A 49,033-nucleotide genomic window follows, 5' to 3' on the forward strand; every position below is an offset into this window, starting at 1 on the left:
CGGGCTTAGCCCAGCAGCGCTTTCGCCTTGCTCACCACGTTCTCCACGGTGAAGCCGAACAGCTCGAACAGCTTCTCCGCCGGGGCGGATTCGCCGAAGGTGGTCATGCCCACCACGTCGCCGTTCAGGCCGACATACTTGTACCAGTAGTCGCTGATACCCGCCTCAATCGCCACGCGGGCACTGACCGCTTTCGGCAGCACGGATTCGCGGTAGGCTGCGTCCTGCTTGTCGAACGCGTCGGTGGACGGCATGGAGACCACGCGGACTTTACGGCCTTCACCGGAGAGCTGCTCGTAAGCGCCCACCGCCAGCTCGACTTCCGAGCCGGTGGCAATCAGAATCAGCTCCGGCGTGCCGTCGCAGTCTTTCAGCACGTAACCGCCGCGGGCGATGTTCGCCAGCTGGGCGTCGGTGCGCTCCTGCTGCGCCAGGTTCTGGCGGGAGAAAATCAGCGCCGCCGGGCCGTCGTTGCGCTCAATGGCGTACTGCCAGGCCACCGCCGACTCCACCTGGTCACACGGGCGCCAGGTGCTCATGTTCGGGGTCACGCGCAGGCTCGCCAGCTGCTCCACCGGCTGGTGGGTCGGGCCGTCTTCGCCCAGGCCAATCGAGTCATGGGTGTAGACGAACACGTTGCGGATTTTCATCAGCGACGCCATGCGCACCGCGTTACGGGCATACTCCACGAACATCAGGAAGGTCGCCGAGTACGGCAGGAAGCCGCCGTGCAGCGCGATACCGTTGGTGATGGCGGTCATGCCGAACTCGCGCACGCCGTAGTGGATGTAGTTACCGGCCGCGTCATCGCCGATGGACTTCGAGCCGGACCACATGGTCAGGTTGCTCGGGGCCAGGTCAGCTGAGCCGCCCAGGAACTCCGGCAGCAGTTTGCCGAACGCTTCCAGCGCATTCTGGGATGCCTTGCGGCTGGCAATCTTGGCCGGGTTGGCCTGCAGCTGGGCGATGAACTTCTTAGACTCCTCGGCCCAGTTGGCCGGCAGCTCGCCGTTGACGCGGCGGGTGAACTCGGCCGCCAGTTCCGGGAAGGCTTTTTCGTAGGCGGCGAACTTCTCGTTCCACGCCTGCTCTTTGGCCTGGCCCGCTTCTTTGGCGTCCCACTGGGCGTAGATGTCCTGCGGGATGTCAAACGGGGCGTGGGTCCAGCCCAGCGCCTTGCGGGTGGCGGCCACTTCGTCATCACCCAGCGGTGCGCCGTGCGCGTCATGGGTGCCGGCTTTGTTCGGCGAGCCGAACGCAATCACGGTTTTGCACATCAGCAGCGACGGCTTGTCAGTGACGCTGCGCGCTTCTTCAATCGCTGCCTTGATGGCGTCCGCGTCATGGCCGTCCACGCCGCGCACCACGTGCCAGCCGTAGGCTTCAAAGCGGGCCGCGGTGTCGTCGGTGAACCAGCCCTCAACGTGGCCGTCAATCGAGATACCGTTGTCATCATAGAAGGCCACCAGCTTGCCGAGCTTCATGGTGCCGGCCAGCGAGCAGACTTCGTGGGAGATACCCTCCATCATGCAGCCGTCGCCCAGGAACACATAAGTCTGGTGGTCAACGATGTCATGGCCCGGACGGTTGAACTGTGCCGCCAGCGTGCGCTCGGCAATCGCCATGCCCACGGCGTTGGCAATGCCCTGGCCCAGCGGGCCGGTGGTGGTCTCCACCCCGGCGGTGTAGCCGTACTCCGGGTGACCCGGCGTTTTGGAGTGCAGCTGGCGGAAGTTTGCCAGCTCATTAATCGGCAGGTCGTAACCGGAGAGGTGCAGCAGGCTGTAAATCAGCATCGAGCCGTGGCCGTTGGAGAGCACAAAGCGGTCGCGGTCAGCCCAGTTCGGGTTGGTCGGGTTGTGGTTCAGGTAGTCGCGCCACAACACTTCGGCGATATCAGCCATACCCATCGGTGCGCCGGGATGGCCGGATTTGGCTTTCTGCACCCCATCCATGCTCAGCGCACGGATAGCATTGGCAAGCTCTTTACGAGAGGACATGTTCAACTCCAGGTCGGATTAAAAAAGCGATCAGGTCAGGCATTTTGTCAGACTCGGCATTAAAACGGCAATCGTTAAAACCATTTGTGAAAGGGATCACAGATTGTCAGCAATTCTGGTGCACTTTTTCGGAAAAATGGTCTATGCCGGCTTCGCCCCATTACTTACCTTAACGTTTTCTTTACGGTTGCGTTATGCTTCGCCCCGGTTCCCTTGTTATGTCACAGGAAAATAACGTTATGAAAATGCGCCCCGCGCTTTTAGCGTTCAGCATGGCCGCCCTGCTGAGCGGTTGCCAGAACATGAATTCCCAGTCTTTGCTGCAATCCGGCACGCAAGCCTACCAGGCAGCCACCCTGAGTGATGAGCAGGTCAAAACCCTCAGCGTGCAATCCTGCGAAGAGATGGACAAAAAAGCACAGATCGCCCCGGCGGACAGCGAATACAGCCAGCGGCTGGCGAAAATCGCCGCTGCGCTGGGTGACAACATCAACGGCCAGCCGGCGAACTATAAGGTGTATGTCACCAAAGATGTCAACGCCTGGGCGATGGCCAACGGCTGCATCCGCGTTTACAGCGGGCTGATGGATCTGATGAACGACAACGAAGTGGAAGGCGTGCTCGGCCACGAAATGGGCCACGTGGCGCTGGGCCACACCCGTAAAGCGATGCAGGTCGCGTACGGCACCACCGCCGCGCGCACGGCAGCCTCCGCGCTCGGTGGCGTCACCGGCGCGCTCTCCCAGTCCCAGCTGGCGGACCTCGGTGAGAAGTTCGTGAACGCGCAGTTCTCGCAGAAGCAGGAATCCCAGGCGGATGACTACTCCTTTGACCTGCTGAAAAAACGCGGCATTGACCCGACCGGGCTGGCCACCAGCTTTGAGAAGCTGGCCAAACTGGAACAGGGCGGCGGCCTTGACTGGCTCAGCGACCACCCCTCCTCTGAAGCGCGCGCCAAACATATTCGCGAGCGCATCGCCGCCGGCAAATAACCGCGGCACAGACGTAAAAAAAGCAGCCACCCGGCTGCTTTTTCTTTGGGCAACATAAAGCGGTTATTCGCCCTTTTTGTCCGCCTGCACGTGGAGCATCTCCAGCGCCAGCGTCGCGGCAGCCAGCGCCGTGATCTCGGACTGGTCGTACGCCGGGGCGACTTCCACGATGTCCATGCCGACGATGTTGATGTCGAGATCTTTCAGGCCGCGCACCAGTTTCAGCGCGCGATCGGAAGTCAGGCCGCCGATCACCGGCGTACCGGTGCCCGGTGCGTGCGCCGGGTCCAGGCAGTCGATGTCAAAGCTCAGGTACACCGGCATATCGCCGACGATCTGTTTCACCTGTGCCAGGATGTCGTCGACGGTGCGGTCGTTGACCTGCGCCGCGTCGAGCACGGTGAAGCCCAGATCTTTGTCGAACTCGGTACGGATGCCGATCTGTACTGAACGGTCGGCATCAATCAGCCCTTCGTTCGGCGCATGGAAGAACATGGTGCCGTGGTCGAATTTGCTGCCGTTGGAGTAGGTGTCGGTGTGCGCATCGAAATGCAGCAGCGCCATTTTGCCGAACTGTTTGGCGTGGGCGCGCAGCAGCGGCAGGGTGATGAAGTGGTCACCGCCGAAGGTCAGCATACGTTTGCCGGACGCCAGCAGTTTCTCCGCATGGGCCTGCAGCTTGTCGGTGAAGTCCTGGGCGTCGCCGAAGTTAAACACCAGGTCACCGCAGTCCACCACGTTCAGGCGCTCGCGCAGGTCAAAACTCCACGGCCAGCGTTTGCCTTCCCACGCCAGGTTTACTGACACCTGACGGATGGCCGCCGGGCCAAGGCGGGAACCGGAACGGCCGGAGGTCGCCATGTCGAACGGCACGCCGGTAATGACCCATTCTGCGTCGCTGTCATACGGCTGGAAGTTTACCGGGAAACGCAGAAAACCAAATGCATTGGAAACCAGAGAGTTATCGGGTTGATGTCCCAAAGTGCTCATCGTTCATCCTCTTTATTAACTACCCCGGCACGGCCGGAGTCCAGGTGTAAAAAAATCCCCTCCCCGCCCGCAGGCGCGCGGCAGAGAGGGGACTGTTATCAGGTTACTCGTCTTCCAGGTAGGTGTAGCCGTACAGCCCGGCCTCAAACTCTTCCAGGAATTCGCTTTGCAGGGCGTCATCCAGATCGGTCTCTTTGACCTGATCACAGAAACGGGCCAGCAGCACTTTCGGGTCAAGCTGCACATATTCCAGCATGTCGGCCACGGTGTCGCCGTCATCGGAATGCTGCACTTCAACATTGCCGTCCGGGAACACAAACACATCCACTGCCGCGGTATCCCCGAACAGGTTGTGCATGTTGCCCAGGATCTCCTGGTACGCGCCGACCATAAAGAAGCCCAGCACCGGCGGGTTTTCCGGGTCGTAAGGCGGCATCGGCATGGTGGCGGCCACGCCGTCACCGTCCACGTAGTGGTCAATGGTGCCGTCGGAGTCACAGGTGATGTCGAGCAGCACGGCGCGGCGCTCCGGCGGCTGGTTCAGCCCTTCCAGCGGCAGCACCGGGAACAGCTGGTCAATCCCCCACGCGTCCGGCATTGACTGGAACAGCGAGAAGTTGACGTAGAATTTGTCCGCCATGCGCTCCTGCAACTCATCGATAATCGGGCGGTGCGCACGGTTGCTCGGGTCAAGCTGCTGCTGGATCAGGTTGCAGATGTTCAGGTAGAGCTGTTCAGCCCAGGCGCGGTTGGTCAGGTCAAGCATCCCGTGCGCATACTGGGTGTGGACGTCATGCAGGTCCATCTGGCTGTCGTGCAGCCATTCACGCAGCGAGCGGCGGTTAGCAGGGTCATGCATCTCCTGCCAGGTGTTCCACAGGCTCTCGAGGGCGCGCGGCGCGTCCTCTGCCGGCGGCATCGGGTCATCCACAAACTCGTTGCGCTCCACGCCGATGACGTTGGACACCAGCACCGTATGGTGCGCGGTCACGGCACGGCCGGATTCGGTGATCACCGTCGGGTGCGGCAGGTTATGTTCATTACAGGCTTCGCCGATGCCCCAGATGACGTTGTTGGCGTACTCATTCAGGCCATAGTTGACCGAGCAGTCAGACTGCGAGCGTGTGCCTTCATAGTCCACGCCCAGCCCGCCGCCGACGTCGAAGCACTGGATGTTGACGCCGAGTTTGTGCAGCTCCACATAGAAGCGCGCCGACTCGCGCACCCCGGTGGCGATGTCGCGGATGTTTGCCAGCTGCGAGCCGAGGTGGAAGTGCAGCAGTTGCAGGCTGTCGAGGCGGCCGGCCTCGCGCAGGGTCTCCACCAGCTTCAGCACCTGAATGGCTGCCAGGCCGAATTTGGATTTTTCGCCGCCGCTGGACTGCCACTTGCCGGAGCCCTGGGAGGCCAGGCGGGCGCGCACGCCCAGGCGCGGCACCACGTTCAGGCGCTCGGCTTCTTCCAGCACCATGTTGATCTCAGACATCTTCTCGATGACCAGATAGACCTTGTGGCCCAGCTTCTCGCCAATCAGCGCCAGACGGATATATTCACGGTCTTTGTAGCCGTTACACACAATCACCGAACGGGTCATGCCGGCGTGTGCCAGCACCGCCATCAGCTCTGCCTTGGAACCGGCTTCCAGCCCCAGCGGTTCGCCGGAATTGATCAGCGATTCAATCACGCGGCGGTGCTGGTTTACCTTGATCGGGTAGACCAGGAAGTAACCGCCCTCATAACCAAAAGAGTCACGCGCGCGTTTGAACGCCGCGTTGATTGAGCGCAGACGGTGTTGCAGGATCTGCGGAAAACAGAACAGTGCAGGCAGGCGCTGGCCATCTTGCTCGCGCAGCTCGTTAACCAGCTCGGCCAGGTCAACGCGCGCCTCCGGCACGTCCGGGTCCGGGCAGACACTGATGTGGCCCCGTTCGTTGACGTCATAATAGTTGTTGCCCCAATAGGCGACATTATAGGTGCGCAGCATTTTGCTGGCATTCTGGTCATTCACGGCAACCTCCTGCATGGAGCGCAAAGAAATGGGTTCGCCCGACAAGGACGGACGGTGGAGCAACATATCATCAGACATCATTTGCCTCTTATTCTGTACTGACAACATGGCCAGCCACTATCACAGTAATAATCGATGAGAACAACCCACACCATGCCCTTCCCCGCAGGATAAAACGCTGCCGGGAAGGCGGTGTAAGGGCGTTAACACCCCTTTAAGTGTAAAACACCTGCTTCAAACCTCGACGTTCGAGGTCAATTATTCCGGCGTCGTGCCGGTCAGACGGAAGTTGAAGCGTCAGAAACGACGTCTTCGGCCTGCGTGGATAACAGCGCAGACAAAAGGTTCAGGGGAGTGATCCAGGCTTACCGGCCCGGGAATCCTGGGTTGCACCCAGAGGGGGATAACACCGTTCAGATGTTGAAGACAAAGAGGAGAGGCAGGTTGCCGTGGCGAGTGACATCACGCGATGCCGCAGCTGCATAAATGTAACAACCGGTAAACAGCGGGTCATTAATCTCACCACCTCCACGCACGCTGCCGGGTTGGCAGCCAAGCCTCTAAGAAATAATTTATTGCGCCGGACGGGTGTCCGATGCGCGCTGGTTATACCGGTATCAGCCTGAAAATGCAAAATGAAAATGTGTGCCGGCGGCTTTCAGGCGACGCCTTGTGCAGCAGCGCGCGCTTTGCCGTAACAACCTTGCAAAAAAAGCACTGGCAATCCGGCCAAAAGCTGACCTAAAATAGCCGTCCAGATGTTAATCCGTCTATCGTGGTTAACCAATGAACTGTTGATCGGCTCGTCTGCGGGCAGTGCGGGATGCATTTCAGACCCGGGGGAGCTGCGCTCACCTCTTATCCGGCATACCCTGTGCCGCACAGTAATTACTTAACCCGTTTCTCAAGGTGAAGAAGATAATGGCTAAACACCTCTTTACGTCCGAATCTGTTTCAGAAGGACATCCGGACAAGATTGCCGATCAGATTTCTGACGCGGTTCTTGACGCTATCCTGGAGCAGGACCCAAAAGCACGTGTGGCGTGTGAAACCTATGTCAAAACCGGCATGGTGATGGTGGGTGGCGAAATCACCACCAGCGCCTGGGTGGATATCGAAGAGATCACCCGTAACACCGTGCGTGAAATTGGTTACGTTCACTCCGACATGGGCTTTGATGCCAACTCCTGCGCCGTATTGAGTGCCATCGGCAAACAATCCCCGGACATCAACCAGGGTGTTGACCGTTCTGACCCGCTGGAACAGGGTGCCGGCGACCAGGGCCTGATGTTTGGTTACGCCACCAATGAGACCGACGTGCTGATGCCGGCGCCGATCACCTACGCCCACCGTCTGGTGCAGCGCCAGGCTGAAGTGCGCAAAAGCGGCATCCTGCCGTGGCTGCGCCCGGATGCAAAAAGCCAGGTGACCTTCCAGTATGACGGCGGCAAAATCGTCGGCATCGATGCCGTGGTGCTCTCCACCCAGCACGCTGAAGAGATTGGCCAGAAAGAGCTGCAGGAAGCGGTGATGGAAGAGATCATCAAGCCGGTTCTGCCTGCTGAGTGGCTGACTTCCGCCACCAAATTCTTCATCAACCCGACCGGCCGTTTCGTGATCGGCGGCCCGATGGGCGACTGCGGCCTGACCGGCCGTAAAATCATCGTCGATACCTACGGCGGCATGGCCCGTCACGGCGGCGGTGCGTTCTCCGGTAAAGATCCGTCCAAAGTTGACCGCTCTGCGGCCTATGCAGCACGTTACGTGGCGAAAAACATCGTGGCGGCCGGGCTGGCTGACCGTTGTGAGATCCAGGTTTCCTACGCCATCGGCGTGGCAGAACCGACCTCCATCATGGTGGAAACATTCGGGACAGAGAAAGTGCCGACTGAGCAACTGACCCTGCTGGTGCGCGAATTCTTCGACCTGCGCCCGTACGGCCTGATTCAGATGCTGGATCTGCTGCACCCGATCTACAAAGAAACCGCCGCTTACGGCCACTTTGGCCGCGAGCACTTCCCGTGGGAAAAAACCGACAAAGCCGCGCAACTGCGTGATGCTGCCGGCCTGAAGTAAGTTTCCATGTGAATGACGACCCCGGCAGGCCACTGCCGGGGTTTTTTATTATTTATTCCCCGGCAGCCCTCTCGTTTATGGCCTATATGAAAACAAAGGCTTTTGCTTCCCGCCTTTTTAACCCGCTTATTTACCCATTAATAAAAAAAGGACATTTTCAGGATTTACCGGCCCTTTGCGTATTTCTCTGATAACTGAAACCGATTACACGCAAAAGTCGCTTATAAAACAGGATATTATAGTTTCCATTTGTAAGCTTTCGTCAAAATCTGATTGCTCTTTCATCGCGCTTCAACGAATAATCTGCGGCGCGCTTTTCGCCCTGTTATTTTGGGGGCGAAGGCTCGATTAATCAGCAATATACCTGGTTATAATAGGTGTAACCGATTACATAAGTGTGATCTGGCGCACTTTATCCGTGAGACTGGGCAAATAACATAGCGACCTAATTAATACATGCCATCTTGGAGGCCCAATGAGTAACATTACGTTAAGCAAAGAAAGGAATGGCTCCAGCGCCAAAATCACTTTCTTTGTTTGTTTTCTTGCCGCACTGGCTGGGCTGCTGTTTGGCCTGGACATCGGTGTTATCGCCGGGGCGCTGCCGTTTATCAGCGATGAGTTTCAGATAACCAACCATCAACAAGAGTGGGTGGTCAGTTCCATGATGTTCGGTGCCGCTGTCGGCGCCGTCGGCAGTGGCTGGCTTAACTTCCGCATTGGCCGTAAATATAGTCTGATGATCGGCGCAGTGCTGTTTGTGGTTGGCTCTCTGGCGTCTGCCCTGGCCCCGAACGTGGACGTGCTGATCATCGCGCGCGTGCTGTTGGGCCTGGCCGTCGGTATCGCCTCTTATACCGCCCCGATCTACCTGTCAGAGATTGCGCCGGAGCGCATCCGCGGCAGCATGATCTCCATGTACCAGCTGATGATTACCATCGGTATCCTGGGTGCCTACCTGTCTGATACCGGCTTCAGCTACACCGGTGCCTGGCGCTGGATGCTGGGCGTGATCACCATCCCTGCCCTGCTGCTGCTGATCGGCGTCTTCTTCCTGCCGGACAGCCCGCGCTGGCTGGCCGCCCGCGGCAGCAATGAAAAAGCGCGCCGCGTGCTGGAGAAGCTGCGTGACACCAGCGAGCAGGCGAAACGTGAGCTGGATGAGATCCGTGAAAGCCTGAAGATCAAGCAGTCCGGCTGGGCACTGTTCAAAAGCAACCCAAACTTCCGCCGCACCGTGTACCTCGGCATCCTGTTGCAGGTGATGCAGCAGTTCACCGGGATGAACGTCATCATGTACTACGCGCCGAAAATCTTCGGCCTGGCCGGTTTCGCCAGCACCACCCAGCAGATGTGGGGCACGGTGATTGTCGGGCTGGTCAACGTACTGGCGACCTTCATCGCCATCGGCCTGGTTGACCGCTGGGGCCGTAAGCCGACCCTGAAGCTGGGCTTCCTGGTGATGGCGATCGGTATGGGCGTACTGGGCACCATGCTGCACCTCGGCGTGGAGACCATGGCCGCGAAATACTTCGCTATCGCGATGCTGCTGATCTTCATCGTGGGCTTTGCCATGAGCGCCGGCCCGCTGATCTGGGTACTCTGCTCAGAGATCCAGCCGCTGAAAGGGCGTGATTTCGGTATCACCGTCTCTACCGCCACCAACTGGATTGCCAACATGATCGTCGGCGCGACCTTCCTGACGATGCTGGACACCCTCGGCAATGCCAACACCTTCTGGGTGTACGGCGCGCTGAACGTGGTGTTCATCTTCATCACCATCGCGCTGATCCCGGAGACCAAAAACGTCTCGCTGGAGCACATTGAACGCAACCTGATGAAAGGCAAAGCGCTGCGCGATATCGGTGCACAAGACTGATTTTCACCGCCTCTGCTGACAGGGCACCCCTCGGGGTGCCCTTTTTTATTGCCCGAAGCGGCCGGGTTGACTATTCTGCCGGTTATGAAACCCGTACGCATCCCGATCGCCCTGCAACAGGCCGTCATGCGCTGCCTGCGTGAAAAATTGCAGCAGGCCAACCAGCAACTCGGCACCGACCACCCGGAGCCGGTATTGCTCTACCAGCAGCGCGGCACGTCGGCAGGCACTGCCTGGCTTGACCGCTGGGAGATCCGCCTCAACCCGGTGTTGCTGCTGGAAAATGAGCAGCGCTTCATCGATGAGGTGATCCCGCATGAGCTGGCGCACCTGCTGGTGCACCGTGTGTTTGGCCGCGTGCCGCCGCACGGCAAACAGTGGCAGTGGATGATGGAGAGCGTGCTTGGCGTCCCGGCGCGGCGCACCCACCAGTTTGAAGTCACCTCCGTCCAGAGCAAAACCTTCCTCTACCAGTGTGGTTGCCAGCACCATGAGCTGACGTTGCGCCGCCATAACCGCGTGCTGCGCAATGAGGCGGAGTACCGTTGCCGCCGCTGCGGCCGCACCCTGCACCCGGCCGGGGATACGCCCGCGTGACCGCGCAGTAAAAACGGCGTTGCTGATTTGCCACCGTGTTACACATCCGTTACTCTCGCACTTTTCCCTTCAGGCAGTTTTGGAATATGTCCCGCAAAATTATCGTTACCCTGCTTCTTACCGGCGCCCTGTTGCCGCAGACCGGCGTCAGCAAAGAGATCAACAATTTCAGCCAGGCCAAAACGGCGGCGGCTAAAATCCACCAGGACGCACCCGGCGATTTCTATTGCGGCTGCAAAATCACCTGGCAGGGCAAAAAGGGCATCCCTGACCTCGCCTCCTGCGGCTATCAGGTGCGTAAAAGCGCCCTGCGCGCCAACCGCATTGAATGGGAGCACGTGGTGCCGGCCTGGCAGTTCGGCCACCAGCGCCAGTGCTGGCAGGACGGCGGGCGCAAAAACTGCGTGAAAGACCCGGTCTACCGCCAGATTGAAACTGACCTGCACAACCTGCAACCGTCCGTCGGCGAAGTGAACGGCGACCGCGGAAACTTCATGTATAACCAGTGGCGCGGCGGTGAAGGCCAGTACGGCCGCTGCGAAATGAAAGTGGACTTCAAAGACAAGAGCGCCGAGCCACCGGCCCGCGCCCGTGGTGCCATCGCCCGCACCTACTTCTACATGCGTGACCGCTACCAGCTGCGCCTCTCCAGCCAGCAGACCCAGCTGTTTGAGGCCTGGAACCGCCTCTACCCGGTCACCGGCTGGGAGTGCACGCGGGACAACCGCATCGCCGCGGTACAGGGCAACCACAACCCCTATGTGCAGCAGGCTTGCCAGCAGCGAAAAGGCTAACCTACACTAGGCATTCCGCGCGCAGGGCCAGGCCGCTGCGCGCCCGTTGCGCCGCACCGCGGCCCCTTTATGCCACACAGGACGTAAAACCCCGTTATGCGTATTCCCCGCATTTATCATCCGGAACCGCTGCACTCCGGCAGCACCCTCACGCTGAGCGATGAGGCCGCCAACCATGTCGGCCGCGTGCTGCGCATGACCGCAGGCCAGCAGCTGCACCTTTTTGACGGCAGCAACCAGGTCTTTCCTGCCGAGATAACCCAGGTGGAGAAGAAAAGCGTACAGGTACGCCTGGGCGCGGGCGTGGAGGAAGACGTGGAGTCACCGCTTGACCTGCATCTCGGCCAGGTGATTTCACGCGGGGAGAAGATGGAGTTCACCATCCAGAAGTCGATTGAACTGGGCGTCAGCACAATTACCCCCCTGTTTTCCGAGCGCTGCGGGGTTAAACTGGACGGCGAGCGGCTGGCGAAAAAGATTCAGCAGTGGCAAAAAATTGCCGTGGCCGCCTGTGAACAGTGTGGCCGAAACCGTATTCCGCTGATCCGTGAGGCGATGACCCTTGAGGCGTGGTGCCGCGAGCAGGATGACAGCCTGAAACTGAACCTGCACCCGCGCGCCAGCCAGAGCATTAACACCCTGCCGCTGCCGGTGAAAAAAGTCCGCTTGCTGATTGGCCCGGAAGGGGGATTATCGCCAGACGAAATCGCCATGACCGCCACGGTAGGCTTTACCGACATCCTGCTGGGGCCACGCGTTTTACGTACCGAAACTACCGCACTCACCGCGATAACTGCACTCCAGGTGCGCTTTGGCGACCTGGGTTAAAGGAGAAAGAATGATCAAGCTCGGCATCGTGATGGACCCGATTTCCTCCATCAACATCAAAAAAGACACCAGCTTCGCCATGCTGCTGGAAGCGCAGCGTCGCGGTTGGGAAATCCATTACATGGAAATGAACGACCTCTACCTGCGCGGCGGTGAAGCGCGGGCGCGCACCCGCCTGCTGAGCGTGGAACAGAACTATGAGCAGTGGTACCAGTTCGGTGGCGAGCAGGACATCCCGCTGCACCAGCTGGATGCCGTGCTGATGCGTAAAGACCCGCCGTTCGATACCGAGTTCATCTACGCCACCTACATCCTTGAGCGCGCGGAAGACAAGGGCACGCTTATCGTCAACAAGCCGCAGAGCCTGCGTGACTGTAACGAGAAGCTGTTCACCGCCTGGTTCCCGGAACTGACGCCGGACACGCTGGTGAGCCGCGACAAGGCACACCTGCGCAACTTCCACCAGGAGCACGGGGATGTGATCCTCAAGCCGCTGGACGGCATGGGCGGCGCCTCGATTTTCCGCGTGAAGCAGGATGACCCGAACATTTCAGTGATCATCGAAACCCTGACCGAGCACGGCAGCCGCTACTGCATGGCGCAGAACTACCTGCCAGCCATCAAAGAAGGCGACAAGCGCGTGCTGGTGGTGGACGGCGAGCCGGTGCCTTACTGCCTGGCACGTATCCCGGCGCAAGGTGAGACGCGCGGCAACCTGGCGGCCGGTGGCCGTGGCGAAGCCCGCCCGCTGAGCGAGTCTGACTGGCAGATCGCCCGCACCGTGGCACCGATCCTGAAACAGAAGGGCCTGATCTTTGTCGGCCTGGATATCATCGGCGATCGCCTGACAGAAATTAACGTCACCAGCCCGACCTGCGCCCGTGAAATCGAAGCCGCCTTCCCAATCTCCATCACCGGTATGTTGATGGATGCCATTGAGAAGCGCCTGGCCGCCCGCTAACCCGCCAGAAAGCCCGGAAACTGGCCGCCTTTTCAGAATGCGGCCAGTGACTTGCTCCGCCGGACACCGCATACTACAGATCGTGTACCCTTTAACCCCGCGAAACCTCCAAACTATAATGAATTTACAGCATCACTTTCTTATTGCCATGCCCTCTTTGGACGATCCGCAATTCAAACGTGCCGTTGTGTATATTTGTGAACACAATGAAGAAGGCGCGATGGGCCTGGTCATTAACAAACCGATTGAGCAGTTCACCGTTGAAGGTGTGCTGGAAAAACTCAATATCGCCCCGGTGGCACGTGACCCTGCCATCCGCCTCGACCGTCCGGTGTTTTCCGGCGGCCCGCTGGCGGAGGATCGCGGGTTCATCCTGCATACGCCGCGTGACAGCTTCGGCTCCAGCATCCTGATTTCTGACCAGACCATGATAACCACCTCCAAAGATGTCCTGGAAACCCTGGGCACCGCTGAACAGCCGGAAGAGGTGCTGGTGGCGCTGGGGTATGCCAGCTGGGAACAAGGGCAACTGGAGAAAGAGCTGCTGGACAACGCCTGGCTGACGTCGGAAGCCAGCGTCGACATCCTGTTCCATGTGCCGGTCGCGGACCGCTGGCGTGAGGCCGGCCGCCGTCTCGGCATCGACATCGCCAGCATCGCCACCCAGGCGGGCCACGCCTGATGAGCCAGCGCACCTTAATCGCCTTTGACTTCGGCACCAAAAGCATCGGCGCGGCCATCGGCCAGGAGATTACCGGCACCGCCCGCGCCCTGCCCGCCTTCAAAGCGCAGGACGGCACCCCCGACTGGCAGAAAATTGAGAAGCTGCTGAAAGAGTGGCAGCCCGATCTGGTGATTGTGGGGTTGCCACTGAACATGGACGGCACCGAGCAACCGCTGACTGCCAGGGCGCGCAAGTTCGCCAACCGCCTGCATGGCCGCTTTGGCGTGCAGGTCGAGCTGCATGATGAGCGCTTAAGCACGGTGGAAGCCCGCGCCCACCTGTTCAGCAGCGGCGGTTTCCGCGCGCTGGACAAAGGCAGCGTCGATTCGGCCTCCGCGGTGGTGATCCTCGAAAGCTGGTTCGAAAACCACTACGGCTGAGATCCGCGGTCAGCGCGCCGTGTGCCTGCCGCCGCACTGACCGCCGGGTGGCGGCGCGTTCCCACCGCGCCTTTCCGCCGCCTCTTTCCCGGTACCTTTTCCTGCTGCCTTTTCCCGCGTCTCTTTAGCCCCTGACCCGCCCGTGACGTTATTCAATGAATATCACCCCATCGGCTTCGCGCTGTTTGCGGTGCTGGGCGAACGTCTGCATCCCGGCCTGCGCGCCGGTCTGTAACAGGCCGGGTAACTGGTGGGTTTTGCCTTCGCGGATCAGGTTGCTCACTGCCGGGGTCAAGGCCAGCACCTCACACAGCGCCGAGCGCCCGCCGCCCGCGGTGGCACACAGCGTCTGTGCCACCACCGCCCGCAGGCTGCCCGCCAGTTGGGCGCGGGCAAAGGCTTTCTCTTCAGCCGGAAACACATCCACCAGCCGGTCTACCGCCTGCGCCGCGCTGCGGGTATGCAGCGTTGCCAGTACCAGATGGCCGGTTTCCGCCGCCGTCAGCGCCAGCCGGATCGACTCAGCATCCCGCAGTTCACCAAGCAGGATCACGTCCGGGTCTTCCCGCAATGCCCCACGCAGCCCCTGGGCAAAGCTCGCGCAGTGCTGCCCGACCTCCCGCTGCTGGATCAGGCAGCGCTCGCTTACGTGCAGGAATTCGATCGGGTCTTCCAGCGTGATGATGTGCCGCGCATGGTGGTGGTTAAGGTGGCCGACCAGCGCCGCCAGCGTGGTGGATTTGCCGCTGCCGGTGGCCCCGGTCACCAGGATCAGCCCATCTTCTGCCGTGACCCACTCCAGCAGCACCGGCGGCACGCCGAGCGCGGCAGGCGTCGGGCAGGCCACCGGCAACGGCCGCAGCGCGGCAGAAAGCCCCCGGCTTTGGTGGAACAAATGCGCGCGAAAGCGCGGCCCGCCCGGCAGGGTGAATGCAGTGTCGAGCTGGCCGTGGGCCGCCAGCGCCTGCCGCTGCCCGGCGTCCAGCCACGCGTCACACCACTGCGCCAGTTGCGCGGCACTCAGCGGCGGGCCTGCCTCCTCACGCCGCAGGCTGCCCTCCTGCCGCCAGATGGGCGGATGTCCGGTACAGAGGTGCAGATCGGAGGCATTATGCTTTACACTAAGGGCCACCCATTCATTGATATCCATGTCACGACGCCTGAGCCACTATGAGTACGATTGAGCACAATCTACAGGATGTTCGCCGCCGTATCGCCGCCGCTGCCGCAGAATGCGGGCGGGATGCCAAAGAAATTACGCTGCTTGCCGTGAGTAAAACCAAACCTGCGAGCGCGCTCGAAGAAGCGATGGCCGCCGGCCAGCGCGCGTTCGGGGAAAACTACGTGCAGGAAGGCGTGGACAAGATCCGCGCCTTTGCCGCCCACCCGCTGGCGGCGGAGCTGGTGTGGCACTTCATCGGGCCGCTGCAATCCAATAAAAGCCGTCTGGTGGCGGAGCATTTCGCCTGGTGCCACACCGTCGACCGGCTGAAGATTGCCACCCGGCTCAACGAGCAGCGCCCCGCCTCGCTGCCGCCGCTCAATGTGCTGATTCAGGTCAACATCAGTGACGAAGCCAGCAAAGCGGGCATTCCCCTGGCGGCGTTACCGGCGCTGGCAGACGCCGTCGCTGCGCTGCCGCACCTGCGGTTGCGCGGGCTGATGGCGATCCCGGCACCGGAAAGCGACTACGCGCGCCAGCTGGCGGTGTTCCGTGAAATGGCGGAGGCGCTGGCGGCGTTGCAGGCGCGCCACCCGCAGGCGGACACGCTGTCGATGGGCATGACAGACGATATGCCTGCCGCGATTGCGGCGGGCAGCACGATGGTGCGCATCGGCACCGCGATTTTCGGCGCGCGGGACTACGGCGCGCCCCAGTGATCTTACCCCTGACGGCGCCGGGATGATGCCCGGCGCGAAACTGACTAAGCGGCATAACCCCAACAAGGAGTCCCATGCAACATCGCAACATTGCCTTTATTGGTGCCGGTAACATGGCGGGCGCCATCGTCGCCGGACTGGTGGAAGGCGGCTACCCGGCCGGCCTGATCAGCGTCTGTGCCCCGTCGGCCTCCCACCGCGATGCCCTGGCGGAACGCTATGGCGTGCACAGCAGCAGCGACAACGCCGCCTGTGCGGCCAGCGCAGACGTGGTGGTGCTGGCAGTGAAACCGCAATTGATGGCCGAGGTGTGCGGCGCGCTGCGCAGTCAGGTGGACTTCAGCGGCAAGCTGGTGCTGTCGATTGCCGCAGGCGTCACGGTGGAACGTTTCTGCGCGCTGCTGGGTGAGCAGCTCAACATCGTGCGCATTATGCCGAATACGCCGTCGCTGGTCGGCAAAGGGATGAGCGGCCTCTATGCCCCGGCGTATGTCAGCCAACAGGATCGGGATTTCACCGCGGCGCTGATGGAGTCCGTGGGCAAGATCTGCTGGGTGGACGATGAGCACGGCATCAATCAGGTGATCGCCGCTGCCGGCAGCGCCCCGGCCTATTTCTTCCTGTTTATGGAAGCGATGCAGCAGGAGATGGAACGCCAGGGCTTCCCGGCGGACAAGGCGCGCCTGCTGGTGCAGCAAGCGGCCAGCGGTGCGGCGGCCCTGGTGGAGGCCAGCCCGGAGGTGTCGCTGGGCACCCTGCGTGAGCGGGTTACCTCCAAAGGCGGCACCACCGCAGAAGCTCTTAACGTCATGAATGAGCAGAAATTGCCGGAGATCGTCGCCCGCGCCATGCAAGCCGCCATCGCCCGCGCTCAGGACATGGAACAACAGTTTTAATCACAGGAACAAGGTAATTTATGCTGACGCTGACTTTTCTGGTCAAAACCCTGGTCGACCTCTACGTGATGGTGCTGCTGCTGCGCATCTGGATGCAGTGGGCGCGCACCGATTTCTATAACCCGTTTTCCCAGTTTGTGGTGAAGATCACCCAGCCGGTGGTCGGGCCGCTGCGCCGCGTGGTGCCGTCCCTCGGCCCGGTGGACAGCGCCTCGCTGCTGCTGGCGTTCCTGCTGATGACCATCAAGTACCCGCTGCTGCTGTTGATCCAGGGCGGCGGCATCTCGCTCAGCCCTTACAATCTGCTGTTTGGCCTGATCTCAGTGCTTAAATCGGCCGGCTATCTGGTGTTCTGGATGATCATTATCCGCTCGATCATGAGCTGGGTCAGCCGCGGCAGCGGCCCGATGGACTACGTCCTGATGCAGCTGACCGAGCCGCTGATGGCACCGATCCGCCGCGTTATCCCGGCAATGGGCGGCATCGATTTTTCCGCGATGGTGGTGGTGCTGATCCTCTATATGCTCAACTACTTGGGCATGGATCTGTTTGGGCAGCTCTGGTTCCTGCTGTGAGTGCAGTGACCGCGCAACTGGACGGGCTGGTACTCAGGCTATATATTCAGCCAAAATCGAGTCGCGACCAGCTTGTCGGGTTGCATGGCGATGAACTGAAAGTCGCCATCACCGCCCCACCGGTGGATGGGCAGGCCAATGCCCATCTGGTGAAATTTCTCGCCAAACAGTTCCGGGTGGCCAAAGGCCAGGTTCTCATCGAAAAGGGTGAGCTTGGCCGCCACAAACAGGTCCGCATTATTGCACCGCAGCAGATCCCGGCTGAGGTGGCCGCGCTGCTTGTCTCCTGATGCCGTCCCGGCGGCATCCCTATTTAACGCAGGATACCCCATGCAAAAAGTTGTTCTCGCCACCGGTAACGCCGGCAAAGTGCGCGAGCTGGCCCATCTGCTGGCCGAGTTTGGCCTGGATGTGGTCGCCCAGACCGATCTGGGTGTTGAGTCAGCGGAAGAAACCGGCCTGACCTTTATTGAAAACGCGATCCTCAAGGCGCGCCATGCGTCGCGCATCACCGGCCTGCCGGCGATTGCCGATGACTCCGGGCTGGCCGTGGACGCCCTCGGCGGCGCGCCGGGCATCTACTCCGCCCGTTATGCCGGTGAAGACGCCAGCGACCAGCAGAATCTGGAGAAGCTGCTGGTGGCGCTGCGTGACGTGCCTGCCGGGCAGCGCCACGCCCAGTTCCATTGTGTGCTGGTCTATTTGCGCCACGCCGATGACCCGACGCCGCTGGTCTGCCACGGCAGCTGGCCGGGTGAAATCACCTTCGCCGCCGAAGGCACCCACGGTTTCGGCTACGATCCTATTTTCTTCGCGCCGGAAGCGGGCAAAACCGCCGCCACCCTGACGCGTGAAGAGAAGCGCGCCATTTCCCACCGTGGCCGCGCGCTGTCACAACTGCTGGATGCCATGAAACATGCATAACCTGCCGCCGCTCAGCCTCTATATCCATATCCCGTGGTGCGTGCAGAAATGCCCCTACTGCGATTTCAACTCCCACGCCCTGAAGGGCGAGGTGCCGCATGACGACTACGTCGCGCACCTGCTGGCGGATCTGGACATGGACGTGCCTGACGTTGCAGGACGCACCCTCAGTACGATTTTCATCGGCGGCGGCACGCCGAGCCTGCTGAGCGCTGAAGCGATGCAGACGCTGCTGGACGGCGTGCGCGCCCGCCTGCCGCTGGCCGCTGATGCGGAAATCACCATGGAAGCCAACCCCGGCACCGTCGAGGCTGACCGCTTCAGCGGCTATCAGCGCGCCGGGGTGAACCGTATTTCGATTGGCGTGCAGAGTTTCAGCCCGGAGAAACTGACGCGCCTCGGCCGCATCCACGGGCCGGACGAAGCCAGGCGCGCCGCCCGGCTGGCGGAAGGCCTGGGCCTGCGCAGTTTCAACCTCGACCTGATGCACGGCCTGCCGGACCAGACGCTGGAAGAGGCGCTGGACGATTTGCGCCAGGCAATCGCCCTCAACCCGCCGCACCTGTCGTGGTACCAGCTCACCATCGAACCCAATACGCTGTTTGCCTCAAAGCCGCCGGTGTTGCCGGATGATGACGCGCTGTGGGACATCTTCGAAAAAGGGGATGAACTGCTTACCGCGGCGGGCTACCAACAGTATGAGACGTCGGCCTACGCCAAGCCGGGCTACCAGTGCCGGCACAACCTTAACTACTGGCGCTTTGGTGACTACCTCGGCATCGGCTGCGGCGCACACGGCAAGATTACCCTGCCGGACGGCAGCGTGACCCGCACCAGCAAAACACGCCACCCGCGCGGGTATATGCAGGGGCGTTATCTGGATAAACGCCATGTGGTGGCCGCGGCTGACATGCCGTTTGAGTTCTTTATGAACCGCTTCCGCCTGCTGGAGCCGGCCCCGCGCGCCGAGTTCAGGGCCTTTACCGGCCTGCCGGAGAGCGTGGTGCGCGCCCCGCTGGATGAGGCGCTGGCGCAGGGTTACATCACTGAAACCGCCGATGCCTGGCAAATTACGCCGCACGGCAAGCTGTTTTTGAACTCGCTGCTGGAGCTGTTCCTGCCGGACGAGGCGTAAGCCGCACGAAACAAAAACGGGCGCTCTTCAGCGCCCGTTTTTTATTGCCTCGCGTTCACGCTATTTCAGGCTGCTGAGCAGCCCGGCGCGCTGGTTTTCCAGTGCCGTGACGCGGTTACAGACTTCGTGGCCGAACTGGCTGAAGTCCTGCTCCTGATTGCTCCACTCCGCCTGGATCGCCTGTTGCAGGCCGCCCAGGTTGCCCATCACCGCCTGCAACGGGTTGCTGTCCGAGGCACCGGCCGCCTGTTTGACGCCCATTTCGTTCAGGCTGTCCTGCAGGACGCCGCCCATGCTCTGCTGCACGATGCGTTTGCCGTCCTCTTCGACCTGCGAAATCGCCTGATGGTGGAACACCAGGCCGCCGTTGCGGTGCTCAAGGATGCGGTTCATCTGCTGCTTGAGCTGGTCGTTCAGGGTGCTCAGGCGGGTGCGCACGTTGCTGTCGCTGCCGAGCTGCTCCACGATCACCTTGTCCAGCGCCACGCGCGCCTTCTCCAGATGCTGCTGCGCACCGGTGTCGATCCACGGCAGGTCACGGCGCAACGCGCCCTGATAATCCACCGCTTTCTGGCGTTGCAGCGTGTCCAGGTCCATCAGCTTGCCGTTGTTGTTGATATCACCGGTCGGCGAAATGGTGAAGTTGCCGCTGGCCCCCACCACCTGCACCGTTTGCGGGGTGATGACGATGTCATCCTGCGGTTTGACGTTACATTGGTACGCCGCCTGCGCCTGCACGGCAGTCAGCAACGCGGCGGCACACAGGCCGTTTTTTAATGCGGTTTTCAGTTTCATCGTTCTCCCTCTCCTGTCGCCCCCAAGGCGGCAGATTAAAAAATTGAGCGCCCAATCCGCTGCGCCAGCTGTTCTAAGGCAGCGGTGCCGGCCAAAGAGTTCCCTGCCGGATCGAGTTCCGGCGACCATACGGCGATACACATCTCGTCCGGCACCACGGCGATGATGCCGCCGCCGACGCCGGATTTGCCCGGCATGCCCACGCGGTAGGCAAATTCCCCTGCCCCGTTGTACATGCCGCACGTCACCATCAACGCGTTGATCTGCCGTGCCTGGCGCGGTGACAGCAGCGCCGTCTCTGACGCCAGCGGCCGCCCCTGGTTCGCCAGGTAGACGAAGGTGCGGGCCAGTTCACGGCAACTCATGCGCAGGGCACAATAATTAAAATAGGTCTGAAGTACCGAAAGTACCTCATTCTCGAAGTTGCCGAAGGATTTCATCAGATAGGCAATGGCCGCATTGCGGTCACTGTGCTCGAACTCCGAGCGCGCCACGCGGGTGTCGTAGACCAGGTCACCCTGCCCGGCGAGTTGCCGCACCACTTCCAGCATCCGCTGGCGCGGGGCGCTGAGGCGGGTCTGCAACATGTCGCACACCACCAGCGCGCCGGGGTTGATGAACGGGTTGCGCGGCTTGCCCTGCTCCAGCTCCAGCTGCACCAGCGAGTTAAATGGCTGGCCCGACGGCTCCTTGCCGACGCGCTGCCAGATCTCATGCTCCTGATAACGCGTCAGCGCCAGCGTCAGGCTCAGGACTTTGGAGATCGACTGGATGGAGAAGCGCTCCGTGGCGTCCCCGGCATAATACTCCCGCCCGTCAACGGTACAGATCGCGATGCCCATCCGGTCAGCCGGCACTTCCGCCAGCGCCGGAATATAATCCGCGACCTTGCCCTGCCCAATCAGCGGCCTGACCTGGCGCACAATCTCCTCCAGCAGGGCGTTGTCCAGTTCTGTCATCACCTTGGGTGCTCCGCGCACGTTACGTCTCCCTCGCCATACTTCTCTCTTTTACCCCACACGGCCGGTACGTTCATGCCGCGGGCCGTTACGTTAATGCCGGGTATTGTACCTGTCTTCGCCCGGCGAATGCGTTGCTGAATCTTTCTTATTTTTTTCTGTTAAACCTCCGGTGGTTTTGCCGGCCACTGACTCGTTTCAGCTAAAGTTGAATATTCTTAGCAACTTATAAAAATAACGGAAAATCAGCCAGATAACCCTTAAGAGTTATCAAACAGCGAACTTGATCTGCATCAATAAGTGCCGCCGCCAACGCGTTATCGTGAGCGCAATAAATAAGAATGTGGGGCAAAAATGAGCAAAGTCAGACTCGCTGTCATCGGCAACGGTATGGTCGGGCATCGCTTCATCGAAGAACTGATGGAGAAGGCACAACCGGGCCAATTCGAGATCACCGTGTTTTGTGAGGAACCACGCCTCGCTTACGACCGGGTGCATCTCTCCTCTTACTTTTCACACCATACGGCGGAAGAACTGTCACTGGTGCGCGAAGGCTTCTACGAGAAGCACAATATTCAGGTGCTGGTGGGCGAGCGCGCCATCACCATCAACCGCCAGGAGAAGGTGATCCACTCCACCAGCGGCCGAACCGTCTGGTATGACAAACTGGTGATGGCCACCGGCTCCTACCCGTGGATCCCGGCGATCCAGGGCGCCGACACCCAGGATTGCTTCGTCTACCGCACCATTGAGGATCTCAACGCCATCGAAGCCTGCGCCCGGCGCAGCAAGCGCGGCGCGGTGGTGGGCGGCGGCCTGCTGGGGCTGGAAGCGGCCGGGGCGCTGAAAAACCTCGGCGTTGAGACGCACGTGGTGGAGTTCGCGCCGGTGCTGATGGCAGAACAGCTCGACCGCATGGGCGGCGAACAGCTGCGCCAGAAGATCGAACGGATGGGCGTGCAGGTGCATACCGGCAAAAACACCCAGCTGATCACCGATCAGGGCCGGGAGGCGCGTAAAATCATGCAGTTCGCTGACGGCAGCGCGCTGGAGGTGGACTTTATCGTCTTCTCCACCGGCATCCGCCCGCAGGACAAACTGGCGCGCCAGTGCGGCCTCGCCATTGGCGCACGCGGCGGCATCGCCATCAATGACAGCTGCCAGAGTTCAGACCCGGACGTCTACGCCATCGGCGAGTGCGCCGCCTGGCAAGATCGGGTTTTTGGCCTGGTGGCACCGGGCTACAAAATGGCCCAGGTGGCGGCGGACAGCCTGCTGGGGCGTGAGAACGCCTTTAGCGGCGCAGACATGAGCGCCAAACTGAAGCTGCTGGGCGTGGACGTCGGCGGCATCGGCGACGCGCATGGCCGCACGCCGGGCGCACGCAGTTATGTCTATCTCGACGAAAGCAAAGAAGTCTACAAACGGCTGGTGGTGAGTGCAGATAACAGCACGCTGCTCGGCGCAGTGCTGGTGGGCGACACCAGTGATTACGGCAACCTGCTGCAACTGGCGCTCAACCAGATCACCCTGCCGGAACACCCGGACGCGCTGATCCTGCCGGCCCATGCCGGCAGCGGCAAACCGGCGCTGGGGGTCGATTCCCTGCCGGAAACGGCGCAGATCTGCTCCTGTTTCGACGTCTCAAAAGGCGACATCATCCGCGCGGTACAGGGCGGCTGCCACACTGTGGCCGCGATCAAAGCGGAAACCAAAGCCGGGACCGGCTGCGGCGGCTGTATCCCGCTGGTAACGCAGGTGCTGAACGCCGAGCTGAGCAAACAGGGGATCGAGGTCAACCATCACCTGTGTGAACACTTTGCCTATTCGCGCCAGGAGCTTTACCACCTGATCCGCGTGGAGGGCATCACCTCCTTTGACGCCCTGCGGGAGAAATACGGCAAGGGCTACGGCTGTGAAATCTGTAAGCCGACCGTGGGTTCGCTGCTGGCCTCCAGCTGGAATGAGTACGTGCTGGCACCGCAACACACGCCGTTGCAGGACAGCAACGACATCTTCCTCGGCAATATCCAGAAAGACGGCACCTACTCGGTGATCCCGCGCTCGCCGGGGGGTGAAATCACCCCGGAAGGGCTGCTGGCGATTGGCGAGGTGGCGCGCAAATACCACCTCTACACCAAAATTACCGGCTCCCAGCGCATCGCCCTGTTTGGCGCGCAGAAAGATGACCTGCCCGCCATCTGGCAGACATTGATCGACGCCGGGTTCGAAACCGGCCACGCCTACGCCAAAGCGCTGCGCATGGCGAAAACCTGCGTCGGCAGCACCTGGTGCCGCTTTGGCGTCGGCGACAGCGTGGGCTTCGGCGTTGAGCTGGAGAACCGTTATAAAGGCATCCGCACCCCGCACAAAATGAAGTTCGGCGTCTCGGGCTGTACCCGTGAATGCGCTGAAGCGCAGGGCAAAGACGTGGGCATCATCGCCACGGAAAAAGGCTGGAACCTGTATGTCTGCGGCAACGGCGGCATGAAACCGCGCCATGCGGATCTGCTGGCGGCGGATCTCGACCGTGAGACGCTGGTCCGTTACCTCGACCGTTTCATGATGTTCTACATCCGCACCGCCGACAAACTGCAGCGCACCTCCTTGTGGCTTGAAAGCCTGGAGGGCGGCATCGCCTACCTGCGCAGCGTCATCATCGATGACAAACTCGGCCTGAATGCACAGCTGGAGGCGGAAATCGCCCAGTTGCAGGCACGCGTGGTGTGCGAATGGCAGGAAACCCTGGCCCACCCGGAACAGCTCTCCCGCTTCGCCCACTTTATCAACAGCCCGCAGCGTGACCCGAACGTGCAGGTCGTGCCGGAACGTGATCAGCACCGCCCGGCGCGGCCGGAAGAGCGCATCCCGGTGCGGCTGGTGGCCGCGCCGGAACAGGAAATGGAGGTGAACTCATGAGCCAGTGGACAACCGTCTGCCCGTTAGAGGCCATTTTGCCCGCTACCGGCGTCTGTGCGCTGGTGGGCGGCCAACAGATCGCCCTGTTCCGCCCTTACGCCGACGACCGGCTGTTTGCCCTGAGCAATATTGACCCGTTTGCCCAGGCGAGCGTGCTGTCACGCGGCATTATCGCGGAGCATCAGGGCGAATTGTGGGTCGCCAGCCCACTGAAAAAACAGCGTTTCCGCCTGCGTGACGGGCTGTGCATGGAAGATGAGGCGCACTCGGTGCCCGCCTGGCCGGTCAGAGTCCAGGACGGCAACGTGCAGGTTAACGCCTGATTGTTGGGGGCCGCGCGGCCCCCTTTTTTTAGCTTTCTATTACCTCTGGGATACCCCCCTATGTTTACCGACACCCTGAATAAATGTGCCGCCAATGCCGCACGCATTGCGCGGCTGGCCAAAGAGACGCCGCTGAGCTTCTGGGTCAGTTCCGCGATGGCCGGGGCCTACGTGGGCCTGGCGATTATTTTGATTTTCACCCTCGGCAACCTGCTGGACGCGGCCGTGCGGCCGCTGGTGATGGGCGCAACTTTCGGCATCGCGCTGACGCTGGTGATCATCGCCGGGTCTGAACTGTTTACCGGCCATACCATGTTCCTGACGCTGGGCGTGAAAGCCGGCACCATCCGCCCCGCTGAGATGTGGGCGATCCTGCCGCAAACCTGGCTCGGGAACCTGCTCGGCTCCGTCTTTGTCGCCCTGCTCTACCACTGGGGCGGCGGCAGCCTGCTGCCGACAGAATCGAGTTTGCTGCACACCGCGGCGCTGGCGAAAACCACCGCCCCGGCGATGGTGCTGTTCTTCAAAGGCGCGCTCTGCAACTGGCTGGTGTGCCTGGCAATCTGGATGGCATTGCGCACCGAGGGCGCAGCGAAGTTCATCGCCATCTGGTGGTGTTTGCTGGCCTTTATCGCCTCCGGTTACGAGCACTCCGTCGCAAACATGACGCTGTTCGCCCTCTCCTGGTTCGGCCACCACAGCGAGGCTTACACGCTGGCGGGTATCGGCCACAACCTGCTGTGGGTGACGCTCGGCAATACGCTCTCCGGCGCAGTATTTATGGGGCTGGGGTACTGGTATGCCACCCCACGCACCCAGCGCCCGCAACCGGCCACCGCCGTTAACCACCGGATAGCCTGAGGGTTACGCTATGGATTACCTGCCGATTTTCTGCCAGTTACGTCAGCGTGCCTGCCTGCTGGTAGGCGGGGGCGACATCGCCGAACGCAAGGCGCGCCTGCTGATGGACGCCGGGGCAGAGCTGACCGTGTGCGCCCTGTCGTTCACCCCGCAATTTCACCTGTGGGCAGAACAACAGGCGCTGACGCTGGTGTGTCAGCCGTTTGACGCCGCGCTGCTGGCGGAGACATGGCTGGTGATTGCCGCCACCGATGACATGGCCGTCAACCGGCAGGTCAGTGACGCGGCCGAGGCGCAGCGCATTTTCTGCAATGTGGTGGATGCGCCTGAGCAGGCGAGCTTTATCATGCCGTCGATCATCGACCGCTCGCCGCTGATGGTGGCGGTCTCTTCCGGCGGGCGTGCGCCGGTGCTGGCGCGGCTGCTGCGCGAGAAGCTGGAAGCGCTGTTGCCGCAGCACCTGGGTGAACTGGCTGCGCTGGCGGGCAGCCTGCGCCAACGGGTTAAACAGCGCTGGCACTCCCAGGGCGAACGGCGGCACTTCTGGGAAAAACTGTTTGACCACCAGCCGCTGGCGCACGCCGTGGCCGCAAAGGAGAGCGCCCGCAGCACGCAACTTGTTGAAACCCTGTTCAGCGAGCCGCTGGACCACCACGGCGAAGTGGTGTTGGTCGGGGCCGGGCCGGGCGACGCCGGGCTGCTGACGCTGAAGGGGTTGCAGCAGATCCAGCGCGCGGACATCGTGGTGTATGACCGGCTGGTGTCGGATGAGGTGATGAACCTGGTACGGCGCGACGCGGAGCGCATTTTCGTCGGCAAGCGCGCCGGTTACCACTGCGTGCCGCAGGAGGAGATCAACCAGATCCTGCTGGCGCAGGCGCGGCGCGGCAAGCGCGTGGTGCGGCTGAAAGGGGGCGATCCCTTTATCTTCGGGCGCGGCGGCGAGGAGCTGGAAACCCTGTGCGACACCGGCATTCCTTTCTCGGTGGTGCCCGGCATTACGGCGGCGTCCGGCTGCGCGGCTTACAGCGGCATCCCGCTCACCCACCGCGACTATGCGCAGAGCGTGCGGCTGGTGACCGGCCACCTGAAAAAAGAGGGCGAGCTGGACTGGGCCACGCTGGCCGCCGGGCAGCAGACGCTGGTGTTTTACATGGGGCTTTCGCAGGCCCCGGCGATCCAGCAGCAGTTGATGGCGCACGGCATGAGCGGCACGATGCCGGTGGCGCTGGTGGAGAACGGCACCTCGGTGAAGCAGCGGGTGGTCAGCGGTGAGTTACGCCAACTTGCCGGCCTGGCGCAGGAGGTCAGCAGCCCGAGCCTGATCATCGTCGGCCGGGTGGTGGCGCTGCGTGAGCGGCTGAACTGGTTCCTCTCCTGAGCGGGAAACATGCCCATAAAAAAAGCGCCGGAAGGCGCTTTTTTTACCGCGGCAGGGCTTATTCCCACCAGATGTCGAACAGCTCGCTGACCACCACGTCGGTCATGTTGTGCTGCTCAAGCCAGCTTTTCACCAACTGGCGATGCTCATCGGTGCATTTGCCAATCTTCTGCAGGCACACCAGCCCTTCCCACTCCAGGTAACCGCCGCCGTCAAACGCCAGGCCGTTCGGCTCAATCACTTCATTGATGAAGGTGTCGAGCGTCGCGTCGATCACATCAACCGCGGTGTTCTCCGGGAAGGTCCATTTCACCGAGAAGCCCAGCTCCTGGAACTCGTCGATGTGTAACTTTTTGCGCAAACGGCGGCTGCGTTGTGTGGCCATTACTTTGTCCTCTCAAACATAAGGTCCCATACGCCATGGCCAAGACGATGGCCACGCGCTTCAAATTTGGTCAGCGGGCGTGATTCCGGCCGTGGGACATAGTCGCCGCTTTCGGAGACGTTTTTGTACCCGGCAATCTGGTTCATCACTTCCAGCATGTGCTCTGCGTAGGCTTCCCAGTCGGTTGCCATATGGAACACGCCGCCCAGCTTCAGTTTACGCAGCACCAGCTCGGCAAACGGCACCTGCACGATGCGGCGTTTGTTGTGGCGTGCTTTGTGCCACGGATCGGGGAAGAACAGCTGCACCATGGTAAGCGAGTTATCCGGGATCATATTTTCCAGCACTTCCACCGCATCATGGCACATCACACGCAGGTTGCTGACGCCCGCCTCGTGGGCGGTGCCGAGGCAGGCCCCGACACCCGGCGAGTGCACTTCAATGCCCAGGAAGTTCTGGTGCGGGTTGCTCTCTGCCATGGTCACCAGCGAGGCCCCCATGCCGAAACCAATCTCCAGCACCGTGGGCGCTTCGCGGCCAAACAGTGTCTCCAGGCTGACCGGCGACGTCTGGTACTCCACGCCCATTACCGGCCAGAAGTTATCCAGCGCGTGTTGCTGCCCTTTGGTCAGGCGGCCCTGACGGCGGACAAAGCTGCGGATACGGCGCAGCGGGCGGCCGTTTTCATCGAATTCCGGCGAGATGACGTCATTAATCATAGTGCGTTTCGTCTGTTTGGCTGTGAATAAAGGAAAGGCGCATTATCCAAAGATACCCTGCTTTAGCAAGCGCCGCGTTTTATCGGGCGGTGTAGCCGGAAAGTTCCGGTTTACTCCGGCGGGGGTCTGTGCTGGAATCGCAGGCTACTCTTTTTCTGAGAAACCGACCCCGCCTATGATGGAAGCGCAACCGTTCGCGCGCCTGGTGCTTGACTGGTACCAACGCTGCGGCCGTAAAACCCTGCCGTGGCAGCTTGAAAAAACGCCCTATAAAGTATGGCTCTCTGAGGTGATGTTGCAACAAACCCAGGTCGCCACCGTGATCCCCTATTTTGAACGCTTTATGGCCCGCTTCCCGGATGTACAGGCGCTGGCCGCCGCCCCGCTGGATGAGGTGCTGCACCTCTGGACGGGGCTGGGTTACTACGCCCGTGCGCGCAACCTGCACAAGGCGGCGCAGCAGGTGGTGGCGCTGCATGGCGGCGAATTCCCGACCACTTTTGACGCGGTGGCGGCCCTGCCCGGCGTCGGCCGCTCCACCGCCGGGGCGGTGCTGTCGCTGTCGCTCGGCCAGCACTTCCCGATCCTCGACGGCAACGTCAAACGGGTGCTGGCGCGCTGTTATGCGGTCGCCGGCTGGCCGGGGGAGAAAAAAGTCGAGAACCGCCTGTGGCAACTCAGCGAACAGGTGACCCCGGCCGACGGCGTGCAGCAGTTCAACCAGGCGATGATGGATCTGGGTGCGATGATCTGCACCCGTTCAAAACCCAAATGCGAACTCTGCCCGCTGAACCGCGGCTGTGAGGCGTATGCCCACCACAGCTGGGCAGAGTACCCCGGCAAGAAGCCGAAGAAAGTGCTGCCGGTGCGCACCGGCTGGATGGCGCTGATTGAGCACCAGGGCAGCATCTGGCTGGAGAAGCGCCCGCCGTCCGGGTTATGGGGCGGCCTGTACGGCTTCCCGCAACATGAGAGCGAAGCCGCGCTGGAAGCCTGGCTGGGCGCACACGGGCTACAGGCCGCGCCGCGTGAGCAGCTTATCGCCTTTCGCCACACATTCAGCCACTTCCACCTGGATATCGTACCGGTGCACATAAGCAGCGCATCCGCACCGGGCGGCATGGATGCCGGCGACGGTCTCTGGTATAACTTAGCGCGGCCGCCTTCGGTCGGGCTGGCCGCCCCGGTTGAGCGCCTGCTGGCCGAGCTGGCCCGGCACTCCCCCACACAGCAATCATTATTCGGCCATCGCGCCGCAGATGAGGAATAAGCATGAGCAGAACCATCTATTGCACCTTTTTACAACGCGATGCCGAAGGGCAGGATTTCCAGCTCTACCCCGGTGAACTGGGCAAGCGCATCTATAACGAAATCTCCAAAGAGGCGTGGGCGCAGTGGCAGACCAAGCAGACCATGCTGATTAACGAGAAAAAACTCAGCATGATGAACGTGGCCGACCGCAAGCTGCTGGAGCAGGAGATGGTGAAGTTCCTGTTTGAAGGGCATGACGTTCATATTGAAGGTTATACGCCGCCGAGCGAGTAAGCCGGAACGCCTATTTTCAGGGCTGGATTGGCCCTGCTTCTTTCATCACGACACGGCATTTAAGATGAAGAAAATTTTAGCGCTGATGATAATTGCGCCTTTGCTGGTCTCTTGCTCCAGCGACAAGAAAAGCGATGCGTTCAGTGAAGCCTTTGTAAAAGATACCAACGGATTCGATATTCTGATGGGGCAGTTTGCCAATAACATCGAGAATATCTGGGGCATGAACGAAGTCCTGATTGCCGGGCCGAAGGACTACGTCAAATACTCGGATCAGTACCAGACCCGCAGCCACATCAACTTTGACAGCGGGACCATCACCATCGAGACCATCGCCGGCACCGATCCGGCGGCGCATTTACGCCAGGCGATCATCACCACCCTGCTGATCGGGGAAGATCCGGACGGCGTGGATCTCTACTCCGACGCCAACGATATCCAGATCAGCAAAGAGCCGCTGCTCTACGGCCAGGTGCTGGACAACAACGGCGAGCCGATCCGCTGGGAGTGGCGCGCGGCGCACTTTGCCGACTACCTGTTGCAGAACCGCCTGCAAAAACGCGAATCCGGCCTGCATGTGATCTACTCGGTCACGATCCAGCTGGTGCCGAACCACCTCGACAAACGTGCGCATAAATACCTGCCGATGGTGCGTAAAGCCGCCGCCAAGTATGGCGTCGACTCGTCGCTGATCCTGGCGATTATGCAGACCGAATCGAGCTTCAACCCCTATGCCGTGAGCAACTCTGACGCGCTGGGGCTGATGCAGGTGGTGCAGCACTCCGCCGGGGTGGACGTGTTCAAGATGCAGGGCAAGTGGGGCAAACCGAGCCGTAACTACCTGTTTGACCCGGAAAACAACATCGACACCGGCACCGCCTACCTGTCGATTTTGCAAAACAGCTACCTGGGCGGCATCAGCAACCCGACCTCACGCCGCTACGCGGTGATCACCGCCTACAACGGCGGCGCGGGCAGCGTGTTGCGCGTCTTCTCCAGCGACAAGGCGCGGGCGTTCAACATCATCAACAGCATGGCGCCGGGCGACGTCTATACGACGCTGACCACCAAGCACCCGTCGGGCGAATCGCGCCGTTACCTCTACAAGGTCAATACCGCGCAGAAGAGTTACCGCCGCGGCGGCTGAGCCGCTGTTTTCTGATAACCATCGCCCCCTATAAAAAAACCCGCCAAGGCGGGTTTTTTATTGTCAGGCCTGCGGTGGCTGCGTCAGCACGTAGCCCATAATGCGTTTCCAGCCCTCCGGCCTCTTCTCCACATACACGCCCTGCAACTCCGGCGAGAAGCCCGGCAACCGGTTAATGCCCTCTTCCAGCGCCATAAAGTAGCGTTGCACCGCCCCGCCCCACACTTCACCCGGCACCACGCAGAGCACGCCCGGCGGGTAAGGCAACGCCCCTTCCACCGCCACCCGGCCTTCCGCCTCGCCGATCGGAATCAGCTCTGCATTGTCGCGGATGAATTCGTTGTGCGCGTCCTGGGTGTTCATCCTCACCTGTGGGAAATGCGCCTGGCGGAACATCTCTTTCTGCAACTGTTTCACATCAAAGCTGACGTAAAGATCGTGCATCTCCTGGCAGAGCCGGCGCAGGGTGTAGCCCCGGTAACGCGCCTCATTTTTGCGATAGACGGTCGGCAACACCTCTTCCAGCGGCGCATCCTCCTGCACGTAACGCTCGAAGCGGGCGATCTCCTCCACCAGCTGCACCATCTTGGCGTCACTCTCCGCCGGGGTGAGCAGGAACAGGATCGAGTTGAGATCGCACTTCTCCGGCACGATCCCATTCTCACGCAGGTAATTGGCAAGGATCGTGGCCGGAATGCCGAATTCGGTGTAGTTGCCGGTCGCAGCGTCAATACCCGGCGTGGTCAGCAACAGTTTGCACGGATCCACAAAATACTGGTGCTCGGCGTAGCCTTCAAACGCGTGCCACTTGTCACCCGGCACAAAGTCAAAGAAGCGCACATCGTTCGCCATCAGGTCAGTGTCATGATCCTGCCAGGGTTTGCCGTCCACCACCGGCGGCACGAAGGGCTGGATCATCGTGCAGCGGTTGAGCAGCATTTTACGCGCCTCAATGCCGGTTTTAACGCACGCCAGCCACATATGGTGGCCGCTGCCGTTGGCGTGCATCCGCGCGTTGACGTCCAGCGCCGCAAACAGCGGGTAGAACGGGCTGGTGGAGGCGTGCAGCATAAACGCATTATTGAGCTTTTTATGGCTGACGTGGCGCTTTTGGCCCTTGATGTGGTTATCTTTTTTATGGATCTGTGAGGTCTGCGAGAAGCCGGCCTGCTGTTTGTGCACCGACTGGGTAACGATGATGCCCGGATCGTTTTCGCCCAGTTCCAGCAGCAGCGGCGAGCACTGCTGCATCATCGGGATAAACTGCTCATAGCCGACCCACGCCGAGTCAAACAGGATGTAGTCACACAGGTGGCCGATCTTCTCCACCACCTGGCGGGCGTTGTAGATGGTGCCGTCATAGGTGCCGAGCTGGATAATCGCCAGCCGGAACGGGCGCGCCTGGTCAGCACGCTGCGGGGCAACGCGGGCGATTTCCCGGCGCAGGTAGGCTTCATCAAAGCAGTGCGCATCAATCCCGCCGATAAAGCCGAACGGGTTACGCGCCGTCTCCAGGTACACCGGCGTCGCCCCGGCCTGGATCAGCGCGCCGTGGTGGTTGGACTTATGGTTGTTGCGGTCAAACAGCACCAGATCGCCGCGCGTCAGCAGGGCGTTACACACCACTTTGTTGGCGGCCGAGGTGCCGTTCAGCACGAAATAGGTTTTGTCGGCGCTGAAGACTTTCGCCGCGTGCTTCTGCGCATCTTTGGCACTGCCCTCGTGGATCAGCAGATCGCCCAGTTTCACATCCGCGTTGCACATGTCGGAACGGAACACATTCTCCCCGAAGAACTCATAGAACTGGCGGCCGGCCGGATGGCGGCGGAAGAACTCACCGCCCTGGTGGCCGGGGCAGGCAAAGGTGGAGTTCTGCATCTCGACATACTTTTTCAGCGTGTCAAAAAACGGCGGGAACAGCGCAGCCTCATAGGCAGCGGCGGCGGCTTCCAGTTGTGCGCCGTAGAAGGCCCGGTTGGCATCCGACAGGGAGATAACCCCCTTCAGCTGCGGCAGGTAATCCGGCGACACGGTTTCATCGCCCGTTATCGCCACAAACGCCGGGATGGCAAAACCAGTCTGCTGCACGGCCTCCAGCCGGCCGGCGTGCAGATCCTGCGCCGAGACCACGATGGCGGCCACCTCGGTATAGTCGGCGGACGCCAGCCCGATGACGTCACGCGGGGTGTCCAGATGTGAGGCCACGTCGGCGCTTGCTGCTATTTTCAATGATTTCATCTGCAACTCTCAAACGGTTAAGGATGAGGGGGTGCCACACTGGCACGGCAAGGGACAAGGCAACGCAGCGCCCTCTCCCACAACGTGATATCCCTATCGGCGACAACGGTTTATGCGGCCCCGTCGCAACACGCCGGGCACAGGCAATAAACTGGGATCAGCACCGTCGATAGACATCAGTAAAACCAGAGGCGCACTCTGTTTTTAATCATGCCCAACAGCCGGTACAGGGGGTAACTTCACCGCATGGTGACGTCAGACTGGGAATGAACACAGGAAAGGATCGAACAGGGAGAACGCGCCGGGCGCAGCCGGGCTGGCATTAACGGGGCGGCGGTGAGCGCCGTGCGGCAGCACCGGAAGGTGCGATGGGATAAGCCTGTCATGCCGCAACCCTCATAAGCTGTCGCGTAAAACGGAAGACAAAATTTGCGCAATCATGGCATTTTTTCTGAGGGGCATCAAGCCACAATTCCGGCAGCCAACCCGCTCCCGGCGCGGTTTTTGATGTAAAAATGGACGCTTGAACCATAAACCGGGAAAAAGCCGTTGACGCTTCCCAGCCAATACGGTTTAATGCGCCCCGTTGCCCGGATAGCTCAGTCGGTAGAGCAGGGGATTGAAAATCCCCGTGTCCTTGGTTCGATTCCGAGTCCGGGCACCACTAATTTTGCATCAAAGCACGCTGGTTAAGAGATGAGAACCTTAACGGGCGGTTAATACAGGGGCCGGTCATTACGGAATGTCCTCCGGTGTAGGCGTATCTGCACTGGTTAACGTTTCTGAATCAGTCCCTCAAGTCAGGGAGCCTGTGTCCGCAGGCTCCCTGTTCTCGATCACTGGCAATAATCCCAGTCAATCAGTTTTGTGTCAATAGTTGTAATTCCCTTTCTACACAGAGATCTGTGTGCAGCGACAATTCTTCTTCCAGTGTTTTTCCCACAATGTCCATATTGAGTTCCACATATTCCATTGTTGTGCTTACGCTACGATGACCCAGTAAATCTTTAACCAACTGAAGATTCCTTTCCGGTGCTTTCATCAGTTCTGTAGCCAGGGTATGTCTGAAACGGTGCGGCGAAACGGCAAAACCACATTCCTTTGACAGACGGCGAAAAAAGGAGCGGATCTTTTGATGCATCACTGTCACATCATTCCTATCAAATTTTGCCTTTTTCCCGGCAATGTAAAAACTGACATCGAAGAGGTTATCTTTTGGCCCGGCTCCAGCCTCCGTTGCCCGTGTAAGAAGAAGCTGTAGCCGCAAACGCAGCTGCTTAACAACGGGAACGCGCCATTCCCTGTGCGTTTTACTCCCCTCAAGGCGCAGATCTATATAACCTTCTGTCAGATTGACGTCCCTGAGCTGAATATGCAGCAGTTGATTTTGCCTCATTCCCGTATATCTGAGCGTATCCAGGACGGTTATCCAGAACCAGGCCGGGTAAAGCGCACTCCGACCGCCACGTGCGAAAATTTTCCGGTTGGATTCAATTTCAGCCTGCTGCATTATCAGATAAAGGCGGGTTAGCTGAGAGCGGTTTAAAGTCCGCTTTTTCTTTCTGTCCCGCTGTACAGTGCAATTGTTAAAAGGGTTTTTGCCCGCAGGCAATAAACCACTTTCCATAGCATAGTTATAGAGGGCCCTGAGATGTGCAATTTTATTGTTCCAGGTCTGCGCCGATTGTTGCTTTTCTCTGAGTACATGTCGCCGCCATCTGAGTACTTCATGATGTGTAACCATTGATGGGGTTATGTCTGCCCCCGTAAATTTCAGGAATCCCTTTACAACCTTTGCGTAGCTCCATTCTGTTGCAGCTCGCAGGTTTCGGGCGAAGAAGTACTCCTCAAGCAATTCTTCCCATGTCGTATAATGGTTTTTGTCAGACATACAGCATTTCCTTTTTCTAAATCAAGCTGCCCTTAAGGGCCCTCATGGACTGCCCCTCCTTCACAGGAAAGACAGAAGCCCGCTGTCTTCAGGGGAAGACGCCCCTCTGAAAAGGTGTGTAGTCTTGACAAGATATCCACTTACAGGTTTAAACGTGCCTTCTTTGCCAGGCGAGTGGTACAGTTTTGCTTTAATAAAACGCTCTCCCCTGCGCACCCTGTGAATATGCAGCTTCTCAAATTCAATTTGTATGGAATCCCTGCTTAGCTCTGCTCCGCTTTCTCTGATGTAAAGATAAAATATGTCCGGAACCCTGAGAAAGATGAACCCTGCAACTGCATGCGCCCTCGAATCAGGCTGATTAATATCAATTCGCTTGCTCTTAAGTCCTTCAGAAAGCCACCTGACAAATTCAGTGCCAGTCTGTTTTTTTATCACTGTTTTTTGTGCGTCAATGTTAATGCTGTGTAAAGGGATGTTATCCTCTACAGCGCGTTCAGGGAAAGAGTCTTCTGCTACTGTCTGATTTATCTCAGGCTTATCAGCTTCGGGACTTAGTTCATTAAGGGGGGAAAATTCTGGCACACTTTCTGCTCTCGTACTGATTGAAGGCTCTTCATCACATGCTTCAGTCCCGGTCATATCAGGCTCTGCAATTGCACTGAACAGACTTAGCAGCATCTCTGTATCAGCCTTCTCTGTTTCGTTTGGATCACATTCCGTAATCTCGCCTGCCTTTTCATTGCTGACGAGATTGCTGTCATCAGCCATCGGCACCGGTGCAATAGAAGATGCGAGTTGAATACCCTGCAAATCTGGAACTTCTGGCGATGCAGTTTTAAGTTTTGCTTCTACTGACGGTTCTGATTCAATCTCTTGATCAGACGGCGTTTGCGTAACTGAAAGGGCCGGCTCTATGAGGGTGTTAACTTTCTCATTTGCCCCGGATACCTCCAGCGAAGGCGATTCCACCTTTTCAGCAGCTTGCTTCATTAAGCTTCTAATAAGTGGCATCGCCGGATGCTGGTTCCATAAGGCCCCGGTAAGATTGCCCAGAGCTTCGGGATTTTCTGCCAGCCATCCTGTCGCCTCTGCTGGCACAAGTTGTCCTGCTGCCAGCGCTGCAAAAGCTGAGGAGTTGTCAGCTTCCCGGAAGCGAAATCGATAAGGTGAGTCCGGAACGGTTATTCCCGGAAGCCAGCTTTTACCATCAAGCAGCTCACCCTCCAGAGACGCCAGGAGCGGCAAATGCCAGAACAGTGCAGACCAGAAAATGACTGCATTCCACATCACGTTTTGCTCTGCCTGCTCTTCTGGCGCAGCTCCGGGTGGAAACATGTATCCTTTGGCCAGTCTGACCGCACAGGTTGTGAACTGCAGCGTAAGGTCCCCGAAGCCGTCTGACTGCGACCACCTTCCCTGCTGTGTTGCCGGCACATTCTGTACCCTGGCCAGTAAGCCATGCAGTGGCGTTATATAAAACCGGTGATAAACATCCGCCGGAAGTGAGCTGTTTTCCCATATTTGTTGCAGGCAGGTTTTTCTCAACGGACTACAGCACAGCGTATCGACCGTACGCGGAGTGTGGTAGCCGGCAGGTGTGACAGCGGATACATGATGTGCTGGTTCCGGTTCACCTTTTGAAAACAGAAACCTAAGGGTCCTGATTCTGTCGCGCATGATTTTCTCCTGGTATAGGGCTGCCCAGTGTTGTGACACTCCCCGCGCTTCACCATAAAAAACCAGTTACTCACTCTCAGAAGTTTTTCCCGTTTCTTCGTGCCTGTCGGCGCTCTCTCCATTTCCGGACGGTACGGTTTCGTGCGTCGTCTCGCGGTTTTTCCCGCCTTCATCGCTCAGCCAGCGCATCAGTTCGTTAAGCACAAGCGTTCTTCTGGCCCGGGTGACAGCCACGTACAGCAGGTTAGTCTCATCCTGCCGCTCATCCTGCGAAAGAAGCGGGTCGGTAATGTCAGTAAAATCCTCACTCAGCATTACCACCGGCCATTCCAGCCCTTTGCTGCGGTGTGCGGTTGAAACCGTGACCTGAGCGTCTTTCTCATGGGTTACCACCTGACGGCGCATGATGGCCAGCTTTTGCGGTAGTGGGAAAAAGTCATCGAGAAGACGAATGGCCTGGTTCATCTCCACGTCCTGTGTGGCTTTTGCTATTGAGCAGTATTCATCAAAATCCCGGTAGTCCCGGCTGAGGCGCGGGGACTGCATCTTTTCAGGCATATCGGCGGAGAACCAGTACAGGTTTTCCAGCTCCTCTGTTTTGTAGCCTTCAATCCCCCCGACCCAGAAGACATTTTTCTCCATAAGGCTCGCCGTCAGGGCACTGCCGATCACGCCGGATACCGTCCGGCTCAGTACAGCAATATGCTCAGCCCCTGCCGGAAGGCTGCTGACGACAGCATCCTGCCCCCCGTTACCTGTCACGCGCTTTTCCTCTCCGGCACGTTCAAGCAGGATGTTGGCCATCCGCGCGACCTCAGGGCCAAACCGAAAACTCGCTGTCAGCCACAACCGGTCTGCCTGCACCAGCTGCGGGGCTCTCAGTGCATTATCTGCCCCCCGAAACCGGTATATCTGCTGGTAACGGTCGCCGACCAGAATGACCCGGCAGGGCTGATTCAGTACAAATGCACTGGTCACCGGATTGGCGTCCTGTGCCTCGTCGAAGAGGATGGTGTCCCAGCGTTTTGACAGGTCAGGATGAGAGAGCTGGAACAGTTTAAGGTAGGTGTCGTGCGTGACGGGAAAGACTGAATCAGTACGGCTCATTTCATACCAGAGGATTTGTATTGCCCCCAGAATTTTACCGGCATCGAGACCGTGGCGATCATCCTCAGACGGCAGATGTATCAGCCCCGGCTCGGGGTCAGCACTGCAGAGGAACATGTTCAGCCCGCTGAGCGCCAGCCGCGCCAGCGCCCAGTGGCGGGTATTGAGCTTTCTGGCCACATCCGTAATGCGCAGACTGGCTGTCAGCCGGTCACGGAAATGTTTGCCGAAACGGGCCCATGCAAGCTGATGCGACGTTTTACACTCTACGTTATAGGGGAATTTGCGTTCAGCCTCATCCCGCACAGCGCGATTATAGGCGAGGTAAAGCATTTTACTTTCCGGGTTGGCTTCAGCGTAACTCACTAAAGTGGAGGTTTTACCTGTACCGGCAAAGGCATTCACCACGAGATGATTGCCCTTCCACTCGATGATGGCGTTTTGTTCGGCTGTTGTTTTCCAGGTCACTGTGTTCTCCCGCAGCAGCAGATGTAAAAAAACAGCCTGACAGCGGGAAGCGTGCACTTCGAGAAAAAACCAGATCCCTTTTTTCAAAGATAAAAAACGCCCCCGAGCGGGAGCGTAAAAATGATGATCTTATTTTTTTATACTACGTATACATGACAAGTTAGCAACATCCACAAACTTTCGCTGACGTTAACAATAATCGCTATCAATTATCTTAATTGGTCTTTCATTCACTCTCTCCGCTATTCACGCACTATTTTTATCTATAGAATTCTTCAGGAGATATTTAATGTAAAACTTTACAATCCCCCTAAGCACTTAAAACGTTCATTAAGTAGCGACCTTGACCTTCTGTGTTAACACGTTGCTCCATAAGAGTTACCATCTTTAAAAGAGAATGTTGGAAACAATTATTACTTATATACTCTTCCCCAGGAGAAATGGTAGCGCATAATAAAAATGGCATAGCTGGCCTATCCGAATAAATATCAAATGATGAATTATGGAAATCTCTAATGAGTAGTTTCTCATCAGGATTTAAAATAATCAAACCAATGATGGAACTATTTGCATCTGAAATAGAATGAAGTCCATGAAGATATTTAAGCGTTAACTCAGGTAAATAATGTAAAAAGGCTTTATCAGTAGAAGTATACTTCGCATCAAGAATGAGATACTTGTCAATACCATTCCCATTGCTAATATGTATTACAAAGTCGGGAGATCGATTAGAAAATCTCCCTGAGGAAGAACGATGAGTCACCATACCATTGTAAGTTGTCCATCCTTCACTGTTAACCAAACCTCTTAGGTCTGCCATGGGATGGGTGGCCATCCAATATTTTGGCTCATATAGTAATTTTAGAGTAGCCCCTTTTCTAAGATTAAAAACAAATGATATTGATTCATTAACTGGTTCGGGCGCGGATTTAGAGCCTATATGCTGTCCTAATATCTCTCTTATATAGAAAAGAGAATAGTATTCAAACAATTTTGGAATGCTTTGTATGGATAATAACTCTTCTTGAACACTCCAATCAGGTTTCCCAAATCGGTACCAGTCAACGATCTTTTTGAAAACAGAAAGGTATAAAGGATCCTTTTTGGCTTTCATTGTAAACGTGGGCACTCCGATTATATGTTTTTTTGCAGGCATCACCTCTGCCATTATCCTTTTAAGAGAATGTAAATCTGATAATATTGATTTGCATTTTAAAATTTTTCGCCCATTAATACTCTTCTGAAATTTTTGTATTTGAGAGAAAAAACTAACATACCCTAAAGGGCTTCCATTTATTCTATTTGGATACTTATCAGGGTTTTTGAAGCCTGAAAGAAGAGAAGAAGTGGTTTGAATTAAAGTCATAACAAAACCATGCAAAACTTGATTTTCATAAACGTCAGAATCTTCTACTGCCTGGTGCTCAATAAGCTTTCTCGCCCCATAAAGCTCATCGTTAAACTCCAAAATTGCACTTTCATATGAATCTGTTTCAAATAGCTCATCAGTGTTGCTACATAGCCATGACAGCGTCAAATCATCAATATTTGTGTTGTCACTCGGATAAACATATTTCTCCCGACTTGTTAATTTAGAAATAGGTCTTTGTATTATTTTTCTTATCAGGGTTGTCGTTATTTCGACAATGCTTTCAATTTGTTCTAGTAAAATTTCAGCAGGAGTATCCCCATTTTTGAAACCTGCTTTCCGCCGAGTTACTCTGAAAAAAGCACAAAGAGCATTACTATCGATTTTTGCTATATAGTTCAGCATCTTATCAACTCGCTCTGCATTTAACTTTTTTGCCAGAACTTCTATCGATTGAAAACTAAAAAGTTCAGTCCTTTCACCGTATTGAGCTTCAAGTACTAATTCGGCTATTCCATAGTAATTATGGAAAAAACATTCATATGAAAAACGCCCTAGCCTTTTGGGAAGCCATCTGTAAGTCCAAAGCTCGCCTACACGTTCGATTAAAGTAGGTTCCACTTCATTTTCGTATAATAACAAAGAAATCTTTTCGTAATAGTTTTCACTCGTAAAGGCTATTTCTATAGCTTCATCTTCAAGAATGAATAATGATGAGTTGATTTTTTCATCGATTAACTTCAGTTCAAAAGCATCTCCCTGACGCTTCCCCCCTAAAATTGAAACCTTAATTTTCATAATCAACAATCCTAAAAATAAGAGTAAGATTCGCTATAAATATCACCATTATTTATTATATTTCTAAGTGTTGCTTTAGAAATATGAAGATCAAACTCCACAAGCTTTTGCTCAAGATTGTGCAATCTTTCTTTGAAACCTGCACCGTACCCCTCAATCAATGGCAAAACGTGCTGATTTATTGCAAAATCTAGAGGCTGAACTTGTAACCCTTCGATTTCATTAGCAATATAGCAATACCTCTTCATTGCATTATATTTTCTTTGACTGACTCTAACAGAAGTAGTTCTGGTAAGAGGAGCTTTTAATATTTCTATTATTTCATCAAGTAAGTTCTCCTCTTCCGTCGTAAAAGAAGACTCATATAAGCTCACATCAAAACAACTTTCCAACCATTCGTTTTTCACAGCGCCTTCAAATGCTAAAGATCTTATAACGTTCGATTTAAATTCTGCGTTGTGATTTAAACCTATTACGGGTACCCGGTCGATTAACCTTGGCGATAAACGTTCAGTTGACGCATCATTGTTAATAGTTGCTATAAAACGCACACCATCAGCCACGGTAATATATCTTTCGTCTTCAGATGGAATGCCAGAATCAATTTTTCTATTTCTTCCTTCGGGATCACACATACCTAGAAAGTCTGACCAATAGTGTTCGACGCTAGACAGGTTGGCCTCATCAAGTAGAATTATTTTCAAATAATCTGGATTATGATCACTCTTCAAAAACTCATAAAGACCTGTACGGGCTGGCTGGTAAACGTCTTTTAAGGAATTATAAAATCCTAAGATGTCTCGGCTTGATACCCAAGCTCTTCCGACTGGAATATTAATAAAGTTACTAGTATTGTATGTATTCTCACCATTAGTCAAGCCCATATTTTGAGCTAATCTAATAGCCGTGGAGGTTTTTCCTGTTCCCGGAGGGCCTGATAAAATTGTCATGAATGATTGATTCAAGCATATAATTAAATTCGCCATTTCATCAAATGAAAAATTCCTTCCATTATCGTTGCTAAATGAATCAACTAAGTAATTAATGTATTCTTTTCTGTTTTCTTTATTCAGTTCGATAGTTGATGGATTTATCTTTGTTTTATATATTTTCGGCGTGCTTTCTCTTGCCCTGCCACCATTCAAGAGAGTTTTGAGGTTTTGTATTGTTTGTATCTCTACAGTTTTTTCCAGAAGCTGTGGAGAGTTCAAAGTTGCTTTTTTAAGTTTAAGTGCTTTCTCAGCTGATTCTTTGTCTTTTTCAATATCCTCTTTAAGCCTTTTCAGATAATTTATTTCTTCATTCAGAGAATTATAATCATTTACCCTAGACTCCATTGAGTAGAATTGTTCAAGCTTAATGCTTGCATTTTTAATGTTTTCTTCTAACTCAGCATTTTTTTCCGTCAAAGCCTGCTGTTTTTGAAGGAGAAGGTCATGAGCATCTTCAGCAGACTGTTTTTTTATTCTCTCAAGTTCTTCTCTAGCCCTGACCTTTTCATATTCAACATTTTTTAATTCAGAATCTAATTCTGCTTTTTTATTTGTTATTAGCCTTTCTAAATCACTTATCTCTTTATTTAATTTACTCTTCTGTACTCGAGTAACTTCCTCTAGTTCTTTAGACTTTTGCTTAACCAGCAGGTCTTTATTTTTGCTGAAATAATCATCTAAATAAAGCCTGCCATCCCTACTTTCTGCTAAAAACTCTTGAACAATCTCTTGGCCGAATGGACTTGAATCTAAAAATTCTCCAAGTAGCTCCTTAAGTCTTTTAAGACGCTCGCTATTCTCTAATACTTTATTCTTCTTAACATACTCATCAATCCCTTGCGACAACTTTTGCGCTTCACTTTTTCCTAAAGGAGATTTATTTTTCGAAAATCCATTTCCAAATCCATTTTTGGTGAAGTAAGAAACAAGCCTTGTATCTGAAATGTAATCTTTTTGCTCAAACAATAAACTGGAGAGGTCTTTCAAATTTTTAATATATTTTCTAACTTCACCTTTAATAATTAACTCATAAGAAAAATCATTAGCTATAATTTCCTTTAAATCAAACCTTGCTATATGGTCTTGTTTAAGCTGTAAGGGTGACGGTGTAGATAAAGGAGATAATTGCCAATTGTTATCTTGTTTGGAGGCTTTAAACGGTCCATATACATAGCCCTCATTCTCAATAAAGAATTGAGCGCTAGGGGCGTCAATATCATGACCAAGGAAACCTGTTTTTATATCGGGGAGAGCAGATTTTATAATTGGAATAAAGTAGCTTTTATCGAGCCTTTCTACTTTACTTCCAAGTCCAAAATGCTTTTGATGTCTTGTATTAATTTTCCAGTCATCATCATTGCTTTCGTAATATTCATTAAGAATAAATAATTCATCATATCCAAACTGCTGGCTTATATTCAAAAATCCTTTGGAAATAAATATTCCTCCATTAGGAAAATCGCTAGGATCAATTTTTTCATAATTTCCATTTTCATCAAGATAAGCAACAGGAATCACAAGCCCCATATCAGGGTTAACTGTATGATTTTCTTCCTTTATAACCAATAACCTGTTCATAGAACCTCATTCGAAACCATAAGAAACGTTAATATTAATATGCTACTATTAACATGTTGAAATCATTATTAAGAATTAGCTTAATTATGAGCATTCCTTATAGAACGACTTGAAACATTTAGCAATGGATGGTAGTTGAAAACTTCTTGTTTTTGGTAAGTGGCAGGTATTGATTTGAACTCCTTAGCTCGCCAAAAAGAATTATCATTAAATTCAAATGGTTAATTATTCCGTTTGAAGCCACAATAAAAAGGAATGCATATCCTGGTCAACTGGCCGTCGGCTGAGAAAAAAATGCCACGGCAGAGCCGTGGCTGAGTCAACGGAGGAACAGGCTTTTACCCCCGGACCTCACGATATGATGCAGGTTCCTGAGCCGGTGAAGCGGGCTCATCGCTGACGAGATAAAGCACCTGTCCGGGTTGAGGCGCGCCGGACGCGCCTTTGTGTCCGTCAACATGCTCACCGCCGTCATAGCAGTCGTAACCGCTGAGCCCGCTCACGGGCTCGCTGTAGCTGTGACGCACCTCGCAGTCAAACACCGCTGAGATTTCCCCGACAACCTCACCTGACGGCGGGAGCCAGGGCATATCCATCTGCAGCGTAAGACTGTTAGGCGTATGGCGCTGCCAGTTGACGTTGTGCCCGGCCGGCCACTCCATGCCGTACTGCCGGCAGTAGAGGCTGGTTGTGGTCGACACACCGGACATCAGCCCCCCGGAGCCGTTCAGCTCTGCTGCCAGCCGCGTAGGTATGACGGCCAGCATATCGCAGGGCTGGGAGCGTTCAGGATACTGGCTGAGCCGCTCCCAGGCAGTTGCAGCATGAGACTCATCGCCGGCGCTGACCAGACCAAACCAGTCGGTATACTGTCTGGCAATCAGCTCCGCCATAACCTCACGTGCCGGGTCGGGAATATTCTCCCATTTCAGCGCGCCCAGACCTGACTGGTGATAAAGCCGGTCCACGGCTCTGATGGTTTCCGCATCGAGGATGGCATCCTTCAGCAGGAGCGCCAGCCAGCTTTCAAACGCCTGATTGGCCGCAGTGGAAAGCCCGGTGCCTGCACGGACCAGCCCCTGACAGGGCGGATACGACGTGGTCCGCACCGGCTTGAGTATCCCCGCCGCGCCAGCCAGAAACAGCTGTATGCTCTGCTGCACTGCGTGGCGGTGACGCGGTACGTCAGTGCCGTTTATCCACTGCAGCATGACATCGATGCAGACTGATTTACCGGTGATTTCCAGGCGGTTATGACACCATTCGGACATAGTGAATACTCCTCTTTCATAAAAAAAAGAGGACACAGCCCCGTGAGGAGCGGCGTCCTCACGGGACGGCGACAGTTACGGAATAACCGTCACCGGATAAGTTAATTACGCCGCCACAGCCTGACTTTCAGGCAGTGCCAGCAGATATTCCGACGCTTCCCGGGCATGCCGGCAGGCGCGGAACAGGGCCTTTTTGTCAGATTTCAGCACCTTCAGCCAGTGGTCCACATAGCTGTCGTGCTGAACCTCACCGAACACGCCGAGCTGAGCACACAAAAACGCGCTGCCCATTTCGGCGATGAGCTCCTCAAAGGCATACACCGGGTCCCCGAACTGCCGGGATGAGGAGGTTATCCCCTCCCGGTTAAGTCGCTTCGCATGACCGGTACTGTGTACAAGCTCATGCAACAGCGTGGACCAGCAGTCCGCTTCCGTAAAAAACTGCTCAGCCATCGGCATCACAATTTCATCCGTCAGCGGGCGGTAATATGCCCGGTTCTGAGGCAGCATCCGGTTTTTAACCCCAGTGGCGTTAAACATCCGGATCACCCTGTTCATCACGTCCGGACAGAGTATGCCGTCCTCATCCACCGTCGGTGGTTGCTCAGGTGAAGCCGCAACCTCTGCCGGCAACCCCTCACACTGCTCAGCGTTGAACAGCTGCAGGGGTTTGAGCATCGGCACGGTTTCCATCAGCGGTTTACCGTCACTGTCATAAAGGCGGTTGCCTTCGCGATCCTCTGCCTGCTTCGTCCAGTCCTTATAAACCACCGCCAGGGTGGCTTTCTCACCCTTACGCACCTGCCCGCCAGCCTGCTGCGCCTGCCGGTAAGTCATCCAGCGGTTATTGCGAAAACCCTGCTCTTCCGCTGACATCCAGAGAAGCAGGACATTCACGCCGCTGTAGTGACGTCCGGTTGTGGCATTCAGGGGCAGACCGGCCAGACCGCTGCCGGCAGCCGCGCGCCACGGCTTACGCCAGGGCGCTACGCCGTTTTCCAGCGCGACAACAATGCGGTCGGTGATCTGGCGATAAAGGTCAGTCGGTTTTGCCGGACGGCGAGCCGCCTTGCGTGAAGTCGTTTTTTTCATGAGATATACCTTTAATCAGAGGCATACCCCTGCGCCGGCGAGCGCAGAGATACGCCCGTCGACGGGAAATTCAGAGGTCAGTTACCATGCGGCATAAAACCACAGGTATTCATGTTCAAAGTCAAAATCACTGAGCAGGCTTTCCAGCCTGTCACGCAGGGTGAAAACGTACTGCAGCCGGCGCTGAAGAAGCGGATTATCCTCATTCCCCTCTGTAAATGTCGCAATCGCACAGTCCAGCCTCTCTTTCAGTTGCTGAATATGCTCGCGTGACAGTTCCAGACAGGTCGCGTTTTCCACCTCACCGACGTGCTTATCCAGCCAGGTAATCAGTGAAAAATCGCGGCTCAGTTCACACACCGGATGATACGGTGCCGGTACTGCGACGATCTGCCGGTGCTGGCTGTAGAGAAAAATATCCAGTCCCATACGGGCCTCCTTCGGTTCAGAAAGAGGCAGGAATCTTTCCGGCAGGAAAAGTCCCTGCCGGGGTGAATTAACGTCCGGTTATTCGCAGCGCCCCCTGCGGGGTCACCTGCGATAACCTGGCCTGCAGCCTGCCACAGGCGTTCAGAAAAGTTTGATGATCTTCAGGCTTCGCCCGCTTACAGCTGATGAAGGCCGCCTGCGTCAGCAGACGCACGGCGTTTTCACGCCAGCGGCAGAGTTCATCAGGCCCGACACAGGCACTGAAGTGACAGACTGCACTCGCCAAAAGCTGATCGGCCTTCTGGCGATACTGCGCCACTTTCACCCGGTCAGTCGCAGCGGTGAGCACCTGTATCTGTGTGTCGGTAATCAGGAGCCTCAGGTCCGTCCTGCCGGACAGTACAGAGGTGGCTACCGCGTCGCTTATCGACAGTGATTCAATGAAATCATCGCCGCCGGCAAGCAGGCGTGCCGTGTCGTACCAGTCCTCATTTTTCTGAGGGTGACACCCTGCGGCATACGCAATACGCGGCACCGGATCGTTGCCCTGCCAGGCACCGGTGGCCGGCATAAGATAAACACCCTCATCCTTTGCCAGGTGAAGCTGGCCTCCCTGCATACGGGCGGTTAGCAGGACGTTAGTCAGGTCTTTATTGTCGAAAAAAAGCATGGGGCTCTCCTGTAAAAACGGGAGAGCCGCTCCGTCCGGAGTCATCTCTCCCGACGGGGTTAAAGTCAGTACTGTTTAAAACGAGTCAGATTTTTCCGCGACCCGCTTCAGTTCGTACAGATGGAATTCCGCCAGCACGAAGGCATTCCAGTCCTCATTGCTCAGCACCCGCTCACCACCGGAGAGCAGCTGCAGCAGCAGGGAATCAAACGCGCCCTCGCCTACCGGTGTTTTCAGTACCGACTGAGGCGCGGTCAGCGTCGGCTGCTCAGGCAGACCGAGATGTTGTTCAATCCAGCGTAACGGTAACGCCCAGCTGCGACCCTCGTCTGAAGAATGTATCCGGAAGCTGTCCGGACACAGGTTATGCAGCAGGACCATCACAATACGTGCAAAGAAATCGCAGGGCTGATGCTGAAAATCCAGCTCCTGGATACTCAGCGTATTGCGGTTGCGCTCCCGCTCTATAGTCATGTTGACCGGCCAGACACTGCCGCCTGTGTCGCCACGAAACGCCATGACATCAGCAACCGGAAACAGGTCAGCCGCGCGATTAAGCGACGGCAGATACGTATTCCCCGGACGCAGACGCACCGGCAGTTGCCAGAAAGTTTCTGTGACGACCAGAACGAAAGCATGCCAGTGTCGCAACGGAACCGTGCTGACATGCTCGATGGTGTAGACAACCGACATGGAAGCCGGCGAAGAAAACTGGTTTTTCATCGATAAATCCTCCGCGAATAAAAAAGGGGGGATTTATCCCCCGGACGGGAGTAAATCCCCGTCAGGGTGTGTTCTGTCTGCTGATTACATCCGTTCGAGAGCCGCTATAGCCCGATCACACCGGGCATCCTGGATACCTTCATCCACGGCCTTCTCCCAGAAGGGCCGGTTAATTTCTTTTCCCAGCTCGTCCAGCGTGAAGAGCAGATTTTTAGACGTATCAGGCAAAGGCGGAATATCGCCTTCCCCGAGTAAAAAGACAAACCAGCCATAAGCTGTGCCGGTCCCAATGATGGAATCTTCCAGAAACGTCAGTTCATTCGTTTCATCCCGGTCCGTATGAAGATCGAGACGCTGAAATGCCCTGATGCTCAGGAGTTCACTCTCAAGCAGGCAAAGCCAGCTGAGCGTGTCCAGTGGAGTTTTAAGCGTATAAACGTCTGTGTGCATGGGTATATCCTCAGGTAAATAACGGGATATCCCCGTCAGGGTCCACAACATTTCACGGTCACGGCCTTCATCAGCCGATCAGTGCAGTGCATATGAATCAGATTGCTCCTGATACACATATTCAGGATTAAAGCGGAGGCGTTGCAGCACAGCTAACGACAGTGGATCAGCGAAATTTATGCCAGAAACGGCCACACCATCCAGTATGTCGCCGGCCTTAACCCGGGAAGAATATCCGTAATACTGACACCAGACGCAAAGTTCGGGGTCAGCCGGATCACAATCACCGAGCGGTGCGACAAAAACCTGTTCGCCACAGGAGACGTTATCTCTGAGGATTTCGCCCCTGATGAAAACGCCACTTACGGGGCCATACTGAGCGGGACATACATCCCGTCGCGTCTCAGACATCGACAGAATACGAAAAGTGACGTCGTGCAGTGCTTCAGTCATGAGAATGCCCTCCGGAAAGAAAACGGTAGCGCAGGTGTGCCAGATGCTGTGCCTGACGGCAGGCATGGCGGTATGCGTTTCGACGACCTGTTATTCCCTCAGGAAAGGAAACCGGCAGGCGGTGAAAAACATACTCGGCGCGGTGGCAGCCTGTACGAACGGTAAGAAAGACGTTAACGCCCTGGTCTTTGACAGAAGAGATATGAGCACGGACGGCATAATTGCCCGAGCCGTTGACATACCAGTTGCTGTTGCGATGCAGATAAATGAAAGATTTCAATTTCCGGACAGCTGCGTCAGCAGACTGCTGAAGCTGAGTAAGGATATGTTCAGGGAAAATCGCAGAAGAGATGACAGACATTGTGTTTCTCCATAAAAAAAGGAAACACCTGCCCGAGCGGGAAGTGTTTCCCGTCGGGGAGTCAGAAAAAACAACATTCTGACTGTCTGGTTAGTACAGAAGGAACCTTTATCGTCGCGTCATAGTGCGCTTAAATTGACGATATCTGCTCTCAAAGGTGTGCAGATTTACCAATTTTTTGCCCCTTTTCAGGTTACAGGAGCTTTTGTTGTAGCCACCCGAAGGCGATTCTCACAGGCTACTGAATCATTGGTGGTTGCAAAAGCAACGTATAAGCCTGTTCATTTTCAAAACAAAACGCAGATCTGTCAAGCCGCAGATAACCTTGTGTACTGAATCATACAACAAGTATTGGATGAGACTTATACTGAACCATCCCCCCAACCATCTCAGGAAGATGATCATGGAACTCATTACCCGCCTTGTTTATATCGATACATCTGCCTATGAACGAAAGCATTTTCAGTTTGGCTTATACATTCTTGAAAAACTGGAGAATTTTGCATCACATGATAAAGTGCGTATCCTTGTTACTGACATCACACGCAGAGAAATTGAATTACATATTCGTAAAAACGCTGAGGAAGCCTTAAAAGAACTTAATAAATTTCAGAAAACGTATGCCCCGATACTGAGAACTACTCCGGCGCATGTACCAACAGAGATATTCGTAAAACCAGGTAATGCTGCCAACTTACTGATTTAGTGTATGATGGTGATTTTAAGGTGCTTGCGTGGCTTCCATTTCCATCAGATGTCCTTCCTGCTCCGTTACTGAAGGCGTGGTGC

Annotated in this window: 46 protein-coding genes and 1 tRNA gene; 24 read left to right on the forward strand and 23 right to left on the reverse strand. The window is 56.6% G+C overall.

Annotated features, from left to right (window positions below; genetic code table 11):
* Positions 1–5: 5 nt before the first annotated feature.
* Complete coding sequence (gene tkt / locus JK232_RS21485; RefSeq protein ID WP_212589687.1) at positions 6–2,000, reverse strand: transketolase; 1,995 nt, start codon at positions 1,998–2,000, stop codon at positions 6–8.
* Positions 2,001–2,239: 239 nt separating this feature from the next.
* Here tkt and loiP point away from each other — a divergent pair, with 239 nt between their 5' ends.
* The gene (loiP, locus tag JK232_RS21490) at positions 2,240–2,992 is read left to right on the forward strand and encodes a metalloprotease LoiP (RefSeq protein WP_212589688.1); all 753 of its coding nucleotides are present in this window, start codon (positions 2,240–2,242) and stop codon (positions 2,990–2,992) included.
* 63 nt (positions 2,993–3,055) lie between these two features.
* Here the strand turns inward: loiP and speB are convergent, their stop codons facing one another.
* The 3 genes from speB to JK232_RS23140 all read right to left on the reverse strand — a co-directional run bounded on the left by speB (position 3,056) and on the right by JK232_RS23140 (position 6,504).
* Positions 3,056–3,982: an agmatinase gene (gene speB / locus JK232_RS21495; protein ID WP_072927373.1), complete on the reverse strand. Its 927-nt coding sequence runs from the start codon at positions 3,980–3,982 to the stop codon at positions 3,056–3,058.
* Between the two features lie 103 nt (positions 3,983–4,085).
* Positions 4,086–6,068, reverse strand: a complete 1,983-nt coding sequence (speA, locus tag JK232_RS21500) for a biosynthetic arginine decarboxylase (protein ID WP_101858361.1) — start codon at positions 6,066–6,068, stop codon at positions 4,086–4,088.
* 268 nt (positions 6,069–6,336) lie between these two features.
* Positions 6,337–6,504, reverse strand: a complete 168-nt coding sequence (locus JK232_RS23140; protein WP_476739106.1) for a hypothetical protein — start codon at positions 6,502–6,504, stop codon at positions 6,337–6,339.
* A gap of 407 nt (positions 6,505–6,911) precedes the next feature.
* Between JK232_RS23140 and metK the strand changes: the two genes are divergently transcribed.
* The 8 genes from metK to ruvX all read left to right on the forward strand — a co-directional run bounded on the left by metK (position 6,912) and on the right by ruvX (position 14,229).
* Positions 6,912–8,066, forward strand: a complete 1,155-nt coding sequence (metK, locus tag JK232_RS21505) for a methionine adenosyltransferase (RefSeq protein WP_072927371.1) — start codon at positions 6,912–6,914, stop codon at positions 8,064–8,066.
* A gap of 475 nt (positions 8,067–8,541) precedes the next feature.
* A complete protein-coding gene (locus JK232_RS21510) occupies positions 8,542–9,945 on the forward strand; it encodes a sugar porter family MFS transporter (RefSeq protein WP_072927369.1) in 1,404 nt (467 codons plus the stop codon).
* A gap of 84 nt (positions 9,946–10,029) precedes the next feature.
* On the forward strand, positions 10,030–10,542 hold the full coding sequence (locus tag JK232_RS21515) for a SprT family zinc-dependent metalloprotease (RefSeq protein WP_072927367.1): 513 nt from the start codon (positions 10,030–10,032) through the stop codon (positions 10,540–10,542).
* Between the two features lie 86 nt (positions 10,543–10,628).
* On the forward strand, positions 10,629–11,336 hold the full coding sequence (endA, locus tag JK232_RS21520) for a deoxyribonuclease I (RefSeq protein WP_072927365.1): 708 nt from the start codon (positions 10,629–10,631) through the stop codon (positions 11,334–11,336).
* Positions 11,337–11,432: 96 nt separating this feature from the next.
* The gene (gene rsmE / locus JK232_RS21525; RefSeq protein WP_212589689.1) at positions 11,433–12,164 is read left to right on the forward strand and encodes a 16S rRNA (uracil(1498)-N(3))-methyltransferase; all 732 of its coding nucleotides are present in this window, start codon (positions 11,433–11,435) and stop codon (positions 12,162–12,164) included.
* Between the two features lie 10 nt (positions 12,165–12,174).
* Entirely contained in the window at positions 12,175–13,125 is a 951-nt protein-coding gene (gene gshB / locus JK232_RS21530; protein WP_072927362.1) for a glutathione synthase, read from the forward strand.
* 118 nt (positions 13,126–13,243) lie between these two features.
* Positions 13,244–13,807: a YqgE/AlgH family protein gene (locus JK232_RS21535; protein WP_072927360.1), complete on the forward strand. Its 564-nt coding sequence runs from the start codon at positions 13,244–13,246 to the stop codon at positions 13,805–13,807.
* The gene (gene ruvX, locus JK232_RS21540) at positions 13,807–14,229 is read left to right on the forward strand and encodes a Holliday junction resolvase RuvX (protein ID WP_072927359.1); all 423 of its coding nucleotides are present in this window, start codon (positions 13,807–13,809) and stop codon (positions 14,227–14,229) included. Before JK232_RS21535 ends, ruvX begins: the two co-directional genes overlap by 1 nt.
* A 148-nt stretch (positions 14,230–14,377) precedes the next feature.
* Here the strand turns inward: ruvX and JK232_RS21545 are convergent, their stop codons facing one another.
* Positions 14,378–15,379, reverse strand: a complete 1,002-nt coding sequence (locus JK232_RS21545; protein ID WP_212589690.1) for a type IV pilus twitching motility protein PilT — start codon at positions 15,377–15,379, stop codon at positions 14,378–14,380.
* A 20-nt stretch (positions 15,380–15,399) separates the two neighbouring features.
* On the opposite strand from JK232_RS21545, the gene JK232_RS21550 reads away from it, so the two are divergent.
* The 6 genes from JK232_RS21550 (at position 15,400) to hemW (ending at position 19,640) form a co-directional block, all read left to right on the forward strand.
* On the forward strand, positions 15,400–16,110 hold the full coding sequence (locus tag JK232_RS21550; RefSeq protein WP_072927355.1) for a YggS family pyridoxal phosphate-dependent enzyme: 711 nt from the start codon (positions 15,400–15,402) through the stop codon (positions 16,108–16,110).
* A 74-nt stretch (positions 16,111–16,184) separates the two neighbouring features.
* Entirely contained in the window at positions 16,185–17,006 is an 822-nt protein-coding gene (proC, locus tag JK232_RS21555; protein ID WP_072927353.1) for a pyrroline-5-carboxylate reductase, read from the forward strand.
* Between the two features lie 20 nt (positions 17,007–17,026).
* Positions 17,027–17,581 (forward strand): YggT family protein, encoded by a 555-nt coding sequence (locus JK232_RS21560; protein WP_072927351.1) that lies wholly within the window; start codon positions 17,027–17,029, stop codon positions 17,579–17,581.
* The gene (yggU, locus tag JK232_RS21565; RefSeq protein ID WP_072927350.1) at positions 17,578–17,871 is read left to right on the forward strand and encodes a DUF167 family protein YggU; all 294 of its coding nucleotides are present in this window, start codon (positions 17,578–17,580) and stop codon (positions 17,869–17,871) included. Before JK232_RS21560 ends, yggU begins: the two co-directional genes overlap by 4 nt.
* A gap of 40 nt (positions 17,872–17,911) precedes the next feature.
* Positions 17,912–18,505 (forward strand): RdgB/HAM1 family non-canonical purine NTP pyrophosphatase, encoded by a 594-nt coding sequence (rdgB, locus tag JK232_RS21570; protein ID WP_072927348.1) that lies wholly within the window; start codon positions 17,912–17,914, stop codon positions 18,503–18,505.
* The gene (gene hemW, locus JK232_RS21575) at positions 18,498–19,640 is read left to right on the forward strand and encodes a radical SAM family heme chaperone HemW (protein ID WP_072927346.1); all 1,143 of its coding nucleotides are present in this window, start codon (positions 18,498–18,500) and stop codon (positions 19,638–19,640) included. The genes rdgB and hemW overlap by 8 nt, the downstream gene beginning before the upstream one ends.
* 60 nt (positions 19,641–19,700) lie before the next feature.
* Here the strand turns inward: hemW and JK232_RS21580 are convergent, their stop codons facing one another.
* Both JK232_RS21580 and glsB read right to left on the reverse strand, forming a co-directional pair.
* Positions 19,701–20,435 carry a YggN family protein gene (locus JK232_RS21580; RefSeq protein ID WP_072927344.1) on the reverse strand — a complete coding sequence of 245 codons (735 nt, stop codon included), beginning with the start codon at positions 20,433–20,435 and terminating at the stop codon, positions 19,701–19,703.
* A gap of 35 nt (positions 20,436–20,470) precedes the next feature.
* Positions 20,471–21,397, reverse strand: a complete 927-nt coding sequence (gene glsB, locus JK232_RS21585) for a glutaminase B (protein WP_072927342.1) — start codon at positions 21,395–21,397, stop codon at positions 20,471–20,473.
* Between the two features lie 351 nt (positions 21,398–21,748).
* Between glsB and nirB the strand changes: the two genes are divergently transcribed.
* The 4 genes from nirB to cysG are packed head-to-tail and all read left to right on the forward strand — an operon-like array spanning position 21,749 to position 26,878.
* Complete coding sequence (gene nirB, locus JK232_RS21590; protein ID WP_212589691.1) at positions 21,749–24,313, forward strand: nitrite reductase large subunit NirB; 2,565 nt, start codon at positions 21,749–21,751, stop codon at positions 24,311–24,313.
* Positions 24,310–24,636, forward strand: a complete 327-nt coding sequence (gene nirD, locus JK232_RS21595) for a nitrite reductase small subunit NirD (RefSeq protein ID WP_072927338.1) — start codon at positions 24,310–24,312, stop codon at positions 24,634–24,636. The genes nirB and nirD overlap by 4 nt, the downstream gene beginning before the upstream one ends.
* Positions 24,637–24,696: 60 nt before the next feature.
* Positions 24,697–25,497, forward strand: coding sequence for a nitrite transporter NirC (gene nirC, locus JK232_RS21600; protein WP_212589692.1), 801 nt, complete (start codon positions 24,697–24,699; stop codon positions 25,495–25,497).
* Positions 25,498–25,507: 10 nt separating this feature from the next.
* Positions 25,508–26,878 carry a siroheme synthase CysG gene (gene cysG / locus JK232_RS21605; RefSeq protein ID WP_072927335.1) on the forward strand — a complete coding sequence of 457 codons (1,371 nt, stop codon included), beginning with the start codon at positions 25,508–25,510 and terminating at the stop codon, positions 26,876–26,878.
* 58 nt (positions 26,879–26,936) lie between these two features.
* On the opposite strand, the gene JK232_RS21610 is transcribed toward cysG, so the two are convergent.
* Together JK232_RS21610 and trmB are read right to left on the reverse strand one after the other, a co-directional pair.
* Complete coding sequence (locus JK232_RS21610; RefSeq protein WP_072927333.1) at positions 26,937–27,263, reverse strand: YggL family protein; 327 nt, start codon at positions 27,261–27,263, stop codon at positions 26,937–26,939.
* Positions 27,263–27,982, reverse strand: coding sequence for a tRNA (guanosine(46)-N7)-methyltransferase TrmB (gene trmB / locus JK232_RS21615; protein WP_072927332.1), 720 nt, complete (start codon positions 27,980–27,982; stop codon positions 27,263–27,265). The genes JK232_RS21610 and trmB overlap by 1 nt, the downstream gene beginning before the upstream one ends.
* A 175-nt stretch (positions 27,983–28,157) precedes the next feature.
* On the opposite strand from trmB, the gene mutY reads away from it, so the two are divergent.
* The 3 genes from mutY (at position 28,158) to mltC (ending at position 30,674) form a co-directional block, all read left to right on the forward strand.
* A complete protein-coding gene (gene mutY, locus JK232_RS21620; RefSeq protein WP_072927330.1) occupies positions 28,158–29,252 on the forward strand; it encodes an A/G-specific adenine glycosylase in 1,095 nt (364 codons plus the stop codon).
* A 2-nt stretch (positions 29,253–29,254) separates the two neighbouring features.
* Positions 29,255–29,527: an oxidative damage protection protein gene (locus tag JK232_RS21625; RefSeq protein ID WP_072927328.1), complete on the forward strand. Its 273-nt coding sequence runs from the start codon at positions 29,255–29,257 to the stop codon at positions 29,525–29,527.
* A 64-nt stretch (positions 29,528–29,591) separates the two neighbouring features.
* Positions 29,592–30,674, forward strand: a complete 1,083-nt coding sequence (gene mltC / locus JK232_RS21630; RefSeq protein WP_072927327.1) for a membrane-bound lytic murein transglycosylase MltC — start codon at positions 29,592–29,594, stop codon at positions 30,672–30,674.
* 63 nt (positions 30,675–30,737) lie between these two features.
* Here the strand turns inward: mltC and speF are convergent, their stop codons facing one another.
* On the reverse strand, positions 30,738–32,912 hold the full coding sequence (gene speF, locus JK232_RS21635; protein ID WP_212589693.1) for an ornithine decarboxylase SpeF: 2,175 nt from the start codon (positions 32,910–32,912) through the stop codon (positions 30,738–30,740).
* 588 nt (positions 32,913–33,500) lie between these two features.
* Between speF and JK232_RS21640 the strand changes: the two genes are divergently transcribed.
* A tRNA-Phe gene (locus JK232_RS21640) sits at positions 33,501–33,576 on the forward strand.
* A gap of 195 nt (positions 33,577–33,771) precedes the next feature.
* On the opposite strand, the gene JK232_RS21645 is transcribed toward JK232_RS21640, so the two are convergent.
* The 13 genes from JK232_RS21645 to JK232_RS21705 form a co-directional block, all read right to left on the reverse strand.
* Positions 33,772–34,803 (reverse strand): tyrosine-type recombinase/integrase, encoded by a 1,032-nt coding sequence (locus tag JK232_RS21645; protein WP_016807923.1) that lies wholly within the window; start codon positions 34,801–34,803, stop codon positions 33,772–33,774.
* A 60-nt stretch (positions 34,804–34,863) separates the two neighbouring features.
* A complete protein-coding gene (locus tag JK232_RS21650; RefSeq protein ID WP_016807924.1) occupies positions 34,864–36,483 on the reverse strand; it encodes a TraI domain-containing protein in 1,620 nt (539 codons plus the stop codon).
* Between the two features lie 66 nt (positions 36,484–36,549).
* Positions 36,550–38,058: a UvrD-helicase domain-containing protein gene (locus JK232_RS21655; RefSeq protein ID WP_029591438.1), complete on the reverse strand. Its 1,509-nt coding sequence runs from the start codon at positions 38,056–38,058 to the stop codon at positions 36,550–36,552.
* 310 nt (positions 38,059–38,368) lie between these two features.
* The gene (locus JK232_RS21660) at positions 38,369–40,225 is read right to left on the reverse strand and encodes a DUF2357 domain-containing protein (protein WP_029591439.1); all 1,857 of its coding nucleotides are present in this window, start codon (positions 40,223–40,225) and stop codon (positions 38,369–38,371) included.
* Between the two features lie 11 nt (positions 40,226–40,236).
* On the reverse strand, positions 40,237–42,795 hold the full coding sequence (locus JK232_RS21665) for an AAA family ATPase (RefSeq protein WP_016807927.1): 2,559 nt from the start codon (positions 42,793–42,795) through the stop codon (positions 40,237–40,239).
* Positions 42,796–43,133: 338 nt separating this feature from the next.
* The gene (locus tag JK232_RS21670) at positions 43,134–44,066 is read right to left on the reverse strand and encodes a DUF1281 domain-containing protein (protein ID WP_016807928.1); all 933 of its coding nucleotides are present in this window, start codon (positions 44,064–44,066) and stop codon (positions 43,134–43,136) included.
* 105 nt (positions 44,067–44,171) lie between these two features.
* Complete coding sequence (locus tag JK232_RS21675) at positions 44,172–45,158, reverse strand: ArdC family protein (protein WP_016807929.1); 987 nt, start codon at positions 45,156–45,158, stop codon at positions 44,172–44,174.
* 81 nt (positions 45,159–45,239) lie between these two features.
* Positions 45,240–45,587, reverse strand: a complete 348-nt coding sequence (locus tag JK232_RS21680; RefSeq protein ID WP_016807930.1) for a hypothetical protein — start codon at positions 45,585–45,587, stop codon at positions 45,240–45,242.
* 67 nt (positions 45,588–45,654) lie between these two features.
* Positions 45,655–46,257 carry a DUF3085 domain-containing protein gene (locus JK232_RS21685; protein ID WP_016807931.1) on the reverse strand — a complete coding sequence of 201 codons (603 nt, stop codon included), beginning with the start codon at positions 46,255–46,257 and terminating at the stop codon, positions 45,655–45,657.
* 75 nt (positions 46,258–46,332) lie between these two features.
* Positions 46,333–46,980 (reverse strand): hypothetical protein, encoded by a 648-nt coding sequence (locus JK232_RS21690; protein ID WP_045282253.1) that lies wholly within the window; start codon positions 46,978–46,980, stop codon positions 46,333–46,335.
* An 84-nt stretch (positions 46,981–47,064) separates the two neighbouring features.
* A complete protein-coding gene (locus JK232_RS21695; RefSeq protein ID WP_016807933.1) occupies positions 47,065–47,430 on the reverse strand; it encodes a hypothetical protein in 366 nt (121 codons plus the stop codon).
* 78 nt (positions 47,431–47,508) lie between these two features.
* Positions 47,509–47,883, reverse strand: a complete 375-nt coding sequence (locus tag JK232_RS21700) for a hypothetical protein (RefSeq protein ID WP_016807934.1) — start codon at positions 47,881–47,883, stop codon at positions 47,509–47,511.
* Positions 47,876–48,244, reverse strand: coding sequence for a hypothetical protein (locus JK232_RS21705; protein WP_045282254.1), 369 nt, complete (start codon positions 48,242–48,244; stop codon positions 47,876–47,878). Before JK232_RS21705 ends, JK232_RS21700 begins: the two co-directional genes overlap by 8 nt.
* Before the next feature lie 403 nt (positions 48,245–48,647).
* On the opposite strand from JK232_RS21705, the gene JK232_RS21710 reads away from it, so the two are divergent.
* Positions 48,648–48,950: a PIN domain-containing protein gene (locus JK232_RS21710; RefSeq protein ID WP_016807936.1), complete on the forward strand. Its 303-nt coding sequence runs from the start codon at positions 48,648–48,650 to the stop codon at positions 48,948–48,950.
* Positions 48,951–49,033 lie beyond the last annotated feature (83 nt).

It is taken from the genome of Nissabacter archeti, from assembly GCF_018257325.1.
GTDB classification, from domain to species: domain Bacteria; phylum Pseudomonadota; class Gammaproteobacteria; order Enterobacterales; family Enterobacteriaceae; genus Chimaeribacter; species Chimaeribacter arupi.

Bases quoted from the DNA above. Each gene is read 5' to 3' on its own strand.
- JK232_RS21510 (WP_072927369.1), top strand. From the start codon at position 8,542: ATGAGTAACATTACGTTAAGCAAAGAAAGGAATGGCTCCAGCGCCAAA.
- JK232_RS21545 (WP_212589690.1), bottom strand. From the start codon at position 15,379: ATGGATATCAATGAATGGGTGGCCCTTAGTGTAAAGCATAATGCCTCC.
- JK232_RS21700 (WP_016807934.1), bottom strand. From the start codon at position 47,883: ATGACTGAAGCACTGCACGACGTCACTTTTCGTATTCTGTCGATGTCT.
- JK232_RS21680 (WP_016807930.1), bottom strand. From the start codon at position 45,587: ATGGGACTGGATATTTTTCTCTACAGCCAGCACCGGCAGATCGTCGCA.
- hemW (WP_072927346.1), top strand. From the start codon at position 18,498: ATGCATAACCTGCCGCCGCTCAGCCTCTATATCCATATCCCGTGGTGC.
- speA (WP_101858361.1), bottom strand. From the start codon at position 6,068: ATGTCTGATGATATGTTGCTCCACCGTCCGTCCTTGTCGGGCGAACCC.
- JK232_RS21535 (WP_072927360.1), top strand. From the start codon at position 13,244: ATGAATTTACAGCATCACTTTCTTATTGCCATGCCCTCTTTGGACGAT.
- JK232_RS21690 (WP_045282253.1), bottom strand. From the start codon at position 46,980: ATGAAAAACCAGTTTTCTTCGCCGGCTTCCATGTCGGTTGTCTACACC.
- speB (WP_072927373.1), bottom strand. From the start codon at position 3,982: ATGAGCACTTTGGGACATCAACCCGATAACTCTCTGGTTTCCAATGCA.
- JK232_RS21685 (WP_016807931.1), bottom strand. From the start codon at position 46,257: ATGCTTTTTTTCGACAATAAAGACCTGACTAACGTCCTGCTAACCGCC.
- mltC (WP_072927327.1), top strand. From the start codon at position 29,592: ATGAAGAAAATTTTAGCGCTGATGATAATTGCGCCTTTGCTGGTCTCT.
- rdgB (WP_072927348.1), top strand. From the start codon at position 17,912: ATGCAAAAAGTTGTTCTCGCCACCGGTAACGCCGGCAAAGTGCGCGAG.
- ruvX (WP_072927359.1), top strand. From the start codon at position 13,807: ATGAGCCAGCGCACCTTAATCGCCTTTGACTTCGGCACCAAAAGCATC.
- JK232_RS21610 (WP_072927333.1), bottom strand. From the start codon at position 27,263: ATGGCCACACAACGCAGCCGCCGTTTGCGCAAAAAGTTACACATCGAC.
- JK232_RS21675 (WP_016807929.1), bottom strand. From the start codon at position 45,158: ATGAAAAAAACGACTTCACGCAAGGCGGCTCGCCGTCCGGCAAAACCG.
- JK232_RS21515 (WP_072927367.1), top strand. From the start codon at position 10,030: ATGAAACCCGTACGCATCCCGATCGCCCTGCAACAGGCCGTCATGCGC.
- JK232_RS21710 (WP_016807936.1), top strand. From the start codon at position 48,648: ATGGAACTCATTACCCGCCTTGTTTATATCGATACATCTGCCTATGAA.
- JK232_RS21560 (WP_072927351.1), top strand. From the start codon at position 17,027: ATGCTGACGCTGACTTTTCTGGTCAAAACCCTGGTCGACCTCTACGTG.
- JK232_RS21670 (WP_016807928.1), bottom strand. From the start codon at position 44,066: ATGTCCGAATGGTGTCATAACCGCCTGGAAATCACCGGTAAATCAGTC.
- endA (WP_072927365.1), top strand. From the start codon at position 10,629: ATGTCCCGCAAAATTATCGTTACCCTGCTTCTTACCGGCGCCCTGTTG.
- loiP (WP_212589688.1), top strand. From the start codon at position 2,240: ATGAAAATGCGCCCCGCGCTTTTAGCGTTCAGCATGGCCGCCCTGCTG.
- nirD (WP_072927338.1), top strand. From the start codon at position 24,310: ATGAGCCAGTGGACAACCGTCTGCCCGTTAGAGGCCATTTTGCCCGCT.
- JK232_RS23140 (WP_476739106.1), bottom strand. From the start codon at position 6,504: ATGACCCGCTGTTTACCGGTTGTTACATTTATGCAGCTGCGGCATCGC.
- JK232_RS21705 (WP_045282254.1), bottom strand. From the start codon at position 48,244: ATGTCTGTCATCTCTTCTGCGATTTTCCCTGAACATATCCTTACTCAG.
- rsmE (WP_212589689.1), top strand. From the start codon at position 11,433: ATGCGTATTCCCCGCATTTATCATCCGGAACCGCTGCACTCCGGCAGC.
- JK232_RS21695 (WP_016807933.1), bottom strand. From the start codon at position 47,430: ATGCACACAGACGTTTATACGCTTAAAACTCCACTGGACACGCTCAGC.
- trmB (WP_072927332.1), bottom strand. From the start codon at position 27,982: ATGATTAATGACGTCATCTCGCCGGAATTCGATGAAAACGGCCGCCCG.
- tkt (WP_212589687.1), bottom strand. From the start codon at position 2,000: ATGTCCTCTCGTAAAGAGCTTGCCAATGCTATCCGTGCGCTGAGCATG.
- JK232_RS21650 (WP_016807924.1), bottom strand. From the start codon at position 36,483: ATGCGCGACAGAATCAGGACCCTTAGGTTTCTGTTTTCAAAAGGTGAA.
- JK232_RS21625 (WP_072927328.1), top strand. From the start codon at position 29,255: ATGAGCAGAACCATCTATTGCACCTTTTTACAACGCGATGCCGAAGGG.
- JK232_RS21645 (WP_016807923.1), bottom strand. From the start codon at position 34,803: ATGTCTGACAAAAACCATTATACGACATGGGAAGAATTGCTTGAGGAG.
- speF (WP_212589693.1), bottom strand. From the start codon at position 32,912: ATGAAATCATTGAAAATAGCAGCAAGCGCCGACGTGGCCTCACATCTG.
- proC (WP_072927353.1), top strand. From the start codon at position 16,185: ATGCAACATCGCAACATTGCCTTTATTGGTGCCGGTAACATGGCGGGC.
- JK232_RS21580 (WP_072927344.1), bottom strand. From the start codon at position 20,435: ATGAAACTGAAAACCGCATTAAAAAACGGCCTGTGTGCCGCCGCGTTG.
- gshB (WP_072927362.1), top strand. From the start codon at position 12,175: ATGATCAAGCTCGGCATCGTGATGGACCCGATTTCCTCCATCAACATC.
- JK232_RS21660 (WP_029591439.1), bottom strand. From the start codon at position 40,225: ATGAAAATTAAGGTTTCAATTTTAGGGGGGAAGCGTCAGGGAGATGCT.
- JK232_RS21665 (WP_016807927.1), bottom strand. From the start codon at position 42,795: ATGAACAGGTTATTGGTTATAAAGGAAGAAAATCATACAGTTAACCCT.
- metK (WP_072927371.1), top strand. From the start codon at position 6,912: ATGGCTAAACACCTCTTTACGTCCGAATCTGTTTCAGAAGGACATCCG.
- JK232_RS21550 (WP_072927355.1), top strand. From the start codon at position 15,400: ATGAGTACGATTGAGCACAATCTACAGGATGTTCGCCGCCGTATCGCC.
- nirB (WP_212589691.1), top strand. From the start codon at position 21,749: ATGAGCAAAGTCAGACTCGCTGTCATCGGCAACGGTATGGTCGGGCAT.
- nirC (WP_212589692.1), top strand. From the start codon at position 24,697: ATGTTTACCGACACCCTGAATAAATGTGCCGCCAATGCCGCACGCATT.
- cysG (WP_072927335.1), top strand. From the start codon at position 25,508: ATGGATTACCTGCCGATTTTCTGCCAGTTACGTCAGCGTGCCTGCCTG.
- mutY (WP_072927330.1), top strand. From the start codon at position 28,158: ATGATGGAAGCGCAACCGTTCGCGCGCCTGGTGCTTGACTGGTACCAA.